64 protein-coding genes and 1 pseudogene (2 of these 65 only partly in view) are annotated in these 56,565 nt (G+C 43.2%); 16 read left to right on the forward strand and 49 right to left on the reverse strand.

Annotated elements, in window-relative coordinates; translation table 11 throughout:
• The 3 genes from HHA43_RS01535 to HHA43_RS01545 form a co-directional block, all read right to left on the reverse strand.
• A protein-coding gene (locus tag HHA43_RS01535; protein ID WP_168418768.1) for a hypothetical protein crosses the window boundary here: on the reverse strand, positions 1–678 show its 5' portion. 375 nt of this gene lie to the left of the window's left edge; 678 of the gene's 1,053 nt are visible here — the first part of the coding sequence; the start codon lies at positions 676–678; the stop codon falls past the left edge of the window.
• A 445-nt stretch (positions 679–1,123) separates the two neighbouring features.
• Entirely contained in the window at positions 1,124–1,558 is a 435-nt protein-coding gene (locus tag HHA43_RS01540) for a hypothetical protein (protein ID WP_168418769.1), read from the reverse strand.
• Positions 1,551–1,808, reverse strand: a complete 258-nt coding sequence (locus HHA43_RS01545) for a succinate dehydrogenase assembly factor 2 (RefSeq protein WP_168418770.1) — start codon at positions 1,806–1,808, stop codon at positions 1,551–1,553. Before HHA43_RS01545 ends, HHA43_RS01540 begins: the two co-directional genes overlap by 8 nt.
• Positions 1,809–1,993: 185 nt before the next feature.
• Between HHA43_RS01545 and HHA43_RS01550 the strand changes: the two genes are divergently transcribed.
• Positions 1,994–3,166 (forward strand): acyl-CoA dehydrogenase family protein, encoded by a 1,173-nt coding sequence (locus tag HHA43_RS01550; protein WP_168418771.1) that lies wholly within the window; start codon positions 1,994–1,996, stop codon positions 3,164–3,166.
• 62 nt (positions 3,167–3,228) lie between these two features.
• Here HHA43_RS01550 and HHA43_RS01555 read toward each other — a convergent pair whose 3' ends face one another.
• From HHA43_RS01555 to HHA43_RS01700, 30 genes and pseudogenes are all read right to left on the reverse strand, one after another.
• Complete coding sequence (locus tag HHA43_RS01555; protein WP_168541557.1) at positions 3,229–4,719, reverse strand: flavin-containing monooxygenase; 1,491 nt, start codon at positions 4,717–4,719, stop codon at positions 3,229–3,231.
• A gap of 201 nt (positions 4,720–4,920) precedes the next feature.
• A complete protein-coding gene (gene rplQ / locus HHA43_RS01560) occupies positions 4,921–5,286 on the reverse strand; it encodes a 50S ribosomal protein L17 (protein ID WP_004974746.1) in 366 nt (121 codons plus the stop codon).
• 18 nt (positions 5,287–5,304) lie between these two features.
• Positions 5,305–6,312 carry a DNA-directed RNA polymerase subunit alpha gene (locus HHA43_RS01565; RefSeq protein WP_168418773.1) on the reverse strand — a complete coding sequence of 336 codons (1,008 nt, stop codon included), beginning with the start codon at positions 6,310–6,312 and terminating at the stop codon, positions 5,305–5,307.
• Positions 6,313–6,329: 17 nt separating this feature from the next.
• The gene (gene rpsD / locus HHA43_RS01570) at positions 6,330–6,956 is read right to left on the reverse strand and encodes a 30S ribosomal protein S4 (RefSeq protein WP_004786890.1); all 627 of its coding nucleotides are present in this window, start codon (positions 6,954–6,956) and stop codon (positions 6,330–6,332) included.
• A 12-nt stretch (positions 6,957–6,968) separates the two neighbouring features.
• Positions 6,969–7,355 (reverse strand): 30S ribosomal protein S11, encoded by a 387-nt coding sequence (rpsK, locus tag HHA43_RS01575; protein WP_001040166.1) that lies wholly within the window; start codon positions 7,353–7,355, stop codon positions 6,969–6,971.
• 19 nt (positions 7,356–7,374) lie between these two features.
• A complete protein-coding gene (gene rpsM, locus HHA43_RS01580) occupies positions 7,375–7,731 on the reverse strand; it encodes a 30S ribosomal protein S13 (RefSeq protein ID WP_004974734.1) in 357 nt (118 codons plus the stop codon).
• 107 nt (positions 7,732–7,838) lie between these two features.
• Entirely contained in the window at positions 7,839–7,955 is a 117-nt protein-coding gene (gene rpmJ, locus HHA43_RS01585; protein WP_000867907.1) for a 50S ribosomal protein L36, read from the reverse strand.
• Between the two features lie 20 nt (positions 7,956–7,975).
• Positions 7,976–9,295 carry a preprotein translocase subunit SecY gene (secY, locus tag HHA43_RS01590; protein WP_171525193.1) on the reverse strand — a complete coding sequence of 440 codons (1,320 nt, stop codon included), beginning with the start codon at positions 9,293–9,295 and terminating at the stop codon, positions 7,976–7,978.
• Between the two features lie 45 nt (positions 9,296–9,340).
• Positions 9,341–9,781: a 50S ribosomal protein L15 gene (gene rplO, locus HHA43_RS01595; protein WP_168418774.1), complete on the reverse strand. Its 441-nt coding sequence runs from the start codon at positions 9,779–9,781 to the stop codon at positions 9,341–9,343.
• A 3-nt stretch (positions 9,782–9,784) separates the two neighbouring features.
• Positions 9,785–9,961, reverse strand: coding sequence for a 50S ribosomal protein L30 (gene rpmD, locus HHA43_RS01600; protein WP_004786899.1), 177 nt, complete (start codon positions 9,959–9,961; stop codon positions 9,785–9,787).
• A gap of 6 nt (positions 9,962–9,967) precedes the next feature.
• Positions 9,968–10,465 carry a 30S ribosomal protein S5 gene (gene rpsE / locus HHA43_RS01605; RefSeq protein WP_004974725.1) on the reverse strand — a complete coding sequence of 166 codons (498 nt, stop codon included), beginning with the start codon at positions 10,463–10,465 and terminating at the stop codon, positions 9,968–9,970.
• Positions 10,466–10,467: 2 nt separating this feature from the next.
• Positions 10,468–10,818 (reverse strand): 50S ribosomal protein L18, encoded by a 351-nt coding sequence (gene rplR, locus HHA43_RS01610; protein WP_004281497.1) that lies wholly within the window; start codon positions 10,816–10,818, stop codon positions 10,468–10,470.
• 14 nt (positions 10,819–10,832) lie between these two features.
• Positions 10,833–11,366, reverse strand: coding sequence for a 50S ribosomal protein L6 (gene rplF / locus HHA43_RS01615; RefSeq protein WP_004974722.1), 534 nt, complete (start codon positions 11,364–11,366; stop codon positions 10,833–10,835).
• A 16-nt stretch (positions 11,367–11,382) separates the two neighbouring features.
• Positions 11,383–11,778 carry a 30S ribosomal protein S8 gene (gene rpsH / locus HHA43_RS01620; protein ID WP_168418776.1) on the reverse strand — a complete coding sequence of 132 codons (396 nt, stop codon included), beginning with the start codon at positions 11,776–11,778 and terminating at the stop codon, positions 11,383–11,385.
• 12 nt (positions 11,779–11,790) lie between these two features.
• Positions 11,791–12,096, reverse strand: coding sequence for a 30S ribosomal protein S14 (gene rpsN / locus HHA43_RS01625; protein WP_004825185.1), 306 nt, complete (start codon positions 12,094–12,096; stop codon positions 11,791–11,793).
• A gap of 9 nt (positions 12,097–12,105) precedes the next feature.
• Positions 12,106–12,642 (reverse strand): 50S ribosomal protein L5, encoded by a 537-nt coding sequence (gene rplE / locus HHA43_RS01630; protein ID WP_168418777.1) that lies wholly within the window; start codon positions 12,640–12,642, stop codon positions 12,106–12,108.
• A 16-nt stretch (positions 12,643–12,658) separates the two neighbouring features.
• The gene (gene rplX, locus HHA43_RS01635) at positions 12,659–12,976 is read right to left on the reverse strand and encodes a 50S ribosomal protein L24 (protein ID WP_168418778.1); all 318 of its coding nucleotides are present in this window, start codon (positions 12,974–12,976) and stop codon (positions 12,659–12,661) included.
• A 9-nt stretch (positions 12,977–12,985) separates the two neighbouring features.
• Positions 12,986–13,354 carry a 50S ribosomal protein L14 gene (gene rplN, locus HHA43_RS01640; RefSeq protein ID WP_001982634.1) on the reverse strand — a complete coding sequence of 123 codons (369 nt, stop codon included), beginning with the start codon at positions 13,352–13,354 and terminating at the stop codon, positions 12,986–12,988.
• 91 nt (positions 13,355–13,445) lie between these two features.
• Positions 13,446–13,703 carry a 30S ribosomal protein S17 gene (rpsQ, locus tag HHA43_RS01645; protein WP_004974714.1) on the reverse strand — a complete coding sequence of 86 codons (258 nt, stop codon included), beginning with the start codon at positions 13,701–13,703 and terminating at the stop codon, positions 13,446–13,448.
• Entirely contained in the window at positions 13,700–13,897 is a 198-nt protein-coding gene (gene rpmC / locus HHA43_RS01650) for a 50S ribosomal protein L29 (protein ID WP_004650482.1), read from the reverse strand. The genes rpsQ and rpmC overlap by 4 nt, the downstream gene beginning before the upstream one ends.
• Positions 13,897–14,310: a 50S ribosomal protein L16 gene (gene rplP, locus HHA43_RS01655; RefSeq protein ID WP_168418779.1), complete on the reverse strand. Its 414-nt coding sequence runs from the start codon at positions 14,308–14,310 to the stop codon at positions 13,897–13,899. The genes rpmC and rplP overlap by 1 nt, the downstream gene beginning before the upstream one ends.
• A pseudogene (gene rpsC, locus HHA43_RS01660) lies at positions 14,250–15,066 on the reverse strand (30S ribosomal protein S3). The gene rplP and the pseudogene rpsC overlap by 61 nt, the downstream one beginning before the upstream one ends.
• Before the next feature lies 1 nt (position 15,067).
• Positions 15,068–15,397 carry a 50S ribosomal protein L22 gene (gene rplV / locus HHA43_RS01665; protein ID WP_001982638.1) on the reverse strand — a complete coding sequence of 110 codons (330 nt, stop codon included), beginning with the start codon at positions 15,395–15,397 and terminating at the stop codon, positions 15,068–15,070.
• 11 nt (positions 15,398–15,408) lie between these two features.
• Positions 15,409–15,684 carry a 30S ribosomal protein S19 gene (gene rpsS, locus HHA43_RS01670; protein ID WP_004673001.1) on the reverse strand — a complete coding sequence of 92 codons (276 nt, stop codon included), beginning with the start codon at positions 15,682–15,684 and terminating at the stop codon, positions 15,409–15,411.
• A 19-nt stretch (positions 15,685–15,703) separates the two neighbouring features.
• Positions 15,704–16,528 (reverse strand): 50S ribosomal protein L2, encoded by an 825-nt coding sequence (gene rplB, locus HHA43_RS01675; RefSeq protein WP_004974706.1) that lies wholly within the window; start codon positions 16,526–16,528, stop codon positions 15,704–15,706.
• Positions 16,529–16,539: 11 nt separating this feature from the next.
• The gene (gene rplW / locus HHA43_RS01680; RefSeq protein ID WP_004974703.1) at positions 16,540–16,860 is read right to left on the reverse strand and encodes a 50S ribosomal protein L23; all 321 of its coding nucleotides are present in this window, start codon (positions 16,858–16,860) and stop codon (positions 16,540–16,542) included.
• Positions 16,857–17,459, reverse strand: coding sequence for a 50S ribosomal protein L4 (gene rplD / locus HHA43_RS01685; protein ID WP_168418780.1), 603 nt, complete (start codon positions 17,457–17,459; stop codon positions 16,857–16,859). The genes rplW and rplD overlap by 4 nt, the downstream gene beginning before the upstream one ends.
• Positions 17,460–17,470: 11 nt before the next feature.
• A complete protein-coding gene (gene rplC / locus HHA43_RS01690) occupies positions 17,471–18,109 on the reverse strand; it encodes a 50S ribosomal protein L3 (protein WP_168418781.1) in 639 nt (212 codons plus the stop codon).
• Between the two features lie 59 nt (positions 18,110–18,168).
• Entirely contained in the window at positions 18,169–18,480 is a 312-nt protein-coding gene (rpsJ, locus tag HHA43_RS01695) for a 30S ribosomal protein S10 (protein WP_000070912.1), read from the reverse strand.
• Between the two features lie 278 nt (positions 18,481–18,758).
• Positions 18,759–19,496 carry a type 1 glutamine amidotransferase gene (locus HHA43_RS01700; protein ID WP_168418788.1) on the reverse strand — a complete coding sequence of 246 codons (738 nt, stop codon included), beginning with the start codon at positions 19,494–19,496 and terminating at the stop codon, positions 18,759–18,761.
• 160 nt (positions 19,497–19,656) lie between these two features.
• Between HHA43_RS01700 and HHA43_RS01705 the strand changes: the two genes are divergently transcribed.
• The 6 genes from HHA43_RS01705 to HHA43_RS01730 all read left to right on the forward strand — a co-directional run bounded on the left by HHA43_RS01705 (position 19,657) and on the right by HHA43_RS01730 (position 26,098).
• Positions 19,657–20,850, forward strand: coding sequence for a PLP-dependent transferase (locus HHA43_RS01705; protein WP_168541559.1), 1,194 nt, complete (start codon positions 19,657–19,659; stop codon positions 20,848–20,850).
• Between the two features lie 60 nt (positions 20,851–20,910).
• Positions 20,911–22,494: a helicase HerA-like domain-containing protein gene (locus HHA43_RS01710; protein WP_168525589.1), complete on the forward strand. Its 1,584-nt coding sequence runs from the start codon at positions 20,911–20,913 to the stop codon at positions 22,492–22,494.
• A 239-nt stretch (positions 22,495–22,733) separates the two neighbouring features.
• Entirely contained in the window at positions 22,734–23,945 is a 1,212-nt protein-coding gene (gene hmpA / locus HHA43_RS01715) for an NO-inducible flavohemoprotein (RefSeq protein WP_168418784.1), read from the forward strand.
• Between the two features lie 93 nt (positions 23,946–24,038).
• Positions 24,039–24,482 carry an RrF2 family transcriptional regulator gene (locus HHA43_RS01720; RefSeq protein ID WP_168459975.1) on the forward strand — a complete coding sequence of 148 codons (444 nt, stop codon included), beginning with the start codon at positions 24,039–24,041 and terminating at the stop codon, positions 24,480–24,482.
• Between the two features lie 123 nt (positions 24,483–24,605).
• Positions 24,606–25,490 carry a ribosome biogenesis GTP-binding protein YihA/YsxC gene (yihA, locus tag HHA43_RS01725; protein WP_168541561.1) on the forward strand — a complete coding sequence of 295 codons (885 nt, stop codon included), beginning with the start codon at positions 24,606–24,608 and terminating at the stop codon, positions 25,488–25,490.
• Positions 25,491–25,684: 194 nt separating this feature from the next.
• A complete protein-coding gene (locus HHA43_RS01730) occupies positions 25,685–26,098 on the forward strand; it encodes a VOC family protein (protein WP_168541563.1) in 414 nt (137 codons plus the stop codon).
• Between the two features lie 53 nt (positions 26,099–26,151).
• On the opposite strand, the gene HHA43_RS01735 is transcribed toward HHA43_RS01730, so the two are convergent.
• Both HHA43_RS01735 and HHA43_RS01740 read right to left on the reverse strand, forming a co-directional pair.
• Complete coding sequence (locus HHA43_RS01735) at positions 26,152–27,393, reverse strand: dicarboxylate/amino acid:cation symporter (RefSeq protein ID WP_168459972.1); 1,242 nt, start codon at positions 27,391–27,393, stop codon at positions 26,152–26,154.
• Between the two features lie 158 nt (positions 27,394–27,551).
• Positions 27,552–28,424, reverse strand: coding sequence for an acyl-CoA thioesterase (locus HHA43_RS01740; RefSeq protein ID WP_168459971.1), 873 nt, complete (start codon positions 28,422–28,424; stop codon positions 27,552–27,554).
• A gap of 291 nt (positions 28,425–28,715) precedes the next feature.
• Between HHA43_RS01740 and plsB the strand changes: the two genes are divergently transcribed.
• A complete protein-coding gene (gene plsB / locus HHA43_RS01745) occupies positions 28,716–31,280 on the forward strand; it encodes a glycerol-3-phosphate 1-O-acyltransferase PlsB (protein ID WP_168419478.1) in 2,565 nt (854 codons plus the stop codon).
• Between the two features lie 53 nt (positions 31,281–31,333).
• Here the strand turns inward: plsB and HHA43_RS01750 are convergent, their stop codons facing one another.
• Positions 31,334–32,155, reverse strand: a complete 822-nt coding sequence (locus HHA43_RS01750) for an NAD-dependent epimerase/dehydratase family protein (RefSeq protein WP_168526746.1) — start codon at positions 32,153–32,155, stop codon at positions 31,334–31,336.
• Between the two features lie 36 nt (positions 32,156–32,191).
• Between HHA43_RS01750 and recG the strand changes: the two genes are divergently transcribed.
• Together recG and HHA43_RS01760 are read left to right on the forward strand one after the other, a co-directional pair.
• Entirely contained in the window at positions 32,192–34,237 is a 2,046-nt protein-coding gene (gene recG, locus HHA43_RS01755) for an ATP-dependent DNA helicase RecG (protein WP_168541565.1), read from the forward strand.
• A 15-nt stretch (positions 34,238–34,252) separates the two neighbouring features.
• Entirely contained in the window at positions 34,253–34,888 is a 636-nt protein-coding gene (locus HHA43_RS01760; protein WP_168526741.1) for a ComF family protein, read from the forward strand.
• A 57-nt stretch (positions 34,889–34,945) separates the two neighbouring features.
• Here HHA43_RS01760 and HHA43_RS01765 read toward each other — a convergent pair whose 3' ends face one another.
• Positions 34,946–35,368 carry an NUDIX hydrolase gene (locus HHA43_RS01765; protein WP_168526739.1) on the reverse strand — a complete coding sequence of 141 codons (423 nt, stop codon included), beginning with the start codon at positions 35,366–35,368 and terminating at the stop codon, positions 34,946–34,948.
• Between the two features lie 4 nt (positions 35,369–35,372).
• Positions 35,373–35,978 (reverse strand): TIGR00730 family Rossman fold protein, encoded by a 606-nt coding sequence (locus HHA43_RS01770; protein ID WP_168419483.1) that lies wholly within the window; start codon positions 35,976–35,978, stop codon positions 35,373–35,375.
• 152 nt (positions 35,979–36,130) lie between these two features.
• Here HHA43_RS01770 and HHA43_RS01775 point away from each other — a divergent pair, with 152 nt between their 5' ends.
• On the forward strand, positions 36,131–37,144 hold the full coding sequence (locus HHA43_RS01775) for a magnesium and cobalt transport protein CorA (RefSeq protein WP_168419484.1): 1,014 nt from the start codon (positions 36,131–36,133) through the stop codon (positions 37,142–37,144).
• A gap of 181 nt (positions 37,145–37,325) precedes the next feature.
• Here the strand turns inward: HHA43_RS01775 and HHA43_RS01780 are convergent, their stop codons facing one another.
• The 8 genes from HHA43_RS01780 to dxs form a co-directional block, all read right to left on the reverse strand.
• Complete coding sequence (locus tag HHA43_RS01780) at positions 37,326–37,613, reverse strand: STAS domain-containing protein (protein ID WP_168419182.1); 288 nt, start codon at positions 37,611–37,613, stop codon at positions 37,326–37,328.
• Between the two features lie 12 nt (positions 37,614–37,625).
• Entirely contained in the window at positions 37,626–38,261 is a 636-nt protein-coding gene (locus tag HHA43_RS01785; RefSeq protein ID WP_178318815.1) for an MlaC/ttg2D family ABC transporter substrate-binding protein, read from the reverse strand.
• Positions 38,262–38,276: 15 nt separating this feature from the next.
• A complete protein-coding gene (locus HHA43_RS01790; RefSeq protein WP_168419183.1) occupies positions 38,277–38,948 on the reverse strand; it encodes an outer membrane lipid asymmetry maintenance protein MlaD in 672 nt (223 codons plus the stop codon).
• Positions 38,948–39,727: a lipid asymmetry maintenance ABC transporter permease subunit MlaE gene (gene mlaE / locus HHA43_RS01795; protein ID WP_168419184.1), complete on the reverse strand. Its 780-nt coding sequence runs from the start codon at positions 39,725–39,727 to the stop codon at positions 38,948–38,950. The genes HHA43_RS01790 and mlaE overlap by 1 nt, the downstream gene beginning before the upstream one ends.
• A complete protein-coding gene (locus tag HHA43_RS01800; protein ID WP_168419185.1) occupies positions 39,724–40,542 on the reverse strand; it encodes an ABC transporter ATP-binding protein in 819 nt (272 codons plus the stop codon). The genes mlaE and HHA43_RS01800 overlap by 4 nt, the downstream gene beginning before the upstream one ends.
• Positions 40,543–40,931: 389 nt before the next feature.
• Positions 40,932–42,782, reverse strand: coding sequence for a DEAD/DEAH box helicase (locus tag HHA43_RS01805; protein WP_168419186.1), 1,851 nt, complete (start codon positions 42,780–42,782; stop codon positions 40,932–40,934).
• A gap of 483 nt (positions 42,783–43,265) precedes the next feature.
• The gene (locus HHA43_RS01810; RefSeq protein ID WP_168419187.1) at positions 43,266–44,096 is read right to left on the reverse strand and encodes an inositol monophosphatase family protein; all 831 of its coding nucleotides are present in this window, start codon (positions 44,094–44,096) and stop codon (positions 43,266–43,268) included.
• Between the two features lie 103 nt (positions 44,097–44,199).
• Positions 44,200–46,110 (reverse strand): 1-deoxy-D-xylulose-5-phosphate synthase, encoded by a 1,911-nt coding sequence (dxs, locus tag HHA43_RS01815; RefSeq protein ID WP_168419188.1) that lies wholly within the window; start codon positions 46,108–46,110, stop codon positions 44,200–44,202.
• Between the two features lie 307 nt (positions 46,111–46,417).
• Here dxs and ribA point away from each other — a divergent pair, with 307 nt between their 5' ends.
• A complete protein-coding gene (ribA, locus tag HHA43_RS01820; RefSeq protein ID WP_104852600.1) occupies positions 46,418–47,020 on the forward strand; it encodes a GTP cyclohydrolase II in 603 nt (200 codons plus the stop codon).
• 45 nt (positions 47,021–47,065) lie between these two features.
• Here ribA and hemN read toward each other — a convergent pair whose 3' ends face one another.
• Positions 47,066–48,439: an oxygen-independent coproporphyrinogen III oxidase gene (hemN, locus tag HHA43_RS01825; RefSeq protein WP_168541567.1), complete on the reverse strand. Its 1,374-nt coding sequence runs from the start codon at positions 48,437–48,439 to the stop codon at positions 47,066–47,068.
• 236 nt (positions 48,440–48,675) lie between these two features.
• On the opposite strand from hemN, the gene hemF reads away from it, so the two are divergent.
• From hemF to aroE, 3 genes are all read left to right on the forward strand, one after another.
• A complete protein-coding gene (gene hemF, locus HHA43_RS01830; protein WP_168541569.1) occupies positions 48,676–49,626 on the forward strand; it encodes an oxygen-dependent coproporphyrinogen oxidase in 951 nt (316 codons plus the stop codon).
• 283 nt (positions 49,627–49,909) lie between these two features.
• Positions 49,910–50,116, forward strand: coding sequence for a hypothetical protein (locus tag HHA43_RS01835; protein ID WP_096901234.1), 207 nt, complete (start codon positions 49,910–49,912; stop codon positions 50,114–50,116).
• 142 nt (positions 50,117–50,258) lie between these two features.
• A complete protein-coding gene (gene aroE, locus HHA43_RS01840; protein WP_168541571.1) occupies positions 50,259–51,047 on the forward strand; it encodes a shikimate dehydrogenase in 789 nt (262 codons plus the stop codon).
• Positions 51,048–51,147: 100 nt separating this feature from the next.
• Here the strand turns inward: aroE and HHA43_RS01845 are convergent, their stop codons facing one another.
• Positions 51,148–53,559: a hypothetical protein gene (locus tag HHA43_RS01845; protein WP_168541573.1), complete on the reverse strand. Its 2,412-nt coding sequence runs from the start codon at positions 53,557–53,559 to the stop codon at positions 51,148–51,150.
• Between the two features lie 225 nt (positions 53,560–53,784).
• Here HHA43_RS01845 and HHA43_RS01850 point away from each other — a divergent pair, with 225 nt between their 5' ends.
• A complete protein-coding gene (locus HHA43_RS01850; protein ID WP_096901237.1) occupies positions 53,785–55,608 on the forward strand; it encodes an acyl-CoA dehydrogenase C-terminal domain-containing protein in 1,824 nt (607 codons plus the stop codon).
• A gap of 97 nt (positions 55,609–55,705) precedes the next feature.
• On the opposite strand, the gene hemW is transcribed toward HHA43_RS01850, so the two are convergent.
• Positions 55,706–56,565 carry the 3' portion of a radical SAM family heme chaperone HemW gene (gene hemW, locus HHA43_RS01855; protein WP_171525690.1) on the reverse strand. It continues 295 nt past the right edge of the window, so the window shows 860 of its 1,155 coding nt (coding positions 296–1,155); the start codon falls outside the window, past its right edge; the stop codon is at positions 55,706–55,708.

The raw sequence follows: 56,565 nt of genomic DNA on the forward strand, positions 1-56,565 counted from the left end.
CAATAAGGTCCAAATTACTGCACGGGTGGCTTCAGGTGCACCCCAGAATTTTTCATTGTTTAAACAGGTCATTCCACGTTCAACAATTGCTGCAATATCTTTAGGTACATGCACAGCACCGCCTGAATTAATATCATTGGTCATGGCTTGTAAACCACTGAGCATGCCCAGCATATATACGGTTTGTTCAATATCGCCGTTCATTTTAGGGCAGCCTTCTCCTAAGGCTTTTCTATATTTCTTTTCCCAACGATGCTGAAACAGTTGATAACCCGTATATTGGCGTTGTGCTGCCAATGCTGCCCAGCGTTTTTGCTGAATACGCGCATCTTGTGCCTCTGACACCTGCCCTGCTTTGGCCGCACGTAAATAGCGCAGCTCTGCATCCAAGGCTTTTTCTTCAGCACAAATTCCTGCAGCCGAGTACATCAATACTGCAACACGTGTCGGGTCTGCACCCATGTCTTTGGTGGCCATAATGGCTGGTGTAAGTGAGTTACCAGAATTACACACCATTTCAGCATCTTCCATGGCCAAAATTGGCGGCACAATATGCTTTTCAGTAAAACCAAGCGCGACATTCGCTCCCGTTTTAACCACTTGTGAACAACCTGATAATAATAAACTTGTGATTGCGAATACGGCCACACCCTGGCCTATTTTTTGGACTTGCGACATTTTCCTGTCCTCTATAATTGTGTTTATGTCCATTGTAACAAACATAGCAGAAGCAATATCTGAATAAAAGCATCTTGCTTCAGCTTCAGATAGATAACTTTGCCATGTTTTTCAGTCTTGAAAATTGACTGTAATCTGTCATCCGACAAAATTTAGGCAAAAAAAAGTAGCATTGCGACGGTTCAGCACATGCTACTTATTAACTGGTACCCGCTTACGCGGTATAAATAAAAAATCTTTCAACAAATTACAATCCAATCATTTCATTGATCTGAAATGTATTGCTCTACACTTGTCTGGAATCAATATAACCAAAAACAGGGATAAGGTTAATCTTTTTTGCCAATTTAAAATGACTGATTAGAGCACAAAAAGTGAGTGATTTTTTTATCTTTATGATAATTATGTTTTTTTATTTTATTAAAAATATACAAATGTCCGAAAACTAGAGCATTTTCGCCAATACTTTAAGTGCTTTCCATTCGGCAGTAGAAACTTGATCACACCAAATCACAGCAGGTTTTAATGCCTTCTGAAAATACAGCACAATATAAATTTGATGATCAACGACTTGCCGCAACTGTACGCGACGAATTTCTGTTTGCTGCGGTGTCGTTTTTCTTAGTGTTTTTATATGCTGTGATGCTGCCTGCGGAGCAAAATAGGCAATCGACCATTCATGTTCATCTAACTGATCTAAACTCAGGATGCGATTGCTCTTTAAAAATTTGAAATAGGCTCCGCCTAAAATTAGACAACAACAAAGCCATAGCCATGTTGCTAAAACCTGTGCCAAAAGCAGCACAATCACACTTCCAACCATCAGCTGAAACAGCAAAGCCAAACGACTGCGTTTCAGCTGAATTTGCTGTTTAGCCATGTACATAATTTTTGAGTTTTTGAATAAAGTCTTTTAACTCAGGGCGTGGCGGCTCAGCTACTTCCATAAACCAGTCCAGTAAGTCTGGGTCTTCCTGTGCAACCAAATCGGCAAACATTTGTTTTTCTTCTGCGCTGGCATTTAGATAATGATTTTTTACATACGGGTCAAAGTAGACATCAATTTCCTTTAAACCACGACGGGCGCGGTAAATGACTTTACGTTCTTCTAAGCTGATGTCTTCACTCATAGTTATTCCCCATTCAAATTAAACTCCAGCTAGTTTAACCGACCCCTTTTAAAGTTTCGATGACTTTTGTGCAGCATTGACCAAAAGCATCATTCTGTCTGCTGAATTAAGCATTCTGCACCTTGTTCAGCTTAAGTAACTCTTCTAAGGTGAATTTAAAACAACACCATCAGGAAGATGACCCTATGCAATCTGCTGCAATTCGTCCCATTCAAAATATGTTGCCACGAACTTTATTTAATGCTGAACATGAAAGTTTTCGTGATTTAGTGCGCAAATTTTATCTGCAAGAGGTGATTCCGCATACAGAAAGATTTGAAGCACAACAGCATGTAGACCGTGAACTTTGGCAAAAAGCAGGTGCATTGGGTTTACTGTGCAGCACCATGCCTGAACAGTATGGAGGTTCAGCGGTAAACCGTTTATACAGCATGATTCTACTTGAAGAACAAGCCTATGCAGGTGACAGTGCTACAGGATTTTCACTGCACTCAGATATTGTTGCAAATTACATCAACAACTTTGGGACTGACGCGCAAAAACAGCATTGGTTAGCACGAATGGCCACGGGTGAAGTCATTACCGCCATTGCCATGACCGAACCAGGCACAGGTTCGGACTTACAAGCAGTGCGTACAACTGCAGTAATAGATGGTGATGACTATGTGATTAACGGTTCTAAAATTTTTATTACCAATGGCTATTTGTGCGATATGGCTATCGTAGTTTGTAAAACAGGCAATACCGATAAAGGCTCGGCAAATTTATCTTTAATTATGGTCGAAGCAGATCGAGTCGGTTTTAGCAAAGGCAAACCACTGAATAAAATTGGAATGAAAGGCCAAGACACTTGTGAGCTGTTTTTTGACAATGTTCGCGTACCACGAGCGAATTTACTCGGCACTGAAGGCGCAGGGTTTATGCTACTCATGCAAGAACTGGCTTGGGAACGTTTGATCGTCGCTATTCTGTGCCAAGCTGGCGCAGAAGCTGCCTTTGCACACACTTTGCAATATACCCAACAACGACATGCCTTTGGTAAAAGCTTGAAAAGTTTTCAAAATACGCGTTTTAAACTAGCAGAGCTGCGTACAGAAATCGATTTCTGCCGTACTTTTGTCGATGGCTGCATGCAACTGCAACTGAATAATCAACTCAGCGTAGAAGCGGCTGCAGCGGCAAAATACAAAGTTTCAGAACTGTATTCCAAAGTGGTCGATGAATGCTTACAACTACATGGTGGTTATGGCTATATGTTGGAATATCCAATTGCACGTGCCTATTTAGACAATCGTGCCAATCGTATTTATGCAGGCAGCAATGAAATTATGAAGGAGTTGATTGCACGTTCTTTATAGAGCATCGATCCATGCAGAGAATTTGGTGCAAGCGTATCTTGCATACACTTGCACCATAAGTTTTAAGACACTAATTTCGGCTTACGCTGCTGCACTGGTGCCTGTTTTTTGAATTTTAAAATACCATCTTCAAAACTGGCTTGTTTCAATGTTTTACGATCTTTCAAATAGTTATTGGTCACACGCCATGGTGCATGTTTGCCTTGTTTCGGCATCACATCGGCAGCCCGGGCAATGTAGCCTGAACTCAAACTGCCCATCACCGTATCTTCCAACAACTCAGTTTGATCACCTTGTGGGATGACCTCATCATAGCCTTGTTGATCCATATAGTTGAATAAACGACAGATATAATCCGCGGCAACATCCACTTTTAAAGTCCAAGACGCATTGATATAACCAATAATTAACGCCATATTCGGTACATCACTCACCATTACGCCCTGATAAAGCATGTGCTTCGAGGTATCCATTGGCTGACCGTCAATTGTGGCTTGTATGCCCCCTAGAATCTGAATGTTCAAGCCTGTTGCAGACACAATAATATCTGCGTCTAAATGCTTACCTGATTTTAATTGCACCCCTGTTTCGGTAAATTGCACGATATGATCCGTTTCAATTGATGCATGGCCTTCACGTAAAATGGTAAATAAATCTCCATCAGGCACGACACATAAGCGTTGATCCCACGGATTATAATGCGGCGTGAAATGTTTCATGTCGACTTTGCCTTTGAGCTGCATCTGAATCGACTTTAATAACAAAGTGCGGAGCAATTTTGGTTGCTTTTGTGCCAAGGCATAAATGGCACGCTGCATGCCAATGTTACGTGCACGTATAATTTTATAAGCAACATCTTCAGGTAAAACCTTACGCATCTGCTCGTAAACAAAATCCATAGCAGGCACAGATGCAATATAGGTTGGAGAGCGCTGCAACATCGTTACATGCGCTGCACCTCCTTTAACCATGGCAGGTACTAAAGTAATTGCCGTTGCTCCACTGCCAATAATGAGAACTTTTTTACCACGATAATCAAAATTTTCAGGCCAATGCTGCGGATGAATAAAAGTGCCTTTAAACGCTGCTTGATTTGGAAACTCAGGTTGAAAGCCCTGATCATAGTTATAATAACCAGTACAACCGAGTACAAAATTAGCTACCCAAGTTTCAATCTGCTGGGCTGCATTTTCGATTTTTAACATCCATTTACGCGCTTGGCTGTCATAGTTAGCAGATAACACGCGATGCTGAAAATGAATTTTACTGTTTAATGATTTTTCTTGAATAACTTCAGCCAAATAACCTTTGATTGATGCGCCATCCGCCAGTACATTGGTTTTTTTCCAAGGTTTAAAGTTATAGCCAAAAGTAGACATATCCGAATCTGAACGAATACCAGGATATTGAAATAAGTCCCACGTTCCACCAAAACTTTGGCGACGCTCAATAATCTCAAAAGAACGCTGCGGGCAATGTTGCGTGAGGTGTGCAGCCAAACCAATACCCGAAATACCTGCCCCGATAATTAAAATATCAACCTGCTTATCCATGTTTTATTGTCCAGTTTGAATGATGATTTTTATTAAAACACATATTTGACAATACACAATGTCAAGTTTAAAAAAAGAAGCTTAAATTCTTATCATTTCAGGACAATTTTAGATAATCAGCATGCTTGAAAAATTTACAGGCATAAAAAAAGACCGGTAAAACCGGTCTTTTTCGAACAACGTGCGTTATTCTTGGCGAAATTATTTAACTTCGCGATCTACTAGCTCAACGTAAGCCATCGGTGCAGCATCACCTGCACGGAAGCCCGCTTTAAGAACACGTAGATAACCGCCGTTACGTTCTTTGTAACGAGGGCCAAGAACGGTAAATAATTTACCAACAGTTGCTGCTGAACGAGTACGAGCAAACGCCAAACGACGGTTTGCTACTGTATCGTTTTTAGCTAAAGTGATTAAAGGCTCAGCAACACGACGTAATTCTTTTGCTTTAGGAACAGTCGTTTTGATTAACTCGTGTTCGAACAAAGAATTAGCCAAGTTTTGGAACATCGCTTTGCGATGGCTGCTTGTACGGCCTAATTTCACACCACTATTACGATGACGCATGGTGATAGTCCTACTTAATTAACGGCTACGATAGGCGAAACGATCGTCCATACGGAGACTAGCTGGTGGCCAGTTCTCTAAACGCATGCCGAGCTGTAAGCCTTTTGAAGCCAGAACATCTTTGATCTCTGTAAGCGATTTTTTACCCAAGTTAGGCGTTTTAAGTAGCTCAACTTCAGTACGCTGTACAAGATCACCAATGTAGTAAATATTTTCTGCTTTCAAACAGTTAGCAGAACGAACAGTAAGCTCTAGATCATCTACTGGACGAAGCAAGATTGGATCAACTTCTTCACGAGGCTCTTGAGCAACAGGAGCTTGATCTTTCTGAAGATCAACAAAAATTGCAATTTGTTGTTGCAAGATTGTTGCCGCTTTGCGGATTACTTCTTCTGGATCTACAGTTCCGTTGGTTTCAAGATCAATGACCAACTTGTCAAGGTCAGTACGTTGTTCTACACGCGCATTTTCTACGATGTAAGACACACGTTTGATTGGGCTATAAGAAGCATCTAACTGCAAACGACCTACAGGGCGAGTTTCGCCTTCTGGGAAACGTGAGTCAGATGTTTCATAACCACGGCCTTGAGCAACTTTCAGGCGCATTTTTAAATTGCCTGTAGCACTTAACGTGCCGATCAAGTGTTCAGGGTTAACCACTTCAACATTATGTGGTAAACGAAGGTCTGCAGCAGTTACATCGCCTGGACCTTGTTTTTCCAATGTCAAATAAGCTTCATTTTGATCGAACAGCTTAATAGACAATCCTTTCAGGTTCAGCAAGAGCTCGACGATGTCCTGCTGCAAGCCTTCCAAAGTACTGTACTCGTGCTCGACACCTTCAATTTCAACTTCTACCACAGCTGCGCCAGGTAAAGAAGAAAGAAGGATGCGACGTAAAGCATTACCAAGAGTATGACCAAAGCCACGCTCTAATGGTTCTAGAATAACTTTTGCCGAGGTCCCGCTTGCCGCTTCGACCTTGATCGCTTGCGGAGTAAGAAACTCATTTGCAGTACGCGTCATTATTGCTACCTCAAGGATTATTTAGAATACAATTCTACAATCAAGCTTTCGTTGATTTCAGCAGGTAAATCAGAACGATCTGGTGCAGCTTTGAACGTACCTTCTAATTTAGAATGGTCAACTTCCATCCAAGAAGGGATACCACGTTGAGCAGCCAATTCAATTGCGTTTTTAATACGTAATTGTTGTTTTGCACCTTCGTGAACTGCAATTACATCACCAGCTTTAACTTGGATAGACGCAATGTTAACACGACGACCATTTAAAGTAATGCTACGGTGAGATACAAGCTGACGAGCTTCTGCACGTGTAGAACCAAAACCCATGCGATAAACAACGTTATCAAGACGGCTTTCGAGCAATTTCAACAAGTTTTCACCTGTTGCGCCTTTCACACGAGCAGCTTCTTTATAGTAGTTACTAAATTGACGCTCTAAAACACCGTACATACGACGTACTTTTTGTTTTTCACGTAATTGTAGTGAGTACTCAGATTGCTTACCACCACGAGCCCCGCCATGTTGGCCAGGTGCTTTAGCGTGTTTTTTAGTTTTGACGTCAAAAGGTTTAACGCCAGATTTAAGTTGCAGGTCTGTCCCTTCGCGGCGAGAGAGTTTGCATTTTGGACCAATATAACGAGCCATGAATGTTTCTCCTTACACGCGACGTTTTTTAGGTGGACGGCAACCGTTGTGAGGGATTGGAGTCACATCGGTAATGCTGTTAATTTTATAACCCACTGCACCTAATGCACGAACCGCAGACTCACGACCTGGACCAGGACCTTTAACAAGGACGTCCAAGTTTTTCAAACCGTAATCTAAAGCAGCTTTACCAGCAACTTCAGCAGCTACCTGAGCAGCGAACGGAGTTGATTTACGTGATCCACGGAAGCCTTGTCCACCTGAGGTAGCCCAAGCCAGTGCATTACCTTGACGATCGGTAATGGTCACAATGGTGTTATTAAAAGAAGCGTGAATGTGTGCAACACCTTCAGAGACGGTACGAGTGACCTTCTTGCGTGTGCGAGTATCTTTAGCCATCTTTTAGCTTCCAGAAATCTTATTTCTTAATCGGTTTGCGCGGACCTTTACGGGTACGTGCGTTAGTTTTGGTGCGTTGACCACGGACAGGCAAGCTGCGACGATGACGAAGACCGCGGTAGCAGCCTAAATCCATTAAACGTTTAATGTTCATGGAAATTTCGCGACGTAAGTCACCTTCGGTCGGAACCTTAGCAACTTCTGCACGAATCGCATCAAGCTGAGCGTCATCTAGTTCACGGATCTTTGTTGTTGGTGCGATGCCCGCAGCAGCCAAGATAGTCTTAGCAGTGTGGCGACCAATACCAAAGATATAAGTGAGAGAGATAACAGCGTGCTTGTTATCCGGAATGTTTACACCGGCAATACGAGCCATTCAATTTTCTCCAAAAAGGCAGTTAAGATAATCAACCGCCCCACAAAAATCTTGAGGGGCGGATAATAACCTAATTAGCCTACTGAAATCAACAGGTCTTAATCAAATTAACCTTGACGCTGCTTATGACGAGGTTCTGCGCTGCAAATTACGCGGATAACCCCATTACGACGGATAACTTTACAGCTACCACAAATTTTCTTTACAGAAGCTTGTACTTTCATGATGAAACCTCTAAGTGCGCTTATCCCTTAGGATGAGCAGTCGTTTTTCTCATTAACGTTTGATTATCGTACTGGTGCGAGGTGAGATGTGCTTGAAGCTGAGCCATAAAGTCCATCACGACCACCACAACAATCAGCAATGAGGTACCACCCAAATAGAATGGAATACCAAAAGAGCTCTGTAATACCATTGGCATTAAACAAATCACTGTGATGTAAATCGCGCCAATAAAGGTCAAACGACTGAGAATATGATCTAAGTAACGAGCAGTTTGCTCACCTGGGCGAATACCAGGCACATAAGCTCCGCTGCGTTTCAAGTTCTCTGAAACCTCTTTAGGACTGAATACCAGCGCTGTATAGAAGTAACAGAAAAAGATAATTAACGCACCAAAGAGCACCAAATACAACGGTTGTCCAGGCGACAATACCAATGCCAAGTCTTGAAGACTACGCTTGATTAATCCTGCATTAGGATCTGCACTACCCACCCACTGACCTAAGCTCGCAGGGAACAAAAGCAATGAACTGGCAAAGATTGCAGGAATAACACCTGCCATATTAATTTTTAATGGCAAATGCGTTTGCTGTGCAGTAAATACACGACGACCTTGTTGTTTTTGAGCATAGTTTACTGGAATACGACGCTGCGCCTTCTCAATAAACACAATTGCTGCAAGTACACCCAATGATAAAAGGCCAAAAATTGCCAAGCCAATCAGACTAGACTGACCACTATCAATAGATGAGAAAGACTGCATAATTAAATTAGGCAAGCCTGCAACAATACCTGCGAAAATGATCATGGAAATACCATTACCCACTCCGCGTTCGGTAATTTGTTCACCCAACCACATTAGGAACATAGTTCCTGCTACCAAAGAGGTTACAGCTGGAACGTAAAAAGCCAGACCTGAAGTAAGGGTAATCCCTTGACTAATCAGACCTGCACACATACCAATTGCTTGCACAAGTGCAAGAAAAAGTGTTCCTTGGCGCGTATATTGATTAATTTTACGCTTGCCTTGTTCGCCTTCTTTTTTCAAAGCTTCCAGCGAAGGAACCACGGTTGACATTAACTGCACAATAATCGATGCAGAAATGTATGGCATGATCCCTAAAGCAAGAATCGACATCCGCTCTAATGCACCACCCGAAAACATGTTAAACAAACCAAGGATTGTACCTTGGTTTGCATTAAACAAATGTTCAAGTGCGGCATTATTAATGCCTGGTACTGGAATATGCGCTCCTAGTCGAAACACCAACAACGCACCAATGAGAAACATCATTCGGCGTATAATTTCACGATATTTTACATGAAATGGTTGGCCTTTCATCATATGAACATGACCTGAAGAACTAGGAGTCATAGACACTGGGGATTACTCCTCGACTTTACCGCCAGCAGCTTCAACAGCAGCTTTAGCGCCTTTAGTCACAGCAACACCTTGAACAGTGAATGCGCGAGTAATTTCACCAGAAAGTACGATACGAGCACGAATCATATCTTTACGTACAACGTTCGCTGCTTTTAAAGTTTCTAGGCTAACGATGTCGCCTTCAACTTTAGCAAGCTCAGATAAACGTACTTCAGCAGTTTTCAAAGCGATTTGGCTAGTGAAACCGAATTTAGGTAAACGACGATATAACGCAGTTTGACCACCTTCGAATCCAGGACGTGTACCACCGCTCTTACGTGAGTTTTGACCTTTGATACCACGACCACCAGTCTTACCAACGCCAGAACCGATACCACGGCCTAGACGACGGGCTTCACGCTTAGCACCTTCTGCAGGTGCAAGTTCATTTAAACGCAGAGTCATGGCTTATTCCTCTACACTAACCATATAGTAGACTTGGTTGATCATACCACGGTTAGAAGGCGTATCTTGCACTTCTACAGTATGACCAATACGACGCAGACCTAAACCTTTAAGGCTAAGCTTGTGATTTTTCAAGCGGTGCGATGCAGATTTAGTCTGGGTAACTTTAATCGTTTTCATGATTGATTACCCTTGAATTTGTTCTACTGAAAGACCACGTTTCGCAGCAACCTTTTCAGGAGTTGTCATATCACGCAAACCGTTGAAAGTTGCGTTAACTACGTTTGCAGCGTTAGTAGAACCACGGCATTTAGTCAATACGTTACGTACACCTGCAGCTTCTAAAACTGCACGCATAGAACCACCCGCAATTACACCAGTACCTTCAGATGCTGGTTGCATGTAAACACGGCTTGCACCGTGACGTGCGTGAATTGGGTGTTGTAAAGTACCGTCTGCCAATTCGATTGTGATCATGTTACGACGAGCAGCTTCAAGTGCTTTAGAAATAGCAGCTGGAACTTCACGTGCTTTACCACGACCAAAACCTACGCGACCATTACCATCACCCACAACAGTTAATGCTGTGAAAGAGAAGATACGACCACCTTTAACAACTTTGGCTACACGATCAACGGCAACCAGCTTTTCAACAAGACCTTCGTTTTGTTCAACTTTAGCCATGATTAGAACTCCAAGCCGTTTTCACGAGCAGCATCAGCCAAGGCTTTGATACGACCATGATATTTAAAACCAGAACGGTCAAATGCAACTTTAGTTACACCAGCTGCTTTCGCACGTTCTGCGATTAAAGCACCTACTTTTTGAGCTGCTTCAACGTTACCAGTTGTACCAGCACGTAAAGTAGCATCTAAAGTTGAAGCTTGCGCTAAAACTTTGCCACCATCTGCTGAAATAACTTGAGCATAGATGTGACGCGGAGTGCGGTTTACACACAAACGAGTCGCACCCAATGCACGGATGTGCAAGCGTGTGCTTTTCGCACGACGCAAACGGGATTGTTTCTTTTCGTTCATAAGAACCTCGCGCCTTATTTCTTCTTAGCTTCTTTACGAAGTACAACTTCGTCAGAATAACGAACACCTTTACCTTTATATGGCTCTGGTGGACGGTAACCACGGATGTCTGCAGCAACTTGACCTAAAGCTGCTTTATCAGCAGATTTAAGGATAATTTCAGTTGCAGTTGGAGTTTCTGCAGTTACACCTTCAGGAAGTGTGTAGTCGATTGGGTGTGAGAAACCAAGGTTAAGGTTAACAACGTTACCTTTAACCGCAGCTTTATAACCAACACCAATCAATTGCAACTTGCGTTCGAAGCCTTCGCTTACACCTTTTACAAGGTTGTTAAGCACAGCGCGAGCAGTACCAGCTTGCATCCAAGCGTCTTTCGACTCAGCTTTAGGAGCAATAGCTAGAATACCGTCTTCCTGTTTTAGCTCGACCAGCGCATGCAGGTTGAAAGACAATGTACCTTTGCTGCCTTTCACTTCGACCTGCCGGCCGTTCTGAGTAACTGTAACACCGTTAGGTACAGTTACTGGGGCTTTAGCCACACGAGACATGAGGAATCACCTATTATTAAGAAACAAAAGCAATAACTTCACCACCGATACCTGCAGCACGTGCAGCGCGATCAGTCATGATGCCTTTGCTTGTAGAAACGATTGCAATACCTAAACCTTGCTTAACGCTTGGAAGTGCATCTTTACCGCGATACTGACGTAGACCTGGACGGCTTACGCGTTTCACAGTTTCGATAACTGGTTTGCCTTCAAAATATTTTAAAGTAATCGTTAAAGTAGCTTTGCCTTCGTTGTCAGCAACTTCTACATTTGCGATATAACCTTCTTGTTGAAGTACGTTTGCAATAGCAACCTTCAACTTAGAATTAGGCATAGAAACAGTTTGTTTCTTTGCCATTTGAGCGTTACGAACACGCGTTAGCATGTCGGCAACGGTATCTTGCATACTCATTTATAGTGCTCCTTACCAGCTTGCCTTAACAACGCCCGGTACATCACCTTGCATTACTGTGTCACGTAATTTGTTACGGCTTAAACCGAACTTACGGAAGTAACCATGAGGACGACCAGTTAAACCACAACGGTTACGAAGACGTACTGGAGACGCATTACGTGGTAATGCTTGTAACTTCATCATCGCTTCGAAACGCTCTTCGTCGCTTGCATTTACGTTTGCAATCGTTGCTTTTAATTCAGCACGTTTTGCAGCGTATTTCGCAACAGTAGCTTCGCGTTTCAATTCGCGATTAATCATACCTTTCTTAGCCATATCGACCTCTTATTTGAACGGGAAGCCGAATGCACGCATAAGCGCACGGCCTTCGTCATCGGTGCGAGCAGTCGTAGTAATGGTGATGTCCATACCACGAATCCGATCAATCTTATCAAAATCGATTTCAGGGAACATGATTTGTTCCTTGAGACCCATAGAGTAGTTACCACGACCATCGAATGATTTCGCAGAGAAACCACGGAAGTCACGGATACGAGGGATCGCGATAGAGATCAAACGGTCTAAGAATTCGTACATACGTTCGCCGCGTAAAGTAACTTTACAACCAATCGGCCAACCATCACGGATTTTAAAACCAGCGATTGATTTACGAGCTAATGTTAAAACTGGTTTTTGACCAGCAATAGCTTGCATATCAGAAAGAGCGCCATCTAACAATTTCTTGTCAGCAGCTGCAGCACCAACACCCATGTTGATGGTAATTTTAGTGATGCGAGGGATCTCCATCACATTCTTAACGCCCAATTGTTCTTGTAATTGAGCTTTAAGTTCGTCGTTGTAACGTGTTTTAAGTCTGGCCATTGCCTATTTCAACCTATTACTTCGCTACCGCCACTGATTCACCATTTGATTTATAAACGCGAGTTTTCACGCCATCAATCGTTTGGTAACCAACACGGTCAGCCTTTTGGGTTGTAGCATTAAAAATTGCCACGTTCGAGATATGAAGCGAAGCTTCCTGCGTTACGATACCGCCTTCAGCGCCCGTAGCACGGTTTGGCTTCTGGTGCTTCTTAACCAAGTTAAGACCTTCGACCTTCACTTGATCATTAGAAACTGACAAAACAGTACCCTGTTTGCCTTTTTCTTTACCTGCGATCACGATTACCTGATCGCCTTTTTTAATCTTAGCCATGATTGCCTCTTATAGAACTTCAGGAGCCAATGAAATGATTTTCATGAACTGTTCAGTACGAAGTTCACGAGTCACTGGTCCGAAAATACGAGTTGCAATCGGTGCTTTGTTGTTATTCAAAATAACAGCAGCGTTATCATCAAAACGGATCACAGAACCGTCTGGACGACGAATACCGAACTTTGTACGTACAACAACAGCATTCATCACGTCACCTTTTTTAACACGTGCGCGTGGAATAGCTTCTTTTACAGTAACTTTAATAATGTCGCCAACAGAAGCATAACGACGATGTGAACCACCTAGTACTTTAATACATTGTACGCGGCGAGCACCACTGTTGTCAGCTACGTCAAGCATCGTTTCGGTTTGAATCATTGCCCTACTCCAAAACCGAGCATCACCGGTCACAATTTCGAAAGGCTCAAAGAGTACTCGAAATTGACCGATGATGCAACAAGAACGTTAATTACTCAGCAGCAGCTTCAACAACTTCAACTAAAGTCCATGACTTAGTTTTAGACATTGGGCGGCTTTCTTTGATAGTCACAACATCACCAATCTTGGCTGTGTTGTTCTCATCATGAGCGTGTAATTTGGTTGAACGGCGAATCAATTTGCCATACAACGGGTGTTGAACTTGGCGTTCAATAAGGACAACAATAGATTTTTCCATTTTGTCGCTTACAACTTTGCCAGTTAACGTGCGGACTGTATTTTGACTCATTGCCCGTTCCCCTGTTTTTCGGTAAGGAGGGTCTTGATGCGTGCAATAGTTTTACGAGTAAGCGCAACTTCATGCGATTTACCCAATTGACCAGTTGCTTTCGCCATACGAAGACGGAATTGGTTAAGCTGTTGCTCATCAAGCAAAGCTGTCAACTCTTCTACCGACTTTTCACGTAGATCTTTAGTTTTCATTACATTACCGTCCGAGTCACGATAGTGGTTTTAAACGGAAGTTTAGCAGCAGCAAGCGTAAACGCTTCACGTGCTAATTCTTCGTCCACACCATCAATTTCGTACAAGACTTTACCTGGTTTGATTTGACAAACCCAATATTCCACAGAACCTTTACCTTTACCCATACGCACTTCAAGAGGCTTAGAAGTAATTGGTTTGTCTGGGAATACACGGATAAATATCTTACCACCACGCTTAATACGACGGCTAATTGTACGACGCGCCGCTTCAATTTGACGCGCAGTCATTTGACCACGTTCAACTGACTTAAGTGCGATAGTACCGAAAGATACTGAGCTACCACGGTGCGCTAGACCAGTGTTACGGCCTTTTTGCACCTTACGGAATTTAGTACGTTTAGGTTGCAACATGGATTATTCTCCCTTTTCAGCAGAACGATCATTGCGACGACCACGACGCTCTTGACCTTCACCACGACCGCGACCGCGTTTAGCTGGACGTTCTTCAGCTGGTGCTGGGTTCATGACTTGTTTCATGCCACCCAAGATTTCACCACGGAATACCCAAACTTTAACACCAATCGTACCGTAAGTTGTTTCAGCACGCATAGTTGCATAGTCGATGTCCGCACGAAGTGTATGCAAAGGTACACGACCTTCACGATACCATTCAGTACGTGCAATCTCTGCACCACCTAAACGACCAGAAACTTCAACTTTGATACCTTTAGCACCAGCACGCATAGAGTTCTGTACCGCACGCTTCATAGCACGACGGAACATAACACGCTTTTCTAATTGAGAAGCAATTGCTTCAGCAACTAAACGAGCATCTAAGTCTGGACGGTCAATTTCGTTGATGCTTACTTGCGCAGGAACACCCATAATAGATGTTAATTCGCGTTGTAATTTCTCAATGTCTTCGCCTTTTTTACCGATTACGATACCAGGACGAGCAGTGCTAATTGTTACTTTAGCAGCGCCTGTTGGACGCTCGATAAGAATGTTGCTTACCATTGCGTTCTTAAGTTTTTTAGTTAAAAACTCACGAACTTGAAGGTCTTTAAGCAAGTATTCAGCGTATTGTTTCGGATTCGCATACCAGTTAGCGTTATGACGTTTCACAACACCTAGGCGGATACCGATTGGATGAACCTTCTGACCCATATCAAACCCCTACCTTAACGGTGATGTGACAAGTACGCTTAGTAATACGATCTGCACGGCCTTTAGCACGTGGCATAATACGTTTAAGGCTCATGCCTTCATCAACGTAAATCGTAGATACTTTCAAATCGTCTACATCTAAACTGTTATTGTGTTCAGCATTTGCAATTGCAGATTCCAATGCTTTCTTAACTAAAACAGCAGCTTTTTTGTTGCTGAAGTTTAAAATGTTAAGTGCATGCGCAACAGATTTGCCGCGGATAAGATCTGCAACCAAACGTGCTTTTTGTGCCGAGATAGCGGCACCGCGTAATTTAGCAGTTACTTCCATCATAGCACCTATTAACGTTTAGACTTCTTGTCAACACCGTGACCACGATAGGTACGAGTTGGCGCGAATTCACCGAGTTTATGACCAACCATGTGTTCAGAAATAATCACTGGAACATGGTTACGACCATTATGAACAGAAATTGTTAAACCAACAAAATCCGGGAGGATCATCGAACGACGCGACCAAGTTTTGATCGGCTTACGGTTATTAGCCGCGATTGCCGCTTCAACCTTAGCGAACAAGTGCGCATCGACGAATGGGCCTTTTTTCAGAGAACGAGGCATTGTCAGATTCCTTTACTTGTTACTTAACGCGACGGTCGCGAATAATCATCTTAGTCGTACGCTTGTTGGTACGTGTCTTGTACCCTTTAGCTTTTTGACCCCATGGGCTTACAGGTTGAATACCTTTAGTACGCCCTTCACCACCACCGTGTGGGTGATCAACCGGGTTCATCGCCATACCACGAACGGTAGGACGAACACCACGCCAGCGCGAAGCACCTGCTTTACCAAGTGAACGTAGGTTGCTTTCTGAGTTAGATACTTCACCTAACACAGCGCGGCATTCAACGTGCACTTTACGCATTTCGCCTGAACGTAGACGAACGATTGCGTATGAACCGTCACGACCCAACAATTGAACTGAAGTACCAGCAGAACGAGCTAATTGCGCGCCTTTACCGATTTTAAGTTCGATGTTGTGAAGAGTAGCACCGATAGGCATGTTACGAAGTGGTAAGCAGTTACCTGGACGAATTGGAGCATCGTTACCAGATTGAACTTGATCACCAGCACGTAAACCTTTAGGCGCAATGATATAACGACGTTCACCGTCAGCATACTTCAACAATGCGATGTGTGCAGTACGGTTTGGATCGTATTCAATACGCTCAACTACAGCAGGAATGCCATCTTTGTTACGTTTGAAGTCTACGATACGGTAGTGTTGCTTATGACCACCACCAACGTGACGTGTAGTAATGTGACCGTTGTTGTTACGACCACCAGTACGTTTTTTAGCTTCTACCAACGGCGCATAAGGCGCACCTTTGTGAAGATGGTCGTGAACGACTTTCTCTACAAAGCGACGTCCTGGAGACGTTGGCTTACATTTTTGAATCGGCATAAATTTCGTCCTTATTCCGCTGCGCTTTCAGCGGTATCGCCCAAGTCAGCCATTTCAACATCTTGGCCAGCTTTCAGGGTGACGTATGCTTTTTTAACATCAGAACGGCGTCCTAATGTACGACCAAAGCGCTTAGTCTTACCTTTAGTGATAGTCGTGTTAACTTTAACAACTTCCACACCAAATAATTGCTCAACAGCTTTTTTGATTTCAAGCTTGTTTGCATTTAATGCAACTTTAAATACTTGAACACCAGCAGTTTCGCCTAAAACTTGTGCTTTTTCTGAAAATACAGGTCCTTGTAGGACTTGATATAAACGTTCGTTGTTCATCCGAGTTCTACCTCAATTTTCTTAGCAGCAGCAACAGACATTACAACTTTGTCGAACGCGATCAAGCTAACAGGATCGATTGCAGTAGCATCAACCACATCTACATGTGGAAGGTTACGCGCTGCAAGATATAGATTCTCATCTACAGCTTCAGTTACGATCAATGCGCGAGTTGCATTCAAGTCGTTAAGTTTTGCAAGCAACTCTTTAGTTTTAGGAGCTTCAACAGCAAACTCTTCAACCAATACAAGACGATCTTGGCGAACAAGTTCAGCTAAGATACATTGCATTGCACCGCGGTACATTTTGCGGTTAACTTTTTGAGACCAATCTTGTGGACGAGCAGCAAAAGTTTTACCACCACCAACCCAGATTGGGCTACGAATAGAACCAGCACGAGCGCGGCCAGTACCTTTTTGACGGAATGGTTTTTTACCACCGCCAGCAACGTCTGCACGTGATTTCTGTGCTTTAGAACCTTGACGACCACCAGCTAAATAAGCTGTAACAACTTGGTGTACAAGTGCTTCGTTAAAGTCACGTCCAAAAGCAACTTCAGATAACTCAACAGCAGAGCCGGAAACAGTTTTTAAATTCACGTTATTTCCCCTCAGGCCTTGATCGTAGGACGAACAGTTACGTCGCCACCAGTAGCACCAGGAACCGCGCCTTTAACAACTAGAACTGAACGTTCTGCGTCAATAGCAACGATTTCAAGACCCTGTGTAGTTACGCGTTCAGCACCTAAATGGCCAGCCATTTTTTTGCCTTTGAACACGCGACCAGGAGTCTGGTTTTGACCTGTAGAACCTAGAACACGGTGAGAAACAGAGTTACCGTGAGTAGCGTCTTGAGTACGGAAGTTCCAACGCTTAACACCACCTTGGAAGCCCTTACCTTTAGACTGACCAGTAACGTCAACAATTTGACCCACTGCAAACAGATCTACACCGATAGTAGCGCCAACTTCACGACCTTCAAGCTCAGCTTCTGAAACACGGAATTCTTGAACTAAACGACCAGCAGCAACACCCGCTTTAGCGAAGTGACCTTTCTGAGCGTTAGTTACGCGAGATTCGCGACGTTCACCAGTAGTAACCTGAATTGCTTGATAACCATCTGTTTCAAGCGTTTTGATTTGAGTGATGCGGTTAGGATCAACCTCAATCACTGTAACAGGTACAGAAACACCAGCATCTGTAAAGATACGGGTCATACCGCACTTGCGACCGACTAAACCAATAGCCATGTGCATAAACCTCTAAAAAAGCGGCCTAATTAACTTAGAGTGTTAATTAACCGAAAGCCTTAACCCAATGCAATCTGAACATCAACACCAGCTGCTAGATCTAATTTCATCAACGCATCAACAGTTTTATCTGTAGGTTGAACGATGTCGATCAAACGCTTATAAGTACGAATTTCGTACTGGTCACGCGCATCTTTGTTTACGTGTGGTGATGTTAAAACGTTGAAGCGTTCGATGCGAGTTGGCATCGGGATTGGACCACACACTTGTGCGCCAGTACGCTTAGCGGTTTCTACGATTTCTTGAGCAGATTGATCAATCAGACGGTGATCAAAAGACTTCAAACGGATACGAATTCTCTGGTTAGACATACCAGTTAACTCCAAGCCAAATATATAAAGAATCACCCTTGACGCATCTCACCCCACTAATTTAAGGCAAGTGTCAAAGGCAGTGAATTATCACTAAGGTCATGATCGATGCCACGACTGTCACGATGTTAACTACTTTCTTCGCAGTTAACCCCCTTGCATAAAGGGTCGCCCATTATAACGATTGTTTAATGCATAAGCAAATCCCTTTTAGCCTTTATTGCTTTATTTTTCATGTTCTACCAATTATATAATGGATCAATTACAACCATTTGCTTTCAAGTGCTTGTTTGTGCGAGTAAATAATCAATTGCTTGGTTTAGCAATTGATTACCCGGCTGAAACTGACGACTTGTACTACGTTTCAATTCAGCAGCCGCTTGTACATAAGTTCCTGCAAAGATATTTTTCTCAGCATCATTATCTAAAAACAATTGTAGTACCTGTGGGGTGATTTCAGGATGGAACTGAAAACCGAGGACATGGTTGCCTATTTGATAAAGCTGATTGGTACAAACGGGGTTGGTAGCTAAGCGTATAGCACCTTTTGGTAATTCAAAGGTTTCGCCATGCCATTGCATCACCTTAATTTGATCAGGCAGCTCAAAACAGGAAGCAGGTACATCACTGACCTTATACACATCATGCCAACCACGTTCTTGTTCAGGATTACGACTGACTGCTGCGCCAAGTGCATTAGCAATTAATTGCCCACCCAGACACAAACCAATTGCAGGCTTACCCAGAGACAAATAGCGACGAATCCAGCGTTTTTCTATTTTCAACCATGGGAAATTGGCCTCATCGTTTACACTCATGGCGCCGCCCATCACAATCAACAAATCGACATCTTCTACCTGTGGCAAGGCTTCAATTTCGATATTTTGTTCAGGCGGCAAGGCAAAAAATTCTGTTGCACTGATTTGTGCCTGCATCTGCTTTAAATAGGAATAGCAACTTCCGAACCCTTCTCCAGCAATGTGCTGAAAATAATGCACTCTTAATGGCGCTTGCATTTTACTCATCCTTTCTCATATCTACCCCTGAGCTTCTGCAAAAATAGCGCCAACTTCAACAGTCATGTTGTATTTTTAAACAGTTCCGCTTTTTTATAGCCTAAAGTCTGTGTTTCTCTTAAGCTAAAGCCAATACAGACTGATTTACCTGAGTGAACCTGTGAAAAAAAATGCTCAAACTGCTTTAATTCATGCACCAAGACGTGCCCCACAATATATTTCAAGTGTACAACCTCCCCTATTTCGTGCATCGACCATTATTTTTGAAAATACCAATGCCTTATTCAACCGCCATTGGACCGATGCTTATGACTATAGTTATGGTACACATGGCACACCCACCACCTTTACACTTGGTGATCAGATTGCACAAATAGAAGGCGGGCAATATTGCTTACTGGCGCCTAGCGGCCTGTCTGCAATCAACTTAGTTAATTCCTGTTTTTTAAGTTATGGCGATGAAGTTTGGGTGGCCGACAATATTTACGGCCCTAACATGGAGCATTTGCGTAATTTAGAGCAGCGTTACGGCATTACAGTTCAGGTGTATAACCCGATTGATGCCACAAGCTTTCAACCCTCTGAAAAAGCCAAACTCATTTGGCTGGAAGCAGCAGGCTCCGTCACACTGGAGTTTCCTGACCTCACCGCTTTAGTCAAAAAAGCCAAGGCACAGAATATCCTCACCGCTTTAGATAATACCTGGGGTGCGGGCTTAGCATTTAATGCTTTCGACTTTGGTGATGAACATTTAAGTGTCGATATCAGCGTGCATGCCTTGACCAAATACCCAAGTGGTGGTGGCGATATTTTAATGGGGTCGGTGGTGACACGCGATCAGCATTTGCATCATCAATTATTCCGTATGCATGCAATTCAAGGCATTTGTGTATCGGGCGATGATGTTGCACAAGTTCAGCGCAGTCTGGCATCTATGCAACTACGCTATGAACATCAAGCACAAAGCTGTTTTGAATTGCTGAACTGGTTAAAATTACAACCGCAGTTCGCACAGGTTTTGCACCCTGCCGATGCTACATCTGCTGGTCATACATACTGGAAAGAAATTTGCCGTGCAGGACACAGCGCAGGCTTGGTCAGTGTCATTTTTAAACCTGAATATGATTTAGCCGCTGTACGTCAATTCTGTGATGGATTATCTTTATTTAAACTAGGGTTTAGTTGGGGTGGCCCGCTTAGCTTGGTCATGTTGTACGATTTAAAACCGATGCGCCACCTTGAGCATACGCATTTGGGCCAAGGTATTTTGGTTCGCTTCTGTATAGGCTTGGAGCATCCTGCAGATTTAATTCAAGATATTCAGCAAGCCTTACAGCATTTGCCCAATCCCTAAAAATTAGGTCTGACGTCAATACTTTCAATTTTAATAATAGTGACAGATTAAGGATAAAATATGAGTACAGCCATCGTCATTGCTAAAAAAACTGCCGATGTTCAACAAGATGTGGTTTTACATTCTCAATTTGCCAACCGCCATGGTTTAATTGCAGGGGCAACAGGTACAGGTAAAACTGTCACGCTTAAAGTCTTGGCAGAAAACTTTTCCCGCATTGGCGTGCCTGTATTTTTGGCCGATGCTAAAGGTGATGTATCTAGCCTTGCCAAAGCAGGTAGCAGCAGTCCTAAGTTTGAAGCACGTATTCAAAGCTTAGGCATTGAAAGCATTCCATTTGCGGCATCACCTGTGGTGTTTTGGGACTTATTTGCCGAACAAGGCCACCCGATTCGCACCACCATTTCTGAAATTGGCCCATTATTATTGGCGCAAATGCTGAACTTGAATGACACGCAAGAAGGTGTTTTATCTGCAGTATTTCGTATTGCCGATGATCAGGGCTTATTACTGATTGATTTTAAAGATTTAAAAGCCATGCTGACCTATGTTAGCGAACATGCCAGCGAGTTTAAGGCAGAGTATGGCAACCTCTCTCCTGCCAGTTTAGGCGCGATTCAGCGCAACTTACTGGCTTTGGCAGATCAGGGTGGTGATCAGTTTTTTGGTGAACCGAGTTTAGATATTCTGGATTTTATTCAGACCGATAGTCAGGGACGTGGCAATATTAACGTGCTCGCAGCCGACAAACTCATGAACACCCCTAAACTTTACGCCACTTTTTTATTGTGGATGTTGTCAGAACTGTTTGAGCAATTGCCTGAAGTGGGCGATATGGACAAGCCAAAACTGGTGTTCTTTTTTGATGAAGCACACTTGTTATTTGACAATGCCAGCAAAGCCCTGCAAGAAAAAATCGAGCAAGTAGTACGCCTGATTCGCTCTAAAGGTGTCGGGATTTATTTTGTGACCCAGAACCCGCTAGACCTCCCTGAAAGCGTGTTGGGGCAGTTGGGTAACCGTGTACAACATGCTTTACGTGCTTTCACACCTAAAGATCAAAAAGCAGTGAAAACCGCTGCAGATACTTTCCGTGCCAACCCTGAATTTAAAGTTGAACAAGCCATTACCGAACTGGCGGTTGGCGAAGCCCTGATTAGCTGCTTGGATGAACAAGGCACACCGCAAGTCGTAGAGCGTGCTTGGATTATGCCGCCTTACTCTGCTTTTAGCCCAATTAGCACTGAAGAACGTACAGCCTGCATCAATCAAAGCGTGATTGCAGGCGTGTATGAAAAGCAGCTCGACCGTGAAAGTGCCTACGAGATGTTGCAACAAAAAGTTGAACAACGACAGCAACAAGCTGCAGCGGAAGAGCAAGCCAAAATTGAAGCAAAAGAAGCCGAGGCACGTGCCAAACAAGAAGCCAAAGAAACAGAAGCCTTGGCAAAACAGCAGGCACGTGAACAGGAACGCTTGGCCCGTGAACAGCAAAAAGAAGCAGAACGCGCTGCCAAACAGCGTGAAAAACTGACTCAGGATATTGTGGGAACCTTTGCCAAAAGTGCAGCACGTAGCTTAGGCGGTTCTACTGGGCAGAAAATTGTACGAGGTTTGTTAGGGTCATTATTTGGTAAGAAATAGCATGTTATAAACGATGAGGTTTGTATAAATTTCATTCATGGATGCACCACCCAAAACCTGAATGAACACTTAAAAACCTCTCGCTGTCACATCTACAAACTCCATAAAAACTTTAAAAATTATGGGATATTTTTATAATACATAATTTTTTTAAGGTTTTTCCAAAAATTGGTTGCAATCCTTATTTATAAGATATATTTTAAATACATCTTATAAATAACAGCCATGAGAGATCGAACATGACTCCACAGCAAATTGACCTTGTAAAAGCAACTGTTCCTGTACTGCGTGAAAATGGTGTCGCACTCACAGGTTATTTCTATAATCGCATGTTGGGGAATAATCCTGATCTAAAAGAAACCTTTAACATGGGTCACCAACGTAGTGGTGCGCAGGCTCAAGCGCTTGCAGGTGCTGTATTGGCTTATGCTGAAAATATTGAAGATCCATCTGTACTTGCTCCTGTCATTGAGCTGATTGCCCACAAACACGTGAGCTTAAACATTCAAGCACCTGACTATAATATTGTGGGCGAAAACCTGCTGCATTCTATTAGTGAAGTGTTGAATATTTCGATGGAAGATCCACTGATTGATGCTTGGGCAGCAGCCTACGGTCAATTGGCTGAGGTATTTATTAATGCGGAACGTGCAATCTACGAACAGCATCAACAAACTAAAGGTAGCTGGTTAGGCTGGCGCAACTTTAAAATTGCCAAGAAAGTGGTAGAAAGTGACGAAATCACCTCTATTTACTTCGAGCCAGTAGATGGTGGCGATTTACCAAATTACGAAGCAGGTCAATATATTTCGGTACGTGTGTTTGTAGAAGAACTTGGCTTGAAACAGCCACGTCAATATACGCTTTCAACTAGCCCACAAGCTGACTATTTACGTATTTCAGTCAAACGTGAACCAGGCAATGGCGCAGATCAAGTAGCAGGTTGGGTATCGAACACACTTCATGGCTTACCAGAAGGCGCTGAAGTTGAAGTGTCTGCACCAACAGGTAACTTCTACTTAATTGACAGCAACAAACGTAATGTCTTTATTAGTGGTGGTGTAGGCCTAACGCCAATGATTGCCATGCTGAACCAATTGGTGACTTTGGATGTACCGCAACCTGTAAGCTTTATTCATGCATGCCGCAGCAAACAAGTCCATGCAATGAAACAGCACCTACAAGACATCGCTGCTAAATATCCGCGCATTCATACCTTAACAGCCTATGAATTCCCGAACGAAGGTGATGTATTAGGTCAAGATTATGATGTTGCAGGTCGCCTAGATTTAAGCACAGTAGATGCAGCACTATTACCAGCAGATGCAGACTTCTACCTTTGCGGCCCAATGCCATTTATGGCAGAACAACGTAAAGCCTTGCTTGCTCGTGGTATTAAAGATGAGCAAATCCATAGCGAAGCATTTGGTACAGGTGGTGTGCGCCACTAATCCAAAGCATTAAAAAGCAGATAGGTAAGGCTAGTCTGGTTATGCTAGACTAGCCTTAATTTCTTCATTTTTTGAAAAAACATCTGTGCGATCATGCAATTAAATAAATTCACCGACTATGCACTGCGTATTTTAATGTATATCTCACGACCACGAGATGTACCCTATACCATTGCGGAAATTGCACAGGATTTGCATGTTTCCCAAAACCATTTGGTTAAAATTGTCCACTTTATGGGCAAGCAGGGCTGGTTGATTACCACTCGTGGTAAAGGCGGTGGGATTCGCCTGCATCCCGATGCAATCCCGTTACGTTTAGGTTATGTGGTCAGAGTTCTACAAGGGGAAAACCAGATTGTAGAATGTAACACCCCACCGTGCGTACTCCGCTCACAGTGTGGACTCAAAGGCATATTGAATCGGGCAATGGAACAGTTTTACCAAAGCCTAGACCAATACAGCCTAGGCGAAGTACTACAACCCACTCAAAATATACAACTCAGCACCCAATCCCCTATTCCGCTGATTCACCTCTAAAAGGTAATCACTGATATTAAGCAAACCTACTCGCTTTTTTAGAGCTTTCAATTCGCAAAGTTCGCTTGCCTGTATGACTTGCTTTATAATGCCTGTTTGTAGACCATGAATTGAAGTTAAGTTATGCACCACAGCAGAGGAAAATCGAAAAACAGTAAGGCAGCGGCACAGCCACGGCAAAAAATCAGCTACGAGAAAAAAGTTGATCCAGCCATTACTGAGTACTCTGTTCGCGCCCTGAACTGGTTGCGGAAAGCTGAGTTCTTAATGAGTGCACCTAAACTCAACCTCTGCGTGGAAGATACAGGCTATGAAATTGCCTTTGCAGGTCGTTCCAATGCAGGTAAATCTAGTGCAATTAATGCCTTAACCAATCAAAAGCAATTGGCTCGTGCCTCTAAAAGACCTGGTCGTACCCAAATGATCAACTTCTTTAGTTTGGGCAACCCTGATCAACGTCTAGTCGATTTGCCCGGTTATGGTTATGCAGCTGTACCTGAAGCCATGAAAATTGTGTGGCAAAAAGAATTGGAAAATTATCTGATTCACCGCAAAAGCTTACAAGGCTTGGTGTTACTTATGGACATTCGCCATCCTTTACAACACTTTGATGTCATGATGCTGGAATGGGCATATTCACGTAAATTATTCGTGCATGTACTCCTCACCAAATCAGACAAGCTCAACCGTGGCCCTGCCAACAAAGCATTGCTTGAAGTAAAACAACAGCTGAAAAAAATGAAATTGGATTTCTCCATTCAACTGTTCTCTTCACTAAACAAACAAGGTTTAGAAGAATTGGCCAGTGTGATGGGTGGACGCTTAAACTTTACTTTAGAGCAAGCACATCACTTTGATTTAGACAGCATTCCAGAAGCCACTGGCGATGATGTTGATGTTGATGTTGATGTTGATGTTGATGTTGATGTTGATGTTGATGTTGATGTTGATCAGTGTGTAGCTGTAGAAGCTAACGATCCAACCACATCTGATGCAGAAATCAAATAATCCATTAAAACCCTGACTAGTGCTTTATAAAATAAAGTCCTATTCGTGCAATATCGAATAGGACATTTTTATTTGTGCTTTCCCTCACGCCTGTCAGTGCCATTTCTTACACCACCAAAGTTGCACTTTACAACGCATAAAGAAATACCCTACTGTCAAAGTAATAACAATTACAGTAGATAAGGAGATCAAACATGCGGGCACATATTTCAGTCATTACCCTTGCGGTAGAAGATTTACAACGTGCTCTTGAGTTCTACCGTGACGGTCTAGGGCTTGCCACTGAAGGCATTATTGGTCAGGAATTTGAACAAGGTGCTGTGGTATTTTTTGAACTGCAAGCGGGGCTAAAACTGGCGTTATGGTCTAAACACAGCTTACAGCAGGACATTGGCTTCGCCCCTGCCGAACAAGGCACAGCACAAATCACTTTGGGCCATAATTTACATAGCCCACTTGAAGTAGATCAGGTATTAAAGCAAGCGCAAAATGCAGGTGCAAAAATTTTAAAACCTGCACAGAGCACCTTTTACGGTGGCTATGCAGGCTATTTTCAGGACTTAGATGGTCATATTTGGGAAGTCGTTTATAGCCCTTGCTGGGAATAAACCTTTCACTAAAAATACGTCCCTGAAGTGAAATATTGCTTGAAGCACAGTATTTAAGAATTTAATGCAGGGTCTTCACGGGTATGCCGATCGACCACCACACTGATCATCATATCGCCCTGCACATTCACCACGGTACGCACGGTATCTAGTAAACGATCTATGGGCAATAAAATTGCAATCGCTTCTGCGGGCAAACCAACCGACTGCAATACCATAATCATGGTCACCATTCCTGCACTAGGAATACCTGGCGCACCGAGTGAGGCAATCATGGCCGTCGCACAGACAATCAGTTGCTGCCCTAAACTTAAATCCAGCCCCATTAAGTTGGCAATAAACAGTGCTGCAGCTGCCTCATACAAGGCCGTTCCATCCATATTTAATTGTGTACCTAGCGGAATCACAAAGCCTGCTGTTTGCGGCCGTACACCTAAATTTTCCTGTGTACATTTCATAGACAGCGGCATGGTGGCCGAACTGGAACTAGTGGCAAAAGCAGTGATCAGCGCCGCACGTGTACCTTTAAAAAAGGTGATCGGATCCATCTTGCCAAAAACCCATAACAGCAAAGGCAACACCACCGCACCATGAAAAATGGTGGTACCTGTCACAACGGCGGCAAACTCTGCCAAACGGCTAAGCACCGAAATATCTTCAGTGGCAACCAACTTGGCCAATAAGGCAAAAATACCAAATGGTGCCAGTTTCATTACCCAGCCAATCATCAACATCATAATTTCAAAAAATTGCTGGCTGAGTTTACGTACCGTTTTAAAGTGCTCACCGCCTTTAACCAACGCCACACCCACCAACAAGGCAAAAATCACCACCGCCAAAACATTGCCTTCAGCAAAAGCTTTAAATGGATTGATTAAGGTGTTTTGAATGAAGTTGGTAAAAAAAGAAGAAGGTGTAAGCGTATCTGGAGTTTGATGCTGCGCCATCGCATCCTGAAACATTACAATATCTACACCTTTGCCGACAGCGAATAAATGCGCACAGGCCAAACCTAGAATTAAAGCCAGCGTAGTAGTGGTAACACAACATGCCAAAGTAATTTTCCAGACTCGACTTAACTGCCCCACGGCTTGTAAATTCGATACCCCGACCACAATCGAGCTAAAAATAAGCGGGATTAACAGCATTTTCAGTAAGCCGATAAAAATACTGCTCACAATGCCTATGCCATACAAACTGGCAGAAAAAAATGCGGTATCAGGAAATAAATTCAGTATAAAACCAAACACCACACCCAAAATTGCGGCAATGAATATTTGTGTATTGAGGCTCATACGCTGTTTAATTTTTTAATGTGATGTGTGGACTATGCCATGCAGCGTGGGTTGAATCGAGAAATATTTTTGAGCACAGCCCAAACGCAATTATATAAGCAATAAAAAACCGACTGCATGACAGTCGGCCAATTAAGGTAAATTTCACTCAAAATGTATTATTGAGTTTCAATTTCACGTAAACGAATCAGACCTTCTTGGCTGGTGCTACACACCAATTCACCATTTTGCCACATGCGCCCAAAGTTCAAACCACGCGAACTGCTGCTAATGGTCGCATCCATGTCATATAACATCCAGTCATCTACACGGAATGGCTTATGGAAATACATGGCATGGTCAATACTGGCACACTGCAAACTTGGCGATAAATAACTTAAACCATGTGGACGCAGTGCCGTCGTCATTAAAGTGAAGTCTGAATAAAATGCGGCAATGGCCTGATGTAAAGAAACTTCATCCACTTCTGGTGCAATCGCATCATGTGTGCGAATGTAGTGCGCATAAACAGGCGCTTCAGGCTGGGGTAAAAAAGGATTGCTCGGGTTAATTGGACGAATTTCAACATGACGATCACGCATAAAACTGGCGCGAACGTTTTCAGGTACAAATTCAACAATATGCTGTTTTAATTCAGCTTCATTTTTTAAAAGTTCAGCGGCGGGATAATTCGGCTCTGAAATTTGATAGTTCAAGCCTTCTTCCAATGGCGCAAACGACACTATTGCCGTAAAAATAGTACGTCCATGCTGAATGGCACGCACCTGACGGCTAGAAAAACTTTTACCATCTCGTAAGCGGTCAACCTCATAAATAATGGGTGCGTTGACATCTCCACCAAACAAGAAATAAGCATGTAAGGAGTGCGCAGGACGATCTGTAGTATAAGAAGCAGCACGCAAAGCCTGTCCTAAAACCTGCCCACCAAAGACGCGCTTGCCTACCAAGTTGCGGCTAATGCCTCGATAGATATTTTCTTCCAACTTTTCTAAACGAAGAAGTTCAACCAATTCTTGCGTAAGTGCGTTCATGACTAACCTTATTTATGGCCAAGCGGCGGGATGTTGCAGCGAAATCGATTCAGAAACTGAACCGTAAAATCTTAGCGCTATTTTGCCATAAATTCTGAGTATTTTACTCATCTAAGACTGACCCTTGTGTCACCCTGAATTACGTTTATTTTGCTAAAAAGACGATTTTTAACGATAAAATCTAACAATATTCATGCAAATTATCTAAAAATGCTGTGCCATTATTAGATACAATGGCGCAAAATAAATTCCCTACCAGCTAGGGACTTGGGTGATGAAGTAGGAGTGAGTATGTCCAAGCGTGGTTTTGGTCAAATGTATCGTCAGCTTTCAGGCAAGCTGCTTGACCTTGTGGTGACACCGCATGTTCTGGGTGAAGTCCCTGTCAAGGATGCAGCAAATGCAGACTCAGATACCTCACGTACTACCATCACCTGTTATGTATTGCAGAACCACTCTCGCAGTAATGCCTTGGTCGTTGATGGTGAAACACGTCGTTTAAAACTCAGCCCTGCGCTGGATCCTTTAGTGATGGGTTCACATAAGGAAAAAGCCTCGATTCTGTTTTTACAGCATCACGATGAAAATAACCTACTCAATCCACCACCTTATGCTTTCCCACCACGCTTGCTGCGTTTAATTGAACAATTAGAACAGCACCCAGAAATTGATATTGAGTTGGTGCCTGTAACCGTGTTGTGGGGACGCTCTCCCGACAAAGAAGATTCATGGTTTAAATTGCTGTTTACCGATACATGGGCAACCCCAGGTACAGTCAAACAATTGATGAATATTGGGGTACATGGTCGTCAGTCTTATTTGGAGTTTCATGAGCCGCAATCTTTACGTGCTTTGATTGAACATGCCAAAACCGAGCATCCCAACCTGTCGCCTGCGACCTTTATTGTCAACACCCTAAATAATTATTTAGATGGGCAGCGTGAAGTCGTACTTGGTCCAGACTTGTCTGACCGTCGCAATGTCATGCTCAGCCTGATCAAGTCTCCCGATGTGCAAGATGCCATCCGTCGTGAAAGTCTACGCAGTAAAATTAGCGTGATTGAAGCTGAGCGTCGTGCGATTGGTTATCTGAACGAAATTGTGTCGGACTACTCGCATGCAGCAGTACGTTTTGCCGATATGGCACTGACCCGCTTATGGACACAATTATACGATGGCGTAGAAGTGCATAATTTCAGCACCGTGCGCGAACTGGCCAAAGATTATGAAATTATCTATACCCCATGTCACCGTAGTCATATCGACTATTTGTTGCTGTCTTATGTGATTTACAAACGAGGCATGATGGTGCCGTACATTGCGGCAGGTGACAACCTAAATATGCCATTTGTCGGGCAATTGCTTCGTGGAGGCGGTGCGTTCTTTATTCGTCGTACCTTCCGTGGCAATGGTTTATATACCACTGTCTTTAAAGAATATTTGTTTAGTATTTTGTCACGCAATACGCCGCTCGAATACTTTATTGAAGGTGGACGTTCACGCACAGGCCGTTTGTTGCCACCTAAAACAGGCATGTTGGCCATGACCATTCATAGTCACTTACGTGGTCGTGCTAAACCGATTGCTTTTGTACCAACCTATATTGGTTATGAACGCCTGATGGAAGGCTCAACCTATGTGGGCGAAATGCAAGGCAAGCCAAAAGAATCTGAATCGCTAATGGGCATTTTAAAAACCATGCGAAAGATTGAACGGATTTTTGGCAAGGTGCATGTCAATTTTGGCGAACCTGTGTTTTTAGATGACGTACTAAAACAACACGATGCAGAACACATCAGCATTGAAAAAAATGATGATCCAATTCCGCCACAAGTTTCAGATGCGGTAAACACATCAGCACATGCGATTTTAGAAAACATTAACCGTGCTGCGGTAATCAACCCTGTCTCATTGCTGTCTTTAATTTTACTGGCGACACCAAAACACACGCTAGATGAAGAAATTTGCGAGAAGCAGTTAGATACTTACCGTAAGCTGCTCACTGCCCTGCCTTATGATGAGCGCACCCAAGTCACTCCATTGTCAGGCAAAGAAATTATTGCCTACGGCTTAAAGCTCAAACTGATTAAACGCGTACAGCACGTATTGGGTGATATTATTGCAATTGCAGATAATCAGGCGGTACTGCTCACCTACTTCCGCAACAACATTTTGCATGCCTTTGTTTTGCCATCATTAATTGCGGCGTTGGTAGAACACAACGGTTCGATTCGTCGTGGCGATCTCATCAATGTCATTCGTACTTTATATCCATTCTTGAAAGCTGAATTGTTCTTAAAATGGCAAGATCAAGAGCTTAAAGAAAAAATTTGTGCGTATGTAGAAGCTCTAATTCAGGCCAAATTAATTTCTGAAGATGCAGAAGGCAATTTAATTTCTCCTGCACCAAACAGTGAAGATCATAACCAACTGGTGGTCTTGGCTGCACCTGTGATGCAGAGTTTGGAGCGCTATTACATGACCTTGGCTTTAATCACACAACGTGGTTCAGGCAATATTTCTGCACGTCAGGTCGAAGAATTGAGCCACTTGGTCGGTCAGCGTTTGTCGGTGCTGTATGAATTTAACTCGCCTGAATTCTTTGACAAAGCCTTATTCCAAAGCTTTATCAAAGTGCTGACGCAACAGGGTTATATCAGTACCAATAGTGACAATGCGATTGTGTTTGACGACAACTTTAAAAACGTCGCACAATATGCCAACTTGGTTTTAGATGATGTGACTTTGCAAATGTTACAACACATCACCACCTTCAGTGATGAAGAGTTGCGTGAAGCCTTAGATGCACTGGCTGCACAGCAAGCGAAAAAACGCTTGAAACGTAAAAAGAAATAGTTTTTAAAGTTCCTTCTCTTGCACCCTATATGGCGCAAGAGAAGGAATTTTTATTATTCTATTGCAGCGAATAACTTTGCATAATCCTCAAAGCAATCTGCATGCTCTAACTGAAATCCAGTTTCCTCCATCCGCGTAGCAAAAATCCTTTTCCCCGTTTCCTGCTCACTTTCCAGCACCAACTCAGCTAAAGCACATGCACGCTGAAGTTTTAAAATGATTTCATGCAAAGGCTGTGGCTGATTATTGCTACAGATATATGATTTTGCAGGATGTACCACGTGAAGTAAATCTGCCAAGAAGCTTGCCAAATCATCAATATGAATCCGATTTGACCAATGTATATTGGGGTAACTTTGCGTGCTTCCCACAAGTTTGAGCATTCGTGCAACCGAAGTACCATAAATACCTGAAGGGCGCACAATCACACATTGTTCAGGGTAAGCCTGTTGCCACAATTGCTCCATTTGCAACAATATTTGCCCTTGTGCATCACTCGGATTAGGCACCGTATCATCATCTATACATTCACCTGCATTGTCGCCATAGACTCGTGTAGAGGACACCACAGTGATTCGTTTTACAGGATGAGCTTTTAAGGCAGCTGCAATCGGCTGCACAGAATCTACATAAGTGTGTTGATACGCCGCTACAGGACTCAAAGCCGTATTTCGTGATGGTGCAAGCAGTACATAAACAGCATCAATAGGTTGAATATGTGATAAATCGAGCTGATGAATCTCCTGAACAAGATGCGTCATATCAGGATCTGTTTTCGGACTGCGGCTAATTGTGGTAATTTGATGACCGAGCGTAAATAGTTGTTTTGCAACACGCTGCGATGTTTTACCATAACCAATAAATAGAATATGCATTCAGCACCTAATCATAGCATTTGAAGTTGAGGGGACATGGCTGCAGTCCATCAGTTGCAAGGGGTAGGCTCTGCCTCTGCTGCATTACTCGAAAAACTAAATATTTTCACCACAGATGACTTACTGTTTCATCTACCGCGTGATTATGAAGATCGTAGCACGATCATCCCCATGAACCAATTGAGTGTGGGGCGCAGCTATTTACTCGAAGGTGTGGTTAAAGGGGTGGATTTCCCTCCTGGCAAACGCAAGTCGATGGCGGTCAATTTAGAAGATGAATTTGGCAAAATCACTTTGCGTTTTTATCATATTTATAAAGGTATTACTGACCGCGCCAAACATGGCAACCGTTTAAGAGTGTTTGGTGAAGTACGGGTGGGTGCACGTGGTTTGGAAATGTACCATCCCGAACTGCAACTGATTACCGAACATACTCCTCTGCCTAAAACCCAACTGACTGCAATTTACCCAAGTACTGATGGTCTGACTCAGGCCAAATTACGCGAATACGTCAAACAAGCTTTGGCACAACATAGTGATGATTTACCCGAGCTACTGCCAGAAAAAATGACCAATGGCTATGCGCTCAAGCAGGCATTGGACTATATTCATCATCCGCCTACCGATGCCAATATGCTGCAATTGGCGCAAGGCTCACATCCTGCACAGCAACGCCTGATTTTTGAAGAACTGGTAGCACATCAAGTCAGCTTACTGACCCGCCGCGCCTATATTCAGCAAATTGCCTCGCCTGCATTTTCCCCTAGTCAAAAACTGGCACCTGCTTTACTCAGTAGCATGCCCTTTCAAATGACAGGCGCACAGCAACGGGTTTCACATGAAATTATGCAAGACCTGCAGCGTAATAAACCCATGCTGCGCTTGGTACAGGGCGATGTTGGTGCAGGTAAAACCTTGGTCGCTGCGGTTGCTGCGTGCCATGCCCTAGAAGAAGGCTGGCAAGTTGCACTGATGGCACCAACTGAAATTTTGGCAGAACAACATTATCTCAACTTTAAAAAATGGTTTGAGCCGCTTGGCTTAACTGTGGCATGGCTATCAGGTAAACAAAAAGGCAAGGCACGCGCTGCAGCTGAACTCGCCATTCAGGATGGCAGTGCCAATTTAGTCGTTGGTACACATGCGCTGTTTCAGGACAATGTGCAATTTGCCAAACTGGGTTTGGTGATTATTGACGAACAACACCGTTTTGGGGTCGATCAACGTTTGGCCTTACGCAATAAAGGCGCCAACCACACCACACCGCATCAATTGGTCATGACTGCAACACCTATTCCACGAACATTGGCGATGTCTGCCTATGGTGATTTAGATACCTCTGTCATAGATGAACTGCCGCCAGGACGCACACCTATTCAAACTGTGACTATTCCGCTAGATCGGCGTGAAGAAGTTCTACAGCGCATTGCCAGCAATTGTGCCGAAGGCAAACAAGCTTACTGGGTCTGTACTTTGGTAGAACAGTCTGAAACTTTGGATGCACAAGCGGCTGAAGCCACTTTTGCTGAAATTAAAGAGCGCTTTACTGAGCTGAATATTGGACTGGTACACGGCAAAATGAAAGCCGATGAAAAGCAGGCGGTGATGCAGCAATTTAAAGACAACCAATTGCAGTTACTGATTGCCACCACTGTCATTGAAGTCGGGGTCGATGTACCTAATGCCTCCATTATGGTGATTGAAAATGCCGAGCGCTTAGGGCTTTCACAACTACATCAGTTACGTGGACGGGTTGGACGTGGTGCCAAAGCCAGTTTCTGTGCGCTGCTATATAAAAACCCACTCTCACAAAATGGACAGGAACGTCTACGGATTATGCGTGAAACCAATGACGGTTTTATCATTGCAGAAAAAGATTTAGAGCTGCGTGGTCCTGGTGAGTTACTGGGCACCAAACAAACAGGTGATATGGGCTTTCGTGTCGCTAAATTAGAACGGGATGATCATTTGCTGGTACAGGCACATCATGTCGCACAGCAAATTTTAAAAGATTATCCTGAACATGCCGAAGCCTTATTGAAACGCTGGTTGCCTGAAGCACCACGTTATGCCTATGTTTAAATGCAGGATCATGCGATGCGTCTGGATTTAACTGTATTACAACGTGGGCTTGCCTTGTTCAAGCCACTACAACGCTGTCAGTTATGTCATGTAGATGCGCCATGGCAACATGCGGTCTGTCAAATCTGTTGGCAACAACTGCCTTGGCGCAGTCAGCCTGTTCAACGACAAGAAATGCAGATTCAAGTCGCATTTGATTATCTTTATCCCATCAATCGCATGATTCAACAATTCAAATATGAACAACAGTTACAGTACCAACTGCTGTTAGCAGGTGCATTACAGCAATTGCGCTATGACAAAATTCAGGCAATTGTGCCTATGCCTATTTCCACTGCACGCTTGGCCGAACGTGGCTATAACCAATCTTTAGTGCTGGCTAAGTCTTTGGCTAAACATCTAAATGTGCCCATTTGGCAACCTGTGACTCGCTTGCAACAGCATGCACAAAAAGGCTTAAGCCGCTTAGAGCGTCTGGAAGACATTCATCAGCAATTTCAAATTCAGACTGTGCCTAAAATTCGTTATCGTCGGGTTTTAATTGTAGATGATGTGGTCACAACAGGCAGCTCAATTCACGCACTGAAACAGCAATTGCTTAATCTTGGCTGTCATAAGGTCAATGCGGCATGTGTGGCCAGTGCTGAATAAAGTACCTAGTGCTTTAACCCTCAAAGTGACGCCATTCAACAATTAAAAGACACAACCTTACAAGCATTTGCCGTGTGCGAATTGTTGCTTTAACCAAGGCATCACCACCTCACGGGTCAGAGGTGCCAGCAAAGTGTCTTGATCATCTAAATCAACCCACTTCATTTCGGCAATTTCAGCAGCAATTTGAGGTGCTTGATCAATCTGCACCCAATACACATAACTGACTAAACGGCTGTCAGGTTCATTGGCTGTTGCGGTTTCATAACGTCCAATGAATTGTTGAATTTGTGCCTGACAGCCAATTTCTTCCGCGATTTCACGCAACATGGTCGTTTCAGGTGCTTCATTGGGTTCTAATTTGCCACCCACCTGCATAAAACAATGGGTATGCCGTTTACGTACCACCAATAACTGCTGTTCAGCATTTAAAATAATCGCCGCCGCAACAGTAATGGTGTGAGGATGAGTTTTATACATGTGCTTACTTGGTCAACTCTTGTTGCAACCATTCCAGTTCAGGTACTTCCCATTTCATTTCAGGAACACGGTACTGCTCAAACTGCTGTAAAATCTGTTCAAAACAATTAGACACAATCAACGCTTCACAAAAACGTGGCTGGGTAAAACCTTTGACTGTAGTCAGTTGTAAAAATTTCAGCAAGTCATCATAAAAACCATCGACATTAAAAAAAGCACACGGTTTAAAATGAATTCCTAGCTGCGCCCAAGTCCATTGTTCAAAAATTTCTTCCAAAGTGCCTGCCCCGCCAGGTAAAGCCACAAAGGCATCTGCCAACTCTGACATTTTAATTTTTCGGGCATGCATGTTTTCTACAATATGTAATTCGGTCAAATGCGGATGCGCCAGCTCATGTTCTGCCAGACTCTCTGGAATCACACCAATGACTCGACCACCTGCCTGCAAAGCACCGTCTGCCACCACACCCATTAAGCCTGAACGTCCACCACCGTAAATCAAGGTTTTGCCCTGCAACGCCAGTGTTTCCCCCACTTTTCGTGCATTTTCAGCAAAAACAGAATCTTTTCCTGGGGCAGAGCCACAGAAAACAGCAATTGACGCAATCATTTTTTCACCATGTTATCTGGCTGTCATGCCATAAAATTAAACTTCAGGGAGATTTTTAAATAAAATAGCATTCTGAGCAGTGTATTTAGTAAGATCCTTGTCTAAAATACACCCATCCACAAAAACCCATACTGCGCGAGGAGAAAAGACGAATGCTTGAAGCCTTTTATGCCACAGAGCGCGGTAGTCTGGAAGATGCCACCATTAATGGTGGTTTCGATTTGCACCCAGATCTGGTCTGGATTGACCTAATTGCCCCTTCACAAGAAGAACAGCAATGGGTACTGGACGCATACTCACAAAATTTACCCACATTAAAGTCTTTGGAAGACATTTCATCTTCGGCCCGATTCTACCGTGATGATGACGGTATTTTACACATTAGTACCTATTTTTTAACTAAAAATAAAAACTATCAGGTCGATGGCGAAACTGAAGACAATTCTAGTATTTTAGCCACAGTACAAACGGTTGCCTTTATTCTGCATAAAGAGCACCTGTTTACCCTACGAGGTGAAAAATTAGTGGCTTTTCGTGCTTTTCGGGCACGGGCACGACGCAATGACTACGAAATTGACTACAAAGACCCGACTTGGGTCTTACTAGGCTTGCTAGAGGCTAAGTTAGACGAGCTTGCGGATATCTTGGAAGATATCCACAAGGACTTAGAAAAGTATTCCACAGAAGTCCTAAATAACCGCCATCGTGAGCAAATTTTAGACCTCGATGACATGATTACCCGACTGGCGCAATTAGAAGATATGCTTGGGAAAGCCCAACTGTGTTTGATTGATTTACGTCGTGTCCTGACCTTCTTGGCACGTCCACGTGCGTTAGGCAGTCATATTTACGATGCAGACATTCGAGAACTCAGTGAAGATGTACGCTCACTGGTCGAACACGATGCTTTCTTATTCCAAAAAGTGCGCTTCTTACTCGACACGACTTCGGGCTTCATTAACACTGAACAGAACGACACCATTCGTCGATTCTCGATTTTACCAAGCATGTTAGCGCCACCAATGCTAGTTGCCAGTGTCTACGGCATGAACACGGATGTATTACCTTTTGCCAAAGGTACCACCAGTTTTATTGTGGTCAGTGTTATTTTAATTGGTTTCTTTATTGGCCCATTGATTTACTTCAGATGGAAAAAATGGATTTGATGCCTTTTATATTTCCTCTCCTTTTAGGAGAGGGTTAGGGAGAGGTTTGCAATTTTTCTTCTCCTTTTAGCAGCGGGTTAGAGAGGTTTGCAACCACTCATAACCTCCCTTTAGTAAAGAAAGGAAATTAACGCAATAAAAAAAGCACTTTACAAGTAGGTGCTTTTTTGTGGTTTCAGTTTTAGGCGATCAGTTTTAAATCATCTTGCAAATGACACGCTTGAATGATTTTCATCATTTTTTCAGGAACAGCTTTAAACTGTAAGCCTTTGGCTTCTGGTGTCTGACGCAACCATTGCACCAAAACAGCCAAAGCCAAAGTGCTGCCTTGTTCCAGATTTGCCAAATTCACTACCAAAGGTAGTTGCTGTTGACGAATCAACTGTATGCCTTTTTGGTAATATTGCTCAGCATTACTGAAATCTATTTTTCCAGAAACGCATAATTCCTGATTTGATAATTCAATCACGCCACACCTAACCTATTTTTTCTTTTCAACCGCAGCTTCTGCATCTGGCTTAAAGGTTGCAATAGCTTTATCAATATTGCCACCATTACGCTTCACGTTTGCCGCAAACTGGTTACGGAATTGCAAACCTAGATCAATACCCGAAACGTTGATGTTACGGATTTTCCATTGACTGCCTTTATCTGCCAACTGGAATGACACAGGAATTTTTTCACCATTGTGAACAAAGTCGATGGTTACTACAGGGTTCTTGCTGTTGGTCGCCTTATAAGGACGCATGGTGTAGGTTTGGTTACTGAATTTCGCAAACGCTGTACCATAGTTCTCAATTAAGGTTTCACGGAAGTTTTTCTCAAACTGTGCACGTTGTGCCGCTGAGCTGTATTGGTTGGTTGCATAAGTCCCCATCACAATACGGGTAAATGCTTGCGCATCTACATACGGGTCAAGGTTCTGACGCACAATGGTTTTCACCAATGCTGGATTGTTCTGCAATTTAGCATGATCTGCTTTTAAACGTGTAATCAAGCTATCGGCAACTTTTTTCACAAAAGCTGGTGGCGCTTCTGCGGGTGCAGCAAATGCAGTACCTGCCAACATGGTAGAAAGCACACTTACCGCCAGAGTTTGCTTTAAAAGTGTTTTCACGGACAATCTCCTCAATTACTCAACAAATGACACTTCTGCATCTGTTGTTTCAGCTGTCGCTGTATCTGTGTCTGACGCTGCATTGGATGTTTTCGCTGCACCGCCAGTAATAAACTTACTGATTAAATCTTCTAAATCCATGGTGCCTTGGGTATTGGCAATGCTTTCGCCACGTTTCACAAAGTTCAAACCACCACCTGGAACAACTTTGAGATACTTCTCACCCAACAAACCATTGGTTGCAACCATTATGTAAGCATCTTCATCAATACTGGTGATGGATTTCATGTTACTCAACAGTTGTTGTTCCATTTCTTTTTGTTGCTCAGGACTTGCCTGTTCGTATTCAGCACTGTAACGCAATTCTTCAACTGCATAATTTTGCACTGTTTTTAATTGCTCAGCATTAAAACTGGTCAGTTTACCATCCAACTCAAATTCAACAGTGGCCAAACGTGATACAGGGTCTAAGGTGATGTCATTCACACGCCCAATGGTCACACCGCTCATGGTGACTTTAGCACGTGGTTTTAAACCATTCACATTGTCAAACGTTGCGGTCATATTATAGCTGTCACGTAAATTGGTTCCGACCAATCCACTGACTTTCATCGCCAAGAAAAACAATGCAATGCCTGTCAGAATGACAAAAACACCTACGGCCAGCTCACTAGTACGTGATTTCATTAAACACCTCCGAACATGACCGCAGTCAACACAAAATCAAAACCTAAAACACATAATGAAGAATACACCACGGTGCGCGTGGTCGACGTTGCAATGCCTTCTGAGGTCGGCACACAGGCATAGCCCTGATACACTGCAATCCAGGTACAAATTAATGCAAAAACAAAACTTTTAATAATGGTGCCATTAAAAATATCTTTATAGAATTGCACGCTGCTTTGCATGCCACCCCAGAAAGAACCTTCATCTACACCCAGAAAATCTACCCCAACCATTTTGCCGCCCATAATGCCAATCGCAGCAAAAATAATGGATAGCATTGGCAGGCTAACTATACCCGCCCATAAACGCGGCGATACAATACGCTTGAGTGGGTCTACCCCAATCATTTCCATACTGGCCAATTGTTCTGTAGCTTTCATCAGACCAATTTCAGCGGTTAAGGCAGAGCCTGCACGTCCTGCAAATAACAATGCTGCAACCACAGGGGCGAGTTCACGTAACAAGGTTAAAGACACCATGGTACCAAGCATGGCTTCCGAGCCAATATTGACCAAAATGGAGTAACCTTGTAAGCCTAAAACCAAACCAATGAATAAACCCGAGACCGCAATAATGAGTAGGGACATAACGCCTACACGGTACATCTGGTAAACAAACAGTTTTACCCCAAGCCAAGTTGGCATGGAAAATAAGATTTGCAACAACATTTGGGTGGCGACACCAATGCCACGAACACGCTCAATGACGCGTTGACCTAATGCGGCAATAGCATTCATGAACGCACCTCATCACTTAAATAAGCCCGATGGCTAAATTGATAATCGACAGGCCCTTCGGCAGCGCCTGTTAAGAACTGACGTACAAATGCCGATTCATGCTGTTGTAATTCCGCAGGTGTACCTTCGCCCTGAATCACGCCTTCAGCAATAATATAAATGTAGTCAGCAATCGACAGCGTTTCACCCACATCATGCGACACAATAATAGTGGTTAAATCCAACGCTTCACGTAAAGAACGAATTAAACGAGTCAGTACACCTTTTACAATCGGGTCTTGGCCTGCAAATGGCTCATCGTACATGATCAATTCAGGGTCTAAAGCAATCGCACGTGCTAAGGCTACACGACGGTTCATCCCACCCGATAATTCTGCAGGCATGAGTTGTTCTGTACCACGTAAACCCACAGCTTCGAGTTTTAACGCCACCAGTTCTGCAATTAAATGCTCTGGTAACTTAGTATGCGCGCGCAATGGAAATGCCACGTTTTCATACACGCTCATATCGGTAAACAATGCGCCGCTTTGGAATAACATGCCCATACGTGCCCGGGCAGCAAACAACTCCTGACGTGACATATCTGCAAGGTTTTTTCCATCCAGTAAAATATCACCATGATCGGGCGCCAGTTGACCACCAATCAAGCGTAATAATGTGGTTTTACCTGTACCAGAAGGTCCCATAATGGCCGTAATTTGCCCACGGCGAATTTTTAAACTGACATTTTCAAAAATGACACGTTTCCCTCGCTTAAAGCTCAGTTCATTGACTTCAATCAATGACGGCTCATGTTGAGGTGTTGAATTATTCATAGCTGAGGGTCTTCCTGCATTTTTTCAGCACGCATACTATAAAGGATTGAAGCATAAAATGTTATCTAGCAAATTTTTTAAAACTGTGCACGTCTTGTGCAACTATAAATATTATTGTTATCTAAATCACTTTCATTACAGCAAACACTTAAAAATAAGAGGAAATAATATAATAAATTAAATTACATAAAATCAGCGCTAAACCAATATACGGCATCATCCCCTCTCTCGTCTGCATCAGCATTCGCAAGCCATCGATGTTCATAATTCGCACAACACAATAAAAACATGACACAGTATACATTTTATTCAGACGGAAAATCATTTTTTAACATAAAAAAACCGGTGATCAACACCGGTTTTCTTTAAGCTGACGCTTCAGATAACGCTTAGTCGTTAAATTTACGACGTGGGCGATCAAAACCACCTTCGCGGCGTGGACGATCTGAATTGAACTCACGACGTGGACGATCTTCGCCACCAAATGAACGCTTAGGACGATCATCAAAAGAACGTGGTTGACGGTCACCAAAACCACCTTCACGACGTGCAGGACGATCACCAAAATCACGTTTTGGACGATCACCAAAGCCACCTTCGCGACGTGGTTTATAGTCTACGCGGTTGCCACGGTTGTCATCATTCGCATCAAAACGTGGTTTATCGTTGAAACCACCTTCGCGACGTGGACGGTCTGAATTAAATTCACGACGTGGGCGATCTTCAAATGAACGTTGTGGACGGTCACCGAAACCACCTTCACGGCGTGGACGATCTGAGTTGAACTCGCGGCGTGGACGATCTTCAAATGAACGTTGTGGACGGTCACCAAAGCCACCTTCACGGCGTGGACGATCTGAGTTGAACTCGCGACGTGGGCGATCTTCACCAAATGCAGGACGTTCACCACGTGGTTTGTCATCGAAGCTACGACGTGGACGATCATCACCACCTTCACGACGTTTAAAGTTGCTTTCGCCTTCAAAACGACGACCGCCACCAAAACCGCCACGACCACCGCGACCGCCATCACGACGACCACGACCACCGTCACGACCAGAACGTGCTGGTGGTGGAGATGGCTCTAAGCCTTCAATTTCAGAAACGCTTAAACGTGCATCCAAGAAATCTTCCAAAGCACGGATTTTGCCACGCTCACGGTAAGTTGCCAAAGTAATGGCATTACCGGTACGACCCGCACGACCTGTACGACCAATACGGTGTACATAGTCTTCATTTTTCATTGGTAAACCAAAGTTGATCACGTGAGAAATCGTTGGTACGTCTAAACCACGTGCTGCTACGTCAGTTGCAACCAAAATTTTTGCACGACCTTCACGAATGCTACGTAAACGACGGTTACGTACAGTCTGTGGCATTGCACCGTGTAGAGCAACGACAGAGTGACCTGCTTCAGCCAATTCTTCAGCCAACATGTCGGTATCTTCTTGAGTCGATGCGAATACAACCGCTTGGTCTACACCTTCATCAGACAACCAGTGTGACAATAATTTTTTCTTGTGCTCAAAGCCATCTGTCCAGTGTAAAGTCTGGGTGATGTCCATGTTGGTTGAGTGACCTGTTTCAATTGCAATACGCACAGGTTCATTCATCATACGTTCTGCAAGCGTGATAATACGGCTTGCAAAAGTAGCAGAGAACATTAGTGTTTGTTTACGGTTAGCAGCCAAGTCGCTAATGGCTTCTAGGTCTTCAGAGAAACCTAGGTCAAGCATACGGTCAGCTTCGTCTACAATTAAAGCATCAACTTTATCGAGCTTAATTTGACGACGGTTCACCAAGTCAAGTAAACGACCTGGAGTCGCTACAACCACTTGTGCACCTTTTAATTGTTGGATTTGCTTACCAAAAGGCATACCACCCATGATTGCTGCAATACGCACACCTTTCATATGACGTACAAATGCAATCGCATCTTGGCTGACTTGTTGCGCCAACTCACGTGTTGGGCAAAGTACCAAAATAGATGGCTGAGTAATGGCTTTCATGCGTTCTTTAAAAGGAACGAAAGTATCTTGGTTAGCAAGCGCGTTTAAAGTTGGGAGTAAGAACGCAGCAGTTTTACCAGAACCTGTTTGGCTAGACACCAATAAGTCTTTACCTTCAAGTGCCGCTGGAATCGATTGTTCTTGAACAGGAGTCGGCGTAGTAAAGTTCAAGCCTTCTAAAGCTTGTTGTAAAGATTCGTGTAAAGAAAAATCAGCAAAAGTTTTGCTCATAGAGATTTTCACCCTGAAAATGGGTGCTCCATTAAAATAAAGTCAGATGGACATCGGCAAAAAGCGGTACAGCAATTATCGCTGACAATGTAAGATTCAGCGGCGATCCGAGTAACGACGATGTGATATAACGCACGCATGATTACGGCTTAACCTGAAGGAATCGCTTTAGCGATTGGGGCGCGAGATATCGTCCTCTCTTTGGACCGCACGCGCATACACAATGATTAGAAGAGAAATGTTCAGGTAATGAACAGAAATTAAGTGCGTGGGCGGATTATAGCAGGATTATTTTAAAAGTCACCTTATTTAATCTACTTTTGCATTTTTTTGTGTAAACCTTGATATATCCTGCTTTTTAGCGAGTATACCCACAATCAAAATAGATCTTAAATTAGCTATTTTAGACCAGTTGATAAAAGAAAAGCCCTCAAGATAGAGAGCTTTACTCATTTTTACGACGGCGTAGATCGTGTGATCTGATTATTTAGCCGCTTCACCCCAAGCAGGTACAACGGCTTTCATAAGTGGTTTTAACATTTTCATTGAACATGCCAAAACTTGACCATTTTCCATAGAGTCGCTACCACCACGCGCATCGACCACTGTACCGCCCGCTTCTTTCACAATCAGCTCACCAGCAGCAATATCCCACGGTTTTAAGCCAAGTTCAAAATAACCATCTAAACGGCCTGCAGCCACATAAGCCAAGTCTAAAGCGGCAGAACCTGCACGGCGGTATTGCGCACCAGCTTCGGTTACATTCAATAAACTTTCAAAATGGTTTTTGGCATAAGAGATGATTTCACCATCACGCTTGGCACGATAAGCATGCCCAACGGCTAAGAAAGTGTTTTCTAGGCTGTCTTTTACATTTACACGAATACGACGCTGATTCATCATCGCACCACGGCCACGGCTCGCAGAGAACAATTCATCTTTTACAGGGTCGTAAATTACACCGTGCTGCGTTACACCTTTGTGTTGTACCGCAATAGAAATACAGAAATGAGGGAAACCGTGAACGAAGTTTAAAGTGCCATCTAAAGGATCAATTACCCAGCACCAATCGGCATCATGGCCTTTGCCTTCCTGCATGCCAAACTCTTCGCCCAGGAAGCTGTGATTTTTATAACTTTTACGCAAAGTATCAATGGTCAATTGCTCGAGGTAACGGTCTACACGCGTTACAGGACCATCAATCCCTTTTTCTTCGACTTGTAGATCGAGTTTATGACGATTCTGATGCGCTTTTAAAAGCTCTTGACCAACTGTTTGAGCCGCACGCGCAGCCATCACCACCATAGGTTCCATTGAACACCCACTACAAATTTGAAGAGATTGATAAAGAATAATGCATGAAAGCCCCAACATTTTAACAAATATTGAGGCTTTTGGGGAAGAAGTGTTGCTAAATTTAATTCAGTACAGACTGCTGCACGTGCTGCCAAGTTTTTTGCATCGATTTTTCAATGCCTTGGGCATCTAGACCTGCTTGCTGCAACATTTGAGCATGTGTTGCTTGTTGCATAAAGCTGTCTTCTAAACCTAAATGAATAATCGGCCTGACAATCTGTGCTTTCGCCAAGTATTCACTTACTGCGCTGCCTGCGCCACCCATAATTGCATGTTCTTCTACGGTCACGAATAGAGCAGTACTTTCGGCAATATCCGACAGTAGTTTTTCATCCAACGGCTTCACAAAACGCATGTTCACCACACGAACTGCGACCTCATGCTGTTTGGCAAAGGCTTCGGCTGCTTCAACAGCCGCTTGTACACGACTACCAAAGGCTAAAACAGAAACATAGTCATCATACTGAGTATTGAACTGTGCCACAATTTCCGCTTGCCCTAATGGAATTGCGGTCATTTGTTGCTGAATTTCAACACCTAGGCCATTACCACGTGGGTAACGCACTGCTGCAGGACCGTTGTATAAATAGGCTGTATGCAGCATCTGACGACATTCATTTTCGTCTTTTGGCGCCATAATGACGATATTTGGCACAGTACGCATATAGGCATAATCGTATGCCCCCGCATGCGTTGGGCCATCTTCACCAACCAAACCTGCACGGTCAATACCAAAAGTCACATCTAAATTTTGTAAGGCCACATCATGAATGAGTTGGTCATAACCACGCTGTAAGAAGGTCGAATAAATTGCGACCACGGGCTTTAAGCCTTCACAGGCCATGCCTGCAGCCAAAGTCACTGCATGCTGTTCGGCAATGGCAACATCAAAAAAACGTTCAGGAAATTGTTTGGCAAACTGTACCATGCCTGAACCTTCACACATGGCTGGCGTAATGGCCAATAAACGTGAATCCTGTTCGGCCTGATCGCATAACCACTGTCCAAACACATCGGAATATTTTGGTGCTGTAACAGGCGCAGCTTTGGCATGGATTTTAGTTATCGCGTGATATTTAATTTGATCGGCTTCTGCCGGAACAAAGCCTTTGCCTTTTTTTGTGTAAACGTGAATTAAACGTGGGCCTTTACGTTTTTTCAGGGCATTAAAAACTTGCGCCAATTGTTCAACATCATGCCCATCGAAAGGGCCGAAATAATCAAAACCGATGGCTTTAAATAAGTTGTCTGCAGCTTCGGTAGCAGCACAATGCAAACGTGAGTTGTACGTCCACTTCGGATGTGGCTGCACGTAGGCTTCACCTGTTTCACTCACATGAACGGATTCACCACGTTCCCAAATTGCAGCAAGGTGTTTGGCAAAGCCGCCTGTGCTGCATGAAATAGACATATCATTGTCATTCAGCACCACCATCATATCAGCCTGATGCGCAACTGCATCATTCATGGCTTCAAAGGCCATCCCTGCCGTCATAGCGCCATCACCAATAATTGCTACCACTTCACATGGGTTTTGCTGATAACGACGTGCCAATGCCATCCCCAAACCTGCAGAAATGGCTGTTGAGGAGTGACCAACACCAAAGGTATCGAATATAGATTCTTCACGTGCAGGAAATGCCGCCAAACCATCTTTTGCGCGAATGGTCGTGAGTTGTTCACGGCGTCCTGTCAGTGCTTTATGCGGATAAGCCTGATGACCGACATCCCAAATCAAGCGGTCTTTTGGGGTATTAAAACAATAATGCAGCGCAACGGTCAGTTCGATCACGCCTAAGTTTGCGCCAAAGTGTCCTCCACTTTGACCTGCGGCATACAAAATGAATTGACGTAACTCATCCGCCACTTGTGGAAGCTGGCTTTGCGCGAGTAAACGTAATTGCTGCGGATGATCAATCGCATCGAGCAATGGTGTTACAGGGCGTTGAGTTGGAATTTCTGTATACAGCATATGTGGCAAAGCCTTCTAAAGCCTGGCAAATCCTAAGCTAGGTCAATGGGAATTACTCGATCATATAACCGAATGGTATCACCTTCAATCAGCCACATTTCTAGCGGTGTAGTTTTGAGCAATGATTTCAGTTGGGCACACGTTGGGTGCGTAGATTATCCTGAATAATCTAACTATTTATCAACCATTATCGTGTGCTTTATACAAAAAAGAAAATCTTCTGTATAAATTCGTGTTTGCTATTCTACTAATGTCTGAGCATTACGCTATACTTTAAACAATTTATCGACTATTCACGAGTTAAACAGTGCCGATTAAGTTTGTCGCAACCTCACGATTACCGACTGCATTTGGTGAGTTCAAGATTACGGTATTTCAAGATCCTGAAACTGGCGAAGAACATGTGGCATTATCCAAAGGTTTAGACACCGCACCTAGCGAACCTGTTTTAGTACGCATCCACTCAGAATGTTTAACTGGCGATGCTTTCGCGTCTTTGAAGTGCGATTGTGGCCCGCAGTTACAAGCTACTCAGCGCCTGATTAATGATGCAGGACAAGGGGTGATTTTATATTTACGCCAAGAAGGCCGCGGCATTGGCTTGACCAATAAAATTCGTGCTTATGCCCTGCAAGATCAAGGACATGACACCGTCGATGCCAATTTGATGCTGAATTTACCTGCCGATGCACGTCGCTATGACATGTGCAGCATTATGCTAGATCATTTGCAGGTCAAGGCTGTACGCCTAATTACCAACAACCCGTTGAAAATTCAAGCATTGCAAGAACAAGGAATTACTGTAGTAGACCGCGTACCACTCACTGTGGGTTTGAATCCATTCAATGAGGAGTATTTGCAAACCAAGCATGAGCGTATGGCGCACATGTATGATAAAGGTGACTTCTAAGTCACCTTTTTTAATTAGGGATGCCGCAATTTAGAACTGATTTACTTAAATCGTCATCGAAAAAATACGGTTATTTGGCATACGGCGTTTTAAGCGCAAATCAAAGGCCATACAAATATTGCGCACAAAGGGTTTGCCTTTTTCCAAAATTTGAATGTGCTGATCTTGAATCGACAGCAATTCATCTTCTTGCATTTCTTGCAATTGCTGCAATACCTGCTCAATTTCTGCAAAGTTCAGTTCGGGATTAGCCCAAGAGGTTTCAAAGCTGCACATTAAATTCAAAATGTGCTGACGAATCACCAAATCTTCCCGATTCAACACATGCCCTTTAAACACAGGAATCTCGTTGCGTTCTAAACGTGCGTAATAATCTTCAATACTTTTTTCATTTTGGGCAAAGCTATACCAACTGTCGCTGATTGATGAAACACCTAAACCAATCATGACCTGTGTTTTAGATGCGGTATACCCCATAAAGTTACGATGCAAACTGCCATTTTTAAATGACTGGTACATACCATCACTGGCTAAAGCAAAGTGATCCATGCCAATTTCATGGTAACCATGTGCCAAGAGTCGATTTTTGCCTTCTTCATAGCACTGACGTTTTAATTCATCTTTAGGCACATCTTCATCTTTAAAACCACGTTGACCATTACCTTTAATCCAAGGCACATGTGCATAACTATAAAATGCCAAGCGGTCTGGCATTAAACGATGGGTCTGTTCAATGGTATTCAACACATCATCTAAATTCTGAAATGGCAAACCAAACACTAGATCATGCGAAATAGAATCATAGCCAATTTCACGCGCCCACTCGGTCACACGTTGCACATGCTCAAAAGGCTGCAGTCGATGAATAGCACGTTGTACTTTTTCATTGTAGTCTTGCACACCATAACTAACCCGACGAAAACCCAAATCATATAAAGCCTGTAAATGCTCACGAGTGGTGTTATTGGGATGCCCTTCAAAACTAAATTCATGTTGATCAGCCACTTCAGCTTTAGCCAAAATGCCCTGAATCAACTGCGTTAGGTGTTCCACTGAAAAGAAAGTCGGTGTACCGCCGCCCAAATGAATTTCTTTAATAATTGGTGTAGCTTTCAGCAACTGACAATACAAGTCCCATTCTTTTAATACCGCCTGGATATAAGGCTGTTCAACCTCATGCCTCTTGGTAACCCGCTTATGACAGCCACAAAACGTACATAAACTTTCACAAAATGGCAGATGAATATACAGACTGATACCTTCACTGGCATTGGATTCATCAAAAGAACGCTTCAGGGTTTGCTGCCATGCCTCTGCAGAGAATGTTTCGTCATCCCAATATGGCACGGTTGGATAACTGGTATAGCGTGGTCCAGGCACATTGTATTTTTGAATTAAAGAATTTGCCTGCTGTGTCATCCCATCTGCCTCATCCAGTGAATTAGCGCCCTGCAAAATTTGCTTTGGCCTGCAAACTATTGTGCTGAGCTTGTAAGTGGAAATCAACCTAGTCTTTTGCTCGGAATACTCTGGATAAAATGCTCTATTTACCTCATTCACAGAATAGTTTGCTAAGACAATTCAGACAAAGCGCTTAATTTTTAGAGGCTTTTATGTTTTGATGTAAGCCATTTTATTTTTATGCTGAGGTGGCCATGTCGCATCCTACTCACGCGGATATTCAGCGGGTACGTGAATTTCTTCTCGATTTACAGGCGCGAATTTGTGCGGCTTTAGAACAACAAGAACAAGCAGGTGGCGGAAACGCACAGTTTGAAATTGATGACTGGCAACGTCCTGAAGGTGGCGGTGGTCGTTCCCGTGTCTTACAAAACGGTACGGTGATTGAAAAAGGCGGGGTGATGTTCTCACACATCAACATCTCCAAACTACCAGCCTCTGCAACAGAACGCCATCCGAATATTGCAGGTGCACCTGCGCAGGCGATGGGCGTGTCATTGGTGATTCACCCGAAAAACCCGAATGTGCCAACTTCACATGCCAATGTGCGTTTATTTGTCGCTGAACCCGAAGGACAGCCGCCAATTTGGTGGTTCGGTGGTGGTTTTGACCTGACACCGTTTTATCCAAATGACGAAGATGTTTTGGCATGGCACCAAACTGCACATGATTTGTGTGCCCCTTTTGGTGAAAAGGTTTACGCAGAACATAAAAAATGGTGTGATGACTACTTTTATTTAAAGCACCGTGATGAACAACGTGGTGTCGGTGGCTTATTTTTTGATGACTTGAATCAATGGGACTTTGAAACCTGTTTTAACTATATTCAGGCTGTTGGCAATGGTTATTTGGAAGCGATTCTGCCAATTTTTAAACGTAACCGTGACAAAGCCTATACTGAAGCACAACGCGAGTTTCAGCTTTACCGTCGCGGGCGTTATGTTGAATACAATCTAGTCTATGACCGTGGCACCTTATTTGGTTTACAAACAGGTGGACGGATTGAGTCAATTTTAGTGAGTTTACCGAACTTGGCAGGCTGGTCGTATCGTCCTGAATGGGCGGAAGATTCAGCAGAGAAAAAACTCACTGACTACTATTTAAAACCTCGCGACTGGTTAAATCTCGAAGCCAGCTCACTGTAGAAAAGATCACATTCAACTTCTAAAAAAGCGATTCCTCCACGAATCGCTTTTTTGCTTACAAACTTTATCGCTTATTTTCAAATCAATAAATATGCACAGCATCAATTAACTGTCATGATGTTGCGGATGGACTTTAATAGACGATGTGACTGCGCACGCGACTCTACGATGCAACCAGACATGAATAAAAAAATTCATCATTCAAACAGACTGCATCGCAAGCTTATTCATCAAACTGTCAAAGCAACATGACAAACTGCGCCACATCTGTCAGGAGATATCCATGCTGCACACATTCACCAAACCCAAAATTATTTTATTTTGGTCTACCTTTGCCATTTTAGTTGGCTCAATTTGCATGACTTTTATCTTTGAAAGTCATCTATCAGATGGTTTGGCCATTAGCAGCAGTATTTTGGCAGGCATTGCCATGTTTGTGACTGCAGCAATTTTAGTTTTGGAAACAGTGCTCGCCATTTGTAATCCTTAACCCTTCCACGCGTTTATCTTCCAGCTAAAATTTTAGCGCTTTCACAGCAGTGATAGCCACAGGTTTTTATTCTGTGCAACGCTTCAGTCCACGCCCAATTTCACGTATATTGGTCTGCATTTCAGTATCTGGATTTTGGCACATGCGCAAACAATTTGCCGTGATTGGCAACCCAATTGAACAATCTCGCTCTCCTGAACTGCATCATGCTTTTGCAGACAAAACCGGCATTCAACTGCAATACAGCAAACGCCTTGCCCCACTGGATGGTTTTCGTGACAGCGTGCAGGACTTTTTTGCGCAAGGTGGTGTCGGTATGAATGTGACCGTGCCATTTAAAGAACAAGCCTTTGCTGAATGTGGCGTATTGACCGAGCGTGCCAAAATTGCCAAAGCTGTCAACACCCTATGGATGCAAGATGGTGTTCTACATGGCGACAATACCGATGGACAAGGCTTAGTCGATGCCATTACCGCATTGGGCTGGAACTTAAAACAAAGCGACATTCTGATTATTGGTGCAGGTGGTGCAACACGTGGCGTCATCTATCCATTGGTTCAAGCAGGTGCGAAGAAAATCGTGATTGCTAACCGTACCCTTGCTCGTGCAGAACAACTGGTTGCCGACTTACAAGCCGCTGTACCACAAGCCGAACTACAGGCCATGGCGCTAACCGATTTAACAGGTCAATTTGATTTGGCCATTAATGCAACCTCTGCCAGTTTAACTGGGGATGCCTTGGTACTGCCTGAAAGTTTGAAATTTAACTCTGCCTATGAAATGGCATACGGCAAAGCATCTAGCTTTTTAGAACAAGCCAAAGCCCGTGGCGTACCCACTTCGGAAGGTTTTGGTATGTTGGTTGGTCAAGCCATTGAATCTTTTTACATTTGGAATGGGGTGAAACCTGAGTTAAAAGATTTCCTCTAAATCATCATTCAAGAAAATAGCCCGTTAGCATCAGCAAAAGGGCTATTTTTTGAACTGGACAATCTTGTTTAACCATGACTGCCCATTTTTTATGCTCGGTTTATTTCACATATTTCTGCATATCTTCATATGCATCCATATAAATTTCATAATCAATCATTTCAGCCTGTTCTAAGCTCAGAGGCTGAATTGAACGCTGACTCATTTTACCTTTTTGATGATCAATATAAGTTTGACCTAAAATCTGTGCCGTTTTCTTTAAATTGGCGAGATCCGGCGTATCCCAAGTATAGGCAGCTTGATACAACTTTTGATATTGCTGCGCAAACATCTGTTGTGGCTGTTTATATTGTTGTTTGAGCTTACGCCATTCCAATGCTACTTTATTTTCATCGACGGCATCTTCAGTCAAATTATTAAGATGACGACCAATGGCGTTATTAAATTGTACATCTTCCTGCAAATGATGCTTAGCTTGCAGGGCTTCAATCCGTTTGAGTGCTGCACCTTGCGGGTCATAGTAGCGCTCGTCACTAAACCAATAGGCATAGACTTCTGCCATTTCCTGCAAAGTTTGCGGACTTAAGTTTTTCACCCACTCACGCTGCTCTGCTGCCATGTGCACTAAAAATAAAGTCTGATAAGTTTCACTAAATGAACCTTTTTGTTGATAGGTCTTTTCAGCCAATTGCTTTAATTCATCGGTATAACTGAGTGTAGCTGTGATGGCTGCCTGCTCACTGGCTGCCGTATCCTGTTCCAGACTACGACCTAAATTTTTCACCCATTTTTCTAAAATAGAATCTTTACTGACTTCTTGAATAGACTTTGCCTGACGCAATGCTGCACGGTCTATCTTATTAGCATTTCCATAATTGGAAATCTGCACATCATTACGCACATGAATAGTGCCATAATTTTCACGCTCAAATTGCAGGGCATAATCCACTTTTGCGGCACGCCCCTGATCATCTAAAGCCACATCAATTTGAATGGGTGTTTTTTTACGTGCATCAGTCGTGTTCATAATCTGCTGAATTTCAGCCTGATGTTTTTGCCACAACGCTGCAAAAGCTGCTGCATCAACCAATTGTTCAGAACGGTAGGGTTTAAAAAGTTCAGCCAGTTTTTCTTGCGGGGTATTAAAATGCGCCTCAAATACCGATTCTGCCTGTGCAGCACGGCTTTCGGTAAAGGCTTTTAATTCATAAGCATACGCACAATAGGTCAAATCACCCACTTTGGCTGTTTTGGCTGTTTCAATAAGATGCTCACAATCTTGCTCACTTAATATGTTTTCTTCTAATGCAGCTGCATTTATCGCCTCTTTGGCTGCCTGAGTTGCTGCATCATAAGCCTCTGAGGATGCTGCTTCTGTCACCACTGTTGAATCAGCAGCCTCATCTTCCTGATTTGATTCAGTCTCATAAAACTTCTGGCTGACCAAATTACGCAAGGCGACCGCTGCTTGATACGCTACGAAGCCTTCTTGGCTCATGCCATAATCTTCAGCCGTTTCATTTTGTTTTAAATATTCTTCAGGACTCAACTCTTTGGCAGGTGCATCTTGAGCATGCTCAGACGATGCATTAGCTGCCACTTGCTCCGTAGCATCTTCTGTTGCTGCTGCCTGCCCTAACACGGTCTGCTGTAAATACGGCGCATTGACATGATCAAACATCGACAACTGCAGCATCATGTCTTCTAAGCTGCTGCTATAGCGGATTTTTTCACTGAATTTCTGTTGGCGCTCTGCCGTAGTTAAATTCACTTTTTGAATTTGTTGGGAACCTGCCAAAACATAAGGCACTGCGTTTAATGCTTTTAAATACGCTGCAAATTCCTTTACCTTCACCCGTTCAATGTCTGACTTATATTTAGAAAAGTCGACATAGGCAAAGTCATTTTGGCTGTCTTTATTGACCAGATACGGCAGCAATGAAAAATAATTGGTATAAAACTTGTACTCATTAAAATCAATCACCATCGGTACTTTCATTTGTACCAACAGCGTCGGTTTTTCATAACGGGCTGCCACATTTAAGGCTGCTATTTTTTGGCGATAATGTACCGATCCGTCATAGTCAAACTGTGTATCGTTCAGCACATTTAACATAAAATCAAAGGGATTAGATTTTCCTGCAACACCCAAAACATCAGATGCGCTGCGCTGCTCCTTTGCCATAGCCGCATATAAATTTTGCTTTTCTTGGGTACTTAAACGAATTTTTTGCTGTTTTAAATGTTGATCTACCTGCTTTTTGAGCGCTGGGTCTAATTCAGCAGGCTGTGTAGTCACTGTTTTAGAGGGGCTATCCTGTTGTTTGGCTTGCACGCGCAATTGACCTTGAAAGTCATAACTTGGCGTTTCAAAAATGGCATTTAAGCCAGTCACAGCTTTTTGTTCTAAGGTCACCGCCTGATTGGAATTGGTCTTTATGACATGCTGCGAACAACCTGTTGCCGCTAAACTAAAAAGACATAAAGATAAATATTTTAATTGTACCTTCATTGGTAAACACCTTATATTCATTATAGATTGGTCTATTCAAACGCACAGATTATGATACATTCTAACATAGTGTTCTATTCATATTTTTAGGTTGAAAAATTTTCATAATTCGCATTTCTGACATTTTTATTCGCTATTCTTATCAATGTATTTTGACCATGAGTGTGAATAATCAACATATCGATACAGATAATCCAAAACTATTTCTAAATTAGGATTAAGACTATGCCAGCATATAAAGCCCCATTACACGATATTCGTTTCTTAATGAACGAAGTGCTTGATTACCCGACCCATTACAAAAATCTTTCTAACGGTGAACTTGCAGACGCAGATACAGTCGATATGATTTTAGAAGGTGCAGCAGATTTCTGTGAAAATGTACTTTCTCCACTCAATCAATCTGGCGATGAAGAAGGCTGTCATTTTGAAAATGGCGATGTAACTACACCTAAAGGCTTTAAAGAAGCCTATGACCAATTTGTTCAAGGTGGTTGGCAAGGTCTGTCTTACCCTGAACAGTACGGCGGTCAAAACCTGCCTATGTCACTTAACCTCATCAAATCTGAAATGATGGGTACTGCCAACTGGTCATTCCAAATGTACCCAGGTTTAAGTGTGGGCTGTATCAACACTATTATGCAATTTGGTACTGAAGAGCAAAAAGACACTTATTTACCGCACTTGGTAGCGGGCACATGGTCGGGCACGATGTGTTTAACTGAACCACAATGTGGTACTGACTTGGGTCAGGTCAAAACTAAAGCTGAACCTCAAGCCGATGGCACCTATGCTATTTCAGGCACCAAAATCTTTATTTCTGCAGGTGAACACGACCTGACTGAAAACATTATTCACATTGTTTTAGCACGTCTTCCAGATGCACCTGCGGGTACGAAAGGTATTTCGTTATTTATCGTACCGAAGTTCTTGCCGACTGCAGAAGGCGCTGTGGGTGAACGAAACCCTGTAACTTGTGGCTCTATTGAGCACAAAATGGGGATCCGTGCTTCTGCAACTGCGGTCTTAAACTTTGACAATGCGGTGGGTTATTTGATTGGTGAACCAAATAAAGGCTTACATGCCATGTTTACCTTTATGAATACCGCGCGTATTGGTACAGCAATCCAAGGGATTTGCCATGCAGAATTGGCTTTCCAAGGTGCTTTACCGTATGCCAAAGAACGTATGTCTATGCGTGCACTTTCAGGTAAAAAAGACCCTGAAAAAGCAGCTGATGCAATTATTCACCATGCCGATGTACGTCGTATGCTGTTGACTCAAAAAGCAGTAGCTGAAGGCGGTCGTGCCATGATTTATCATGCTGCACAATTGGCAGACAAAATGAATGATGCCTTAATGCGTGGCGATACCGCTGCCTTTGAAGCACATGATGACCATTTAGGTTTCTACACTCCTATCTTAAAAGGCTTCTTGACTGAAATGGGTTATGAAGCAGCCAACCACGGCATGCAAGTCTATGGCGGTCATGGCTATATTAAAGAATGGGGCATGGAGCAAATTGTACGTGACTCACGTATTTCAACACTTTACGAAGGTACCACTGGTGTTCAGGCACTCGATTTGATTGGTCGTAAAGTCTTATTAAGCTCTAAAGGCAAAGTGATTCGTGACTACACAGCTGAAATTTTAAAATTCTGTGGTCAACACGCACGTAATAAATACATGCGTCGTTTTGCATGGGACTTGACTAAGCTATGTGCACAATGGAATGCATTAACTGTGCGTATTATGTTGGCAGCACGTAAAGACCGTGACATCGTTTCTAGCGCTTCAGTTGATTTCTTGATGTTCTCTGGTTATGTGATGATGGCTTATTTCTGGGCACAACAAGCGGCTGTCGCTTCAACTAAATTAGCAGAAGGCAACGGTCAGGAAACACCTGAATTCTATAAAGCCAAAATCAAAGTTGCCGATTTCTACTTTGAGCGTTTATTGCCACGTACCCAAGGTCATGCAGAAGCAATGGTGAATCCATCTAAAACTATGACCGCTTTAGCTCCAGAACATTTTAGTTTTGATTACTAAAATTTTCTGAGTAGAAGTAAATAAAAAGAGCGCACTATGCGCTCTTTTTTTTATTTACATCACAATATCTCAGATCTGAATCTTTTTCAGCCACGCATCAAAGAAACGCTTCCAATACCGAGTTTAAAAACACATGCCCTTGCTCGGTACATGCCAGTCGGTTTGGATCATTCTGCAATAATTGACGCTGACGCAAAGTGCCTAAAATATCCTGCATATCGGCTAAATTTAAACCTGTACGAGCAGCATACAGTTTTGCATCTACCCCATCATTCAGGCGCAGCGCATTCATCATAAACTCAAATGGCAACTCTTCTGCGCTAATCGCTTTAAACTGCAAATGCTCTGCAGGCACTTTGGCTAAATAATCTTTTGGCAACCGGGTTTTCTGGAAACGATACACCCCATCAGGCAAAGTCACTTTGCCATGTGCCCCAGCCCCAATCGCTAAATAATCGCCAAATTGCCAATAATTTAAATTATGTGCAGACGGCAGCTCTTTACGCCATGCCGAGACTTCATAATTCACAAAACCTTGCGCAGTTAAATAAGCTTCACCCTGTGCCTGAATCTCTTCCAATACATCATCTACAGGTAAAATCGGCTGCGTGCGGAAAAATACCGTATTCGGCTCAATGGTCAATTGATACCATGAAATATGTGTTGCACCGTGTTCCACCGCCAGTTTTAAATCCTGCAGCGCCTGTTCTATTGTTTGCTCAGGCAAGCCATGCATTAAATCTACATTGATACGCTGAAAACCTGCTTCACGTGCCAATGCAATCGCAGAAATTGCATCATCATTGGAGTGAATACGCCCTAGTTTTTGTAAATGTGCTGTATTAAAACTTTGCACGCCTATCGACAGGCGGTTAATTCCTGCAGCTAAATAATCTGCAAAAGGATCATGCTCAACTGTACCGGGGTTGGCTTCTAAAGTAATTTCACAGCCATCTT

It is taken from the genome of Acinetobacter sp. A2, from assembly GCF_012371325.1.
Taxonomy (GTDB): Bacteria; Pseudomonadota; Gammaproteobacteria; order Pseudomonadales; family Moraxellaceae; genus Acinetobacter.

What these genes read in the sequence shown, in the direction of transcription:
- HHA43_RS01540 (WP_168418769.1), bottom strand. Translation starts at nt 1,558, where the DNA reads ATGGCTAAACAGCAAATTCAGCTGAAACGCAGTCGTTTGGCTTTGCTG.
- HHA43_RS01545 (WP_168418770.1), bottom strand. Translation starts at nt 1,808, where the DNA reads ATGAGTGAAGACATCAGCTTAGAAGAACGTAAAGTCATTTACCGCGCC.
- HHA43_RS01550 (WP_168418771.1), top strand. Translation starts at nt 1,994, where the DNA reads ATGCAATCTGCTGCAATTCGTCCCATTCAAAATATGTTGCCACGAACT.
- HHA43_RS01555 (WP_168541557.1), bottom strand. Translation starts at nt 4,719, where the DNA reads ATGGATAAGCAGGTTGATATTTTAATTATCGGGGCAGGTATTTCGGGT.
- rplQ (WP_004974746.1), bottom strand. Translation starts at nt 5,286, where the DNA reads ATGCGTCATCGTAATAGTGGTGTGAAATTAGGCCGTACAAGCAGCCAT.
- HHA43_RS01565 (WP_168418773.1), bottom strand. Translation starts at nt 6,312, where the DNA reads ATGACGCGTACTGCAAATGAGTTTCTTACTCCGCAAGCGATCAAGGTC.
- rpsD (WP_004786890.1), bottom strand. Translation starts at nt 6,956, where the DNA reads ATGGCTCGTTATATTGGTCCAAAATGCAAACTCTCTCGCCGCGAAGGG.
- rpsK (WP_001040166.1), bottom strand. Translation starts at nt 7,355, where the DNA reads ATGGCTAAAGATACTCGCACACGCAAGAAGGTCACTCGTACCGTCTCT.
- rpsM (WP_004974734.1), bottom strand. Translation starts at nt 7,731, where the DNA reads ATGGCTCGTATTGCCGGTGTAAACATTCCGGATAACAAGCACGCTGTT.
- rpmJ (WP_000867907.1), bottom strand. Translation starts at nt 7,955, where the DNA reads ATGAAAGTACAAGCTTCTGTAAAGAAAATTTGTGGTAGCTGTAAAGTT.
- secY (WP_171525193.1), bottom strand. Translation starts at nt 9,295, where the DNA reads ATGAAAGGCCAACCATTTCATGTAAAATATCGTGAAATTATACGCCGA.
- rplO (WP_168418774.1), bottom strand. Translation starts at nt 9,781, where the DNA reads ATGACTCTGCGTTTAAATGAACTTGCACCTGCAGAAGGTGCTAAGCGT.
- rpmD (WP_004786899.1), bottom strand. Translation starts at nt 9,961, where the DNA reads ATGAAAACGATTAAAGTTACCCAGACTAAATCTGCATCGCACCGCTTG.
- rpsE (WP_004974725.1), bottom strand. Translation starts at nt 10,465, where the DNA reads ATGGCTAAAGTTGAACAAAACGAAGGTCTTGTTGAAAAGCTGGTTGCC.
- rplR (WP_004281497.1), bottom strand. Translation starts at nt 10,818, where the DNA reads ATGAACGAAAAGAAACAATCCCGTTTGCGTCGTGCGAAAAGCACACGC.
- rplF (WP_004974722.1), bottom strand. Translation starts at nt 11,366, where the DNA reads ATGTCTCGTGTGGCTAAAGCCCCAGTAACTGTACCTAACGGTGTTACA.
- rpsH (WP_168418776.1), bottom strand. Translation starts at nt 11,778, where the DNA reads ATGAGTATGCAAGATACCGTTGCCGACATGCTAACGCGTGTTCGTAAC.
- rpsN (WP_004825185.1), bottom strand. Translation starts at nt 12,096, where the DNA reads ATGGCTAAGAAAGGTATGATTAATCGCGAATTGAAACGCGAAGCTACT.
- rplE (WP_168418777.1), bottom strand. Translation starts at nt 12,642, where the DNA reads ATGGCCAGACTTAAAACACGTTACAACGACGAACTTAAAGCTCAATTA.
- rplX (WP_168418778.1), bottom strand. Translation starts at nt 12,976, where the DNA reads ATGGCTAAGATTAAAAAAGGCGATCAGGTAATCGTGATCGCAGGTAAA.
- rplN (WP_001982634.1), bottom strand. Translation starts at nt 13,354, where the DNA reads ATGATTCAAACCGAAACGATGCTTGACGTAGCTGACAACAGTGGTGCT.
- rpsQ (WP_004974714.1), bottom strand. Translation starts at nt 13,703, where the DNA reads ATGAGTCAAAATACAGTCCGCACGTTAACTGGCAAAGTTGTAAGCGAC.
- rpmC (WP_004650482.1), bottom strand. Translation starts at nt 13,897, where the DNA reads ATGAAAACTAAAGATCTACGTGAAAAGTCGGTAGAAGAGTTGACAGCT.
- rplP (WP_168418779.1), bottom strand. Translation starts at nt 14,310, where the DNA reads ATGTTGCAACCTAAACGTACTAAATTCCGTAAGGTGCAAAAAGGCCGT.
- rplV (WP_001982638.1), bottom strand. Translation starts at nt 15,397, where the DNA reads ATGGAAGTAACTGCTAAATTACGCGGTGCCGCTATCTCGGCACAAAAA.
- rpsS (WP_004673001.1), bottom strand. Translation starts at nt 15,684, where the DNA reads ATGCCTCGTTCTCTGAAAAAAGGCCCATTCGTCGATGCGCACTTGTTC.
- rplB (WP_004974706.1), bottom strand. Translation starts at nt 16,528, where the DNA reads ATGCCGATTCAAAAATGTAAGCCAACGTCTCCAGGACGTCGCTTTGTA.
- rplW (WP_004974703.1), bottom strand. Translation starts at nt 16,860, where the DNA reads ATGAACAACGAACGTTTATATCAAGTCCTACAAGGACCTGTATTTTCA.
- rplC (WP_168418781.1), bottom strand. Translation starts at nt 18,109, where the DNA reads ATGGCTATTGGTTTAGTCGGTCGCAAGTGCGGTATGACCCGTATCTTT.
- rpsJ (WP_000070912.1), bottom strand. Translation starts at nt 18,480, where the DNA reads ATGTCTAACCAGAGAATTCGTATCCGTTTGAAGTCTTTTGATCACCGT.
- HHA43_RS01700 (WP_168418788.1), bottom strand. Translation starts at nt 19,496, where the DNA reads ATGCAAGCGCCATTAAGAGTGCATTATTTTCAGCACATTGCTGGAGAA.
- HHA43_RS01710 (WP_168525589.1), top strand. Translation starts at nt 20,911, where the DNA reads ATGAGTACAGCCATCGTCATTGCTAAAAAAACTGCCGATGTTCAACAA.
- hmpA (WP_168418784.1), top strand. Translation starts at nt 22,734, where the DNA reads ATGACTCCACAGCAAATTGACCTTGTAAAAGCAACTGTTCCTGTACTG.
- HHA43_RS01720 (WP_168459975.1), top strand. Translation starts at nt 24,039, where the DNA reads ATGCAATTAAATAAATTCACCGACTATGCACTGCGTATTTTAATGTAT.
- yihA (WP_168541561.1), top strand. Translation starts at nt 24,606, where the DNA reads ATGCACCACAGCAGAGGAAAATCGAAAAACAGTAAGGCAGCGGCACAG.
- HHA43_RS01730 (WP_168541563.1), top strand. Translation starts at nt 25,685, where the DNA reads ATGCGGGCACATATTTCAGTCATTACCCTTGCGGTAGAAGATTTACAA.
- HHA43_RS01735 (WP_168459972.1), bottom strand. Translation starts at nt 27,393, where the DNA reads ATGAGCCTCAATACACAAATATTCATTGCCGCAATTTTGGGTGTGGTG.
- HHA43_RS01740 (WP_168459971.1), bottom strand. Translation starts at nt 28,424, where the DNA reads ATGAACGCACTTACGCAAGAATTGGTTGAACTTCTTCGTTTAGAAAAG.
- plsB (WP_168419478.1), top strand. Translation starts at nt 28,716, where the DNA reads ATGTCCAAGCGTGGTTTTGGTCAAATGTATCGTCAGCTTTCAGGCAAG.
- HHA43_RS01750 (WP_168526746.1), bottom strand. Translation starts at nt 32,155, where the DNA reads ATGCATATTCTATTTATTGGTTATGGTAAAACATCGCAGCGTGTTGCA.
- recG (WP_168541565.1), top strand. Translation starts at nt 32,192, where the DNA reads ATGGCTGCAGTCCATCAGTTGCAAGGGGTAGGCTCTGCCTCTGCTGCA.
- HHA43_RS01760 (WP_168526741.1), top strand. Translation starts at nt 34,253, where the DNA reads ATGCGTCTGGATTTAACTGTATTACAACGTGGGCTTGCCTTGTTCAAG.
- HHA43_RS01765 (WP_168526739.1), bottom strand. Translation starts at nt 35,368, where the DNA reads ATGTATAAAACTCATCCTCACACCATTACTGTTGCGGCGGCGATTATT.
- HHA43_RS01770 (WP_168419483.1), bottom strand. Translation starts at nt 35,978, where the DNA reads ATGATTGCGTCAATTGCTGTTTTCTGTGGCTCTGCCCCAGGAAAAGAT.
- HHA43_RS01775 (WP_168419484.1), top strand. Translation starts at nt 36,131, where the DNA reads ATGCTTGAAGCCTTTTATGCCACAGAGCGCGGTAGTCTGGAAGATGCC.
- HHA43_RS01790 (WP_168419183.1), bottom strand. Translation starts at nt 38,948, where the DNA reads ATGAAATCACGTACTAGTGAGCTGGCCGTAGGTGTTTTTGTCATTCTG.
- mlaE (WP_168419184.1), bottom strand. Translation starts at nt 39,727, where the DNA reads ATGAATGCTATTGCCGCATTAGGTCAACGCGTCATTGAGCGTGTTCGT.
- HHA43_RS01800 (WP_168419185.1), bottom strand. Translation starts at nt 40,542, where the DNA reads ATGAATAATTCAACACCTCAACATGAGCCGTCATTGATTGAAGTCAAT.
- HHA43_RS01805 (WP_168419186.1), bottom strand. Translation starts at nt 42,782, where the DNA reads ATGAGCAAAACTTTTGCTGATTTTTCTTTACACGAATCTTTACAACAA.
- HHA43_RS01810 (WP_168419187.1), bottom strand. Translation starts at nt 44,096, where the DNA reads ATGGAACCTATGGTGGTGATGGCTGCGCGTGCGGCTCAAACAGTTGGT.
- dxs (WP_168419188.1), bottom strand. Translation starts at nt 46,110, where the DNA reads ATGCTGTATACAGAAATTCCAACTCAACGCCCTGTAACACCATTGCTC.
- hemN (WP_168541567.1), bottom strand. Translation starts at nt 48,439, where the DNA reads ATGACACAGCAGGCAAATTCTTTAATTCAAAAATACAATGTGCCTGGA.
- hemF (WP_168541569.1), top strand. Translation starts at nt 48,676, where the DNA reads ATGTCGCATCCTACTCACGCGGATATTCAGCGGGTACGTGAATTTCTT.
- HHA43_RS01835 (WP_096901234.1), top strand. Translation starts at nt 49,910, where the DNA reads ATGCTGCACACATTCACCAAACCCAAAATTATTTTATTTTGGTCTACC.
- aroE (WP_168541571.1), top strand. Translation starts at nt 50,259, where the DNA reads ATGCGCAAACAATTTGCCGTGATTGGCAACCCAATTGAACAATCTCGC.
- HHA43_RS01845 (WP_168541573.1), bottom strand. Translation starts at nt 53,559, where the DNA reads ATGAAGGTACAATTAAAATATTTATCTTTATGTCTTTTTAGTTTAGCG.
- HHA43_RS01850 (WP_096901237.1), top strand. Translation starts at nt 53,785, where the DNA reads ATGCCAGCATATAAAGCCCCATTACACGATATTCGTTTCTTAATGAAC.